Consider the following 54,637-nt stretch of genomic DNA (forward strand, 5'->3'; position numbering starts at 1 on the left):
TTCGCCCCGGCCTTCGGGGTGAACCTGGAGGTGGCGCCCGATACCTTCATCTATGCCTCCTACACCCAGGGCATGCGCATGCCGTCGCTGTTCGAGACCAGCCAGGGAGTGCTGCAGACCATGCCGGGCAAGAACCTCAAGCCCGAGCGCTCGAGCAACTGGGAAATCGGCGCCAGCACCCTGCACAAGGACCTGCTGGTGGATGGCGACTCGGCCGCGATCAAGGTCGCCTACTTCAACAACACCATCAAGAACTACATCACTCGCTACTACGACCCGAGCCCGGGCCTGTGGGGCCTGATGCGGTTCAGCAACACCGACAGCTTCAAGACCAGCGGCCTGGAGCTGCAGACCCGCTATGACGCCGGCCGGGTGTTCGCCGACCTGTCGTCCACCTACTACCTGAAGACCGAAACCTGCGACTCGCAATTCGCCGCCACGTTGCGTGCCACCGCCAACCCCTACCAGAAAACCGCTGACACCCCGAACTGTACCCCGGGCAGCTTCATGGGTTCCTACACCAATACCCAGAACCCGCCACGGTTCGCCGGCAACCTGACCACCGGCTTGCGTTTCTTCGATCAGAGCCTGACCCTCGGCACCCGCATCACCTATACCTCGGGGCCGACGGTCACCGCCGATAAGCCCTGGCAGACTGGCGCCACCACCCCGCAGTTGAACTACCGGGAAGTGGCCCTGGTGGATCTGTTCCTCAACTATCAGTTGCAGGATCACACCAGTTTCAATGTCTCGTTGCAGAACCTCACCGATCGCTACTACCTCGACCCGCTGGCGCAAAGCTTCATGCCCGCGCCGGGACGCACGCTGCGGGTGGGGATGCAAACGAAGTTCTAAGGACGGGCAAGGAGCGCGTCGGCGTGAGCCGATGCGCTCCTTGGGATGGTGAACGAGCCGGAGCAGCTCACTCGACGCGGGGGCTAGAAGGCGATTTCAACGGGCGTCCGGTTCCGGAACAGGTCCATGACCGGGCAAGAGTGGTCAACGCTTTCCTTGAGGGCCATGAGCTCCTCTCTACTCGCCGTGCTATCGAACTTGACCGTCCCGCGTATGCCGGTGAAGCCGGGGCGGGTTTCATCATCGACCGCGAAGAACCCCCTGAGATCGAGTGTTCCTTCAAGGGTGACGCTGACTTCCTTGAGCGGTATCCCCAGGGCGGCGGCATGCAGGTGGTAGCTGATTTCCTGGCAGGTCGCCAGGGAGGCGAGGGCGATCTCCACGGGGTTGGGCCCCTTGTTCGTTCCCCCCAGGTTTTGCGGTTCATCGACATCCAGGACGAACTCGCGGATTTTCACCTGACGATGCAGCGCACCGTCGCCGCTGCTGGTCACCGAGAAGGTCGCCATGGCCTTGCCCGGGTTGGCCCGGAAAAAATTCTGGCTCGAGAGAAAGAGTGATTGCAGATGTTCGGACATGCACAGTTCCTTTGTGTTCTCAGGTTCGCGAGCTGGGTTTTTAGCTGTTGCACAAATGTTGTGCAACCCCGTTGCCGAAGCGAAGCCGGGACAAACAGGCGCAGTGCACGCGCTTGCGGGCTGTCTTCTGGTGTATCGCCAGGGGTATCCGATCAGGGCCCTGAGAACTTGTGCCTGCGGGAGCGATTGGGTCTTTATCCGGGCGGCCATGGTCTCGCCAGGTCGCCTGTCAGGTGGCGCGATCGCTACAGGTCTTGGACGGATCAGGCCGCGCCTGGTCGATCGCGTCGATTTCGCCGAGGGCCTCAGCCAATGTCTGCTGCCCGAGCCGTTGCAATACCGTCTCATCGATATCATGTGCGAGCCGGGTGAAGTAGCTGTCGAAATTCCAGCTCACCAGGCACTGGGTGGGATAGTCGCACCGCGCCTTGAATATCGATTTTCCCGAGATCGCAGCCTGCAGGATATCGCGCAGGGAAATCTCCTCGGCCGGCCGGTTCAACCGTGAACCGCCATGTTGGCCCATCGTCGAGCTGATGAGTCCACCTTGTGTCAACGGCACGAGCATCTGCCGCAAGAAGCTCGGATTGGTGCCAAGGCTGGTGGCAAGATCGCTGGACGTGACCCGGGTAATCCCCATCCGCTCGGCCTGGGCGAGTGACAGCATGATTTGCAGCGAGCTGGAAAAGCGAAGATCAATCATGGGGCGGGCCGTGACGAAAACGACATTCTATTGCAACGCTGCAGTAACTCTCCATAGATGGGAAACCTCCATGCACTGGCCGCAGGACGCCGCTGTGGAGTTCCCCCTCGTTCGCTCAAGAAGAAGGGGGAGCCGAATTTCGCCAGGGCTTGAACCTGGATACAGCAGCAGGTTGCAGGCTCTAGATAGCCTGCTTTTTGATGGCATCAGCCGAACGGCTCACGACCTCCCAGGTATCGATGGTCTTGTCGAGTTGCTCGATCTTGCCACGTGCCAGTTCGAGGGTATCGCTGCCCAGGAGCAGGCGCAGTGGAGGGTTATCGGCCTGGACTGCCTTGAAGATCGCCGCTGCGATGCGCGCCGGGTCGCCGGGCGCGGTATCGCCAGCTTGCTGAATGTAGTTGACGGTTTCTTCTTTCATTGCGCGGTAGTCCTCATTGGTTGCCGAGGCTGCAAAGCTTGCGAGGGGGGCGTCGCTGATACCGGTAGGGAAAGCACCGGGTGCTGCGATCAGGACTTTGATTCCCAGTGGCGCCACTTCTTGCGCCAGCGCTTCGGACAGGCCCTCGACGGCGAACTTCGAGGCCGAGTAGAAACCGGTCGTGGCGAAACCTGCGATCCCGGCTTTCGAGGAGATATTGACGATGGTGCCCGAGCGACGTGCCCGCATGCCCGGAAGCACCGCGCGCGTCATCGCGGTCAGACCCCAGACATTGGTATTGAACAATGCGCGTGCGCCGGCAATGTCGCCGTCTTCGATCATCCCGAAGAGGATGGTGCCGGCATTGTTCACCAGCACGTCGATTCGCCCGAAGCGCTCGATCGCCGCGGCCACGCCGGCGTCGATGTCGGCTGGGCGTGTCACTTCGAGCGTGAGTGCCAGTACTTGGTCCTCGCCGAATTGACTGACCAGGTGCTGTAGCCATGCGCTATCGCGCGCGGTGACTACCGCACGATGGCCCCGTGACAACACATGGCGCGCGAGCGCTTCGCCCAGCCCCGATGAAGCCCCGGTGATGAACCAGACGCGAGCATCTGTATCGGTCATTGCAAATCTCCTTAAGCCGCTGGTGATATCGGTCACGGCAGTTGCGATTGGTCTTGCCGGCTCGATGCCGGCGTTCGAGCAATAGGCGCTTGCGATCCTGGGTTCACCGCGACGCTACCCGGGCCTGCCGGATGGGTGATGCGCCCATCCTCCGAACTTGCGGTGACTACAGAGGCACTTGCGGATACTGCAGTTTTTATTCTTGCAGATGATTCGAACCATCTGCAATAGTTTTAAGTGCATATGGTCGCGAGCAGAAAACTCGCCTCTTCAGGGGAGGGGGAGCGTTGGTTAGGGGGCGGGCAGCGCAGCCTTCTACCTGATCATTCATCGGCCCTGGGCGAAGCGCAGAACCCATCGCCTGCTAGACCAGGGGCTGGTACCAAGACAGGAGGCCACTGGACTGCCAAGTGACAGGGCGCGCCGGATCATGGGTGCCTGGAGTCGTTGTCGATCCTGGTCGCTACCGATGCGGGCCAGCCACCGGCCGAGCCAGGCTGCGGCAGCGAGCATCTCGGCCGGTGGCTAGCCCTGGATAGTCGGTGGCAATGCCTTGCGGATGATCAGGGCAGCAAGCTGCACCGCGCCTCTTCGGCTTGCAGGCGCAGGATCAGCCCCGACTGGAACTCGATCACCAGGTGGTGATCGGCGGGAAAGTCGTCGCTGAGGTAGAACTCACCGGTGGCGGCGTCCTGCGGGACCACGCCGATGGCGTGCAGGCAACGATCGTCCTCCGGGTCCCAGGCGCAATCACGGCCATCGGCCGAGAAATAGCTCACGCCGCTGAAGAGCAGGTCGATCGCCTCGGGCTCCTCGGGAGGCACCCAGGGTTCTGGCCATCGGCGAAAGTGCAGGGCCAGGGTGCGGCTCGTGACGTCGTACCGGATATGCTCGGCCTGGTAGAAGTTGTGCAGGTCGTGGGCGCGGCCCTGTACTTGCACCTCGATGTGTCCTAGCACGAAATCGTGAAACAGCATGTTCCGGTCCTTGTTCCGGTAGGCCGCTGGGAGGGCGGGAAGTTGGCTCAGGAACCTGGAATCAGGCCTTCCTCGAGCAGGGCCAGGGCGCCGACGATCAGCGCATGCATGCCCTGGATCAGTTCGGCCTCCATCTCCGCCACTTCCGCCAGGCGATCAGCCTCCAGTTCCGGCTCTTGGCCTGACACCGCATACACCGTATCGGCCACGGCGAAGCAGTGGAACGCCACCGTGGCCAGCAGCCAGCGGGCCTGCAGCGGGTCGATGTCGTAGGCCTGGGCGATATGCAGCTGGTGCTCGATGATCTTGTCCAGCATCGGCTGGGTCGCTGCCAGCCGGCGGATCATGTAGGGCGTCAGCCCCGGATGCGCCTTGACGAACTCCCGGGCCGAAGTGGCGAACAGGATCAGGTAGTCCTTGAGGCTGGTGCGCTGTTCGGCGTTGGCCCGGGGAATCTGCCAGCGCTGGAACAGCTCCTCGGCGATCAGGCTCTTGAGCGCATCGAGTCCCGCGATGTGCTTGTACAGCGCCATGTGGCTGACGCCCAGGGCGGCGGCGACGCCGACGAAAGTGATGTTCGACAGGCCGATACCGATGCCGGCATCGGCGATCCGTTCCCGGGTGATGGTGCGCGGGCGCCCGCGCGCCGGGGTTTTCTGTGGCGGTTCCATGGAGAGGTCCTGGCTCGATGAGGCATGACTTGTAGCTGCCTTGTCTGGTTTTGGCAAATTAGTTTATAGTCATGCAACTAAATGGTTCTGATTCTCAGATCCATCCATGAGCTATCCCCGGCCAGGGTTTTCCCGGCTCCGTTCGCGGAGCAGGCCGGTCTTCGAATGTCTGGAAAACTTCATCTATGAGCACCCATGACGCGACCTCGGCCCACTCCAAGGCCCAGGGTCCGATCAGCCAGGTCTTGACTCCCGTGCGCGGTCGGCTGATCACGGCGGCGGCCCTGTCCGCCAGTGGATCGATGCTGACCCTGGTTCCCTTGGCCGTTATCGAACGCATCGCCAGGCTGGCCCTGGGCGATGCCACCCATGTGGCCGGCGATATTGGCTGGCTGTTGCTGGTGGGCGTGGCGAGCCTGTTCTGCGGCATGGCGCTGCTCTGCGCTGGCGAGTTGCAGGCGCACCTGGCCGACAACCGCATCACCCATCAATTGCGCCTGGCGATCGTCCAGCGCCTGGCCCTGGTGCCGCTGGGCTGGTTCACCGAGCGCGCCTCGGGGGAGGTCAAGCGGGCGATGCAGGACGACATCGGCACGCTGCACAACCTGACGGCGCACTTCTTCACCACCTTGGGCCGTGCCGGCGGTGCGTTGCTGATCGGGGTGATCTACCTGTTCGCCATGGACTGGCGCCTGGCGCTGCTCTCGCTGCTGCCGTTCCCCGGGTTCTTCGTGTTCCTGGGCCGGGCCATGAAGTCCAGTGGCGCCAACATGCAGGAGATCGTCACTGGCCTTGGGCGCATCGACAATGCGGTGGTCGAATTCGTCAACGGCATCCCGGTGATCAAGGCCTTCGGCAGCAGTGGCCAGGCCCATGTGCGCTACCGCGAGGCGATCGACGCCTTTGCCCAAACCTTCATTGCCTTCACCCGTCCGCTGGTGGCGGCCATGGCCAACGCCAACGCGATGGTCGCCCCAGTCTCGGTACTGGGGGTGGTGCTGGCCTGCGGCACCTTGTTCGTGAGCCAGGGCTGGGCCACGCCGCTGGACGTGCTGCCCTTCGCCCTGGTGACCCCGGGATTGTGCGCGCCGGTATTGTTGCTGCACTACATCCTGCACGACCTGGGCAGTGCCACCGGCGCGGCCCAGCGGGTGCAGGCCTTGCTGCAGACTCCGGTGCTGGAGCAGCCAGCCCCCGGTACCGGGCAACAGCCCCAGGGCAATGAACTGCGCCTGGAGCGGGTGAGCTATGGCTACGACCCCGAGCATCCGGTGCTGGCGGACATCGACCTGGTGCTCGAACCTGGTACCACCACCGCCATCGTCGGGCCTTCCGGGGCCGGCAAGTCGACCCTGGCGCGCCTGCTGCTGCGTTTCTTCGACCCCAGTGCCGGGCGCATCACCCTGGGGGGCGTCGACCTGCGCCAACTCGACAGCGCCAGCCTCTACCGCCATATCGGCTTCGTATTGCAGGACGTGCGCCTGATCCACGCCAGCGTCGGCGAGAACATCGCCCTGGGCAAACCCTTGGCCAGCCGCCAGGAGATCGAAGCGGCCGCGCGCCTGGCCAATATCCATGAGCAGATCCTGCGCTTGCCCCGGGGCTACGACTCGGTGGTGGGCGAGGACGCGCACTTTTCCGGGGGTGAGCAGCAACGCCTGAGCATCGCCCGCGCCGTACTGCTCGACCCGCCGGTGCTGGTGCTCGACGAAGCCACGGCCGCGGCGGATGCCGAAAGCCAGGTGGCGATCCAGGAAGCACTGGCGCGTTTCTCCCAGGGCCGCACCCTGCTGGTGATCGCCCATCGACTGGATACCGTGATGCACGCCGAGCGCATCGTGGTGCTCGACAACGGCCGGGTCCGTGAACAGGGCCGGCACTCCCAGTTGCTCGAGCAAGGAGGGCTGTACGCACGGCTCTGGAGGCTCGGTGGCTATGGCGACAACCGCAAGGAACAGGTAGCACAACCATGCTGAAGACCTTCATCCAACTGCTGGGCGAGGATGTCCCGGTATTGCGTCGCTATGCCTGGATGGCGGTGGGCTATGGCCTGCTCAGCGGCCTGACCATCACCGTCCTGGTGCCATTGCTCGGCCGCTTGCTGGCCGGTGATACCCGAGGCGCCAGTGCCTGGCTGGCGTTGTTGCTGGCCGGTGTGCTGCTGTGCTGGCTTTGGCGGCGCCGGGTGGAGCGCGCCGGGGTCGCGGTAGGCGTCGCCGTCCTGCAAGGCGTGCGCTTGCGCATGGGCGAGCATATCGCCCGGCTGCCGGTGGGCTGGTTCACGCCCGAGCACAACGCCCGGCTGGGACACGTCATCACCCAGGGCATGATGGCCATCGCGCAGTTGCCGGCCCATGTGTTCACGCCCCTGATCAGTGCCGCGATGACCCCCTTGGCGATGGTCGTCGCCCTGGGCGTGTTGCACTGGCCGACCGGATTGCTGGCCCTCCTGGCCTTGCCGCTGCTGGCGCTCGCGGTGTCGTTCTCGACCCGCCTGGGGCGCCGCGCCGATAGCGCTTTCCATGCGCATTTCGCCAAGACCAGCCAGCGCATGGTGGAGTTCGCCCAGGCCCAGTCGGTGCTGCGTGCGTTCAACGGCGAGCAGGGCGGCACGCGCTTGCTGCGCCAGGCCATCGACCAGCAGCGCCAGTCCGCCGGGCGCTTGATCTACCTGTCGTCATTATCCTCGGTGCTCAACACCTGGGTGGTCCAGGGCATCTTCGCCGCCTTGCTGGTGAGTGCCGGCCTGTGGCTCGAACGTCTGTTGGGCCTGGGCCTGGAAACCGGCCCGGCCATCGCCCTGGCGGTGACCCTGGTAGTGGTCAGCCGTTTCGTCGATCCGCTGCTGGAACTGGCCAGCTATGGCGAGACCCTGCGCGGGGCCCTGGGCCAGCTCGAAGAGGCCAGCCAGATCCTCGCCGTGCCGCCTCTGGCCCAGGCCCGGTCGCCCCAGGCGCCGGGCGATGCCTCGGTCGAACTGCAAGGCGTGAGCTTCGCCTATGGCCCCGGGCAGCCCGAGGTCCTGCGGGACGTCAGCCTGCGCCTGGCGCCGGGCAGCATGACTGCGTTGATCGGCGCGTCGGGTTCGGGCAAGACCACCCTGGCCAGGCTGATCGCGCGGTTCTTCGAGGTCGGCCAGGGCAGCGTGCGGGTCGGTGGCGCGGATGTGCGGCAGATGTCCGAGGCGCAACTGGCCGGGCACATCAGCCAGATCTTCCAGGATTCCTACCTGTTCCAGGGCAGCATTGCCGACAACATCCGCCTGGGCGACCCCGAGGCCAGCGCCGCCCAGGTCATGGAGGCCGCGCGCCAGGCCGGCGTGGTGGAGATCATCGAGCGCCTGGCCCAGGGTATCGACACCCAGGTGGGCGAGGGCGGGGCGCGCTTGTCGGGAGGCGAGCGCCAGCGCATCGCCATTGCCCGGGCGCTGCTCAAGCAGGCGCCGATCCTCCTGGTGGACGAAGCCACCGCGGCCCTGGATGCCGAAAACCAGGCGGTCATCGCCCAGGCCCTGGCCAGGTTGCGTGGCCAGTGCACACTGGTGGTCATCGCCCACCAGCTGTCGACGGTGGCCATGGCCGACCAGATCGTAGTGCTGGAGCAGGGACGGGTGGTGGAGCAGGGAACGCCGGATGAGCTGCGTGCCAGGCCGGGGTACTACGCGCGTTTGCTCGACCAGCGTGGCGCCGCCCAGGGCTGGCGGATCGGAGCGTCCCGCTGATGCGCGCCAGCTGGCTGGGGGCCTTCGTCATCCTCTGCGGCGCCTCGTTGCTGGTGGGCGCCCGGCAGTTCTCCCTGGGGCAGCTGTTGTCCGGGGCCGGCGATGCCTGGCTGACCCTCACCGCCAGCCGCCTGCCACGGTTGATGGCGCTGGTGCTCAGCGGTGTGGGGCTGGCGGTGTGCGGGGTGATCCTGCAGCACATCGTGCGCAACAAGTTCGTCGAACCGGCCACCACCGGCGGCCTGGATGCGGCCAAGCTGGGCATCCTGCTGTCGCTGGTGCTGCTGCCGGGCGCCGGCACCCTGGGACGCATGCTGTTCGCCCTGGGGGTGTGCTTCGCCGCGAGCCTGGCGTTCGTCCTGATCATCCGCCGCGTGCCGTTGCGCAGCGCAGCATTGGTGCCGGTGATCGGCCTGATGTATGGCGGCGTGCTGAGCGCCCTCGCCGAGTCCTACGCCTATCGCCATAACGTGCTGCAAAGCATGCAGGGCTGGTTGCTCGGGGACTTCTCCCGGGTGGTCCAGGGCCACTACGAAATCATCTACCTGATCTTGCCGATCGTGGCCCTGGCCTATCTGTATGCCCAGCGTTTCACCGTGCTCGGCATGGGCGAGGGCATGGCCGCGAGTCTGGGCCTGAATTATCCGGCGACGGTGGCCCTGGGGTTGCTGCTGGTGGCCGTGACTGTATCGGCCACGGTGATCACCGTGGGCTCGATTCCCTTCGTCGGCCTGGTGATCCCGCAGCTGGTCGCCCTGCGCCACGGTGACCAGCTGGGCCGGACCCTGCCGCTGGTGGCCCTGGGCGGCGCATCGCTGCTGCTGGTCTGCGACCTGGTGGGGCGCCTGGTCATCTACCCCTACGAAGTGCCCATCGGCCTGACGGCCGGATGCCTCGGCGGCGTGCTGTTCCTGATCCTGCTGGTACGGGGGCGCCGATGAAGCCTTCGCACTATGGGGTGTGGCTCGCGGTGTGCGCCCTGGCGCTGCTGTTCCTGTTGCTGGGCTCGGGGCTGGATTTTGCCCAGGTGATCCCCAGGCGCCTGGTCCGGCTGGGGGCGATGGTGATCGGCGGGGTGTGCGTCGCCTGGTCGTCGATCGCCTTCCAGACCTTGACCTGCAACCGCATCCTGACCCCGGCGATCATGGGCTACGAGGCGGTGTACCTGCTGTTGCAGGCGGTATTGGTGGCGGTGCTGGGCATGTCCGGCCTGCTGGTGCTGGGCGCCCATGGCAACTTCGGGTTGTCGGTGCTGCTGATGCTGGCCTACTCCTGGGCGCTGCACCGCTGGCTGTTTGGCGATGGCCGGCGCGACCTGTTCTTCCTGCTGCTGGTGGGGCTGGTGCTGACCATGGTCATCGGTACCTTCACCCAGTTCGTCCAGTACCAGGCCAGCCCTGGGGAGTTCTCCATGCTGCTGGGGTTCAGCCAGGCCTCGTTCAACCGCGTGCAGCCCCAGCAGTTGCTGTACGCCGGGTTGCTGGTGGCGGGGCTGTGCCTGGCAGGGCGCAAGACCCTGGCGACCCTCGATGTGCTGGCGCTGGGGCGCGACCAGGCGATCTCCCTGGGGGTCGACTACCAACGCTGCGTGCGCCTGCAACTGGCGCTGATCGCCGGCCTGGTGGCGGTGTCCACCAGCCTGCTGGGGCCCGTGGCCTTCATGGGGGTATTCGTGGCGAACATCGCCTATGCCCTGGCCGGGACCTTCCGCCACCGGGTCACGCTGCCCCTGGGCTGCGCCATCGCCGTGGGCCTGTTCCTGCTCGCTCAGCTGATGGTCGAGCACCTGTTCAACTACAAGACCACCGTGGGCCTGCTGGTCAACCTGTTGTGTGGCGCTTACTTCCTGGCCCTGATGCTGCGTACCCGAGGAGCTGCATGATCACTGTCCACGACCTTCACAAGAGCTACGGCGCCAAGACGGTACTGCACGAGGTCAACGTGCAGTTCCCGGCCCGCCGCCTGACCTCGCTGATCGGTCCCAACGGCGCGGGCAAGTCGACCCTGCTGATGATGATCGCGCGGCTGCTGGAGCCGACTCGCGGCAACATCCTGGTGGCGGGCCGCGATACCCGTGGCATGGCCATCGGCGACTACGCCCGCACGGTGGCCACCCTGCGCCAGGCGCCGGACTTCAACCTGCGCCTGACGGTCGAGGAACTGGTGGCCTTCGGGCGCTTTCCCTACAGCCGTGGGGCCCTGACCCGGGCCGACCAGCAGGCGATCGACGAGGCCATTGCCTTCCTCTCGCTGCAGGAGCTGCGCGGGGCCTTTCTCGATGAACTCAGCGGTGGCCAGCGGCAGATGGCGTTCCTGGCCATGACCATCGCCCAGCAGACCGACTACCTGCTGTTGGACGAGCCGCTGAACAACCTCGACATCAAGCATGCGGTGCAGATCATGCGCGCCCTGCGCCGGCTGTGCGACGAGCAGGGGCGCACGGTGGTGCTGGTGGTGCACGACATCAACTTCGCCGCCAACTACTCGGACCACATCGTGGCGATGAAAAAGGGCGCCGTGCACGCCGCTGGCAGCGTCGCCCAGGTGCTGACCGAAGAGCGGCTGCGAGAGCTCTACGGGCTGGATTTCAGCATCAGCCATGACGCTCGCGGCTACCTGTGCAACTACTTCAACCCCGCAAGAGAACTGAAATGACCCGACATCACGCAAGCAGGTATGGGACGTTGGCCCTGTTGGTGGCCGCGATCCTGGCCGGGCAGGGCTGCCAGGATAAAACCGCCACCTCGCCCGCAACGGGCCAGGCTCCGGCTGCTGCCAACCAGGCCCCGGCCTACACCCCGGTCACGGTCCGGCACCAGCTGGGCGCCACGCTGGTGGAGCAACTGCCCCAGCACACGGTGGCCCTGGACATGAACGAAGTGGATTTCCTCGACCAGCTGGGTATCCCCGTGGCCGGCATGCCCAAGGATTTCATCCCGCACTTCCTGGACCGGTACAAGCAGGCGGCCCAGGTCGAGGACCTGGGGGCGATCGTCCAGCCCAACCTGGAGCGGATCTATGCCGTGAAGCCGGACCTGATCCTGATCACCTCACTGCAGGCCAGCCACTACCAGGAGCTGAGCGCAATCGCGCCCACGGTGCATTTCGATGTGGATTACCGCGACAGCCAGGGCCGGCATATCGAGGTCATCAAGGAGCACCTGGCGAGCCTCGGCGAGATCTTCGGCAAGCAGCAACAGGCCCGGGAGCAGGCCGCGCAACTGGAGGCCAAGGTGCAGCAGGCCCGGCAGGTCACGGCAGGCCGCCCTGAGCGCGCCTTGATCGTGCTGCATAACAACGGCGCCTTCAGCTCCTTCGGCGCGCATTCGCGCTATGGCTTCATCTTCGATGCGCTGGGGGTGAAACCGGCCAGCCCCGAGGGCGAGACCGGCCTGCATGGCCAGCCGATCTCCAGCGAATTCATCCAGCAGGCCAACCCCGACATCCTCTACGTGGTGGACCGCACCGCCGTGATGGAAGGGCGCCCGGCCCTGGATGCCCTGAGCCTGGACAACCCGCTGCTGCGCCAGACCAACGCCTGGAAGAACGGCCGTGTGGTCTTTGCCGATGCCCAGGCCTGGTACGTCACCGCCGCCAGCCCGACCTCGGTGAAGCTGATGATCGACGACGTCATCAAGGGTTATCAGCCCTGACTTCGAGCTAAGGGCTGTTCGCGGCATTTGCGTGGTAGCAAGTGATTATCAACAGCCTTAGCTCTTGCATTCGAATCAAGCCAACTAATCAGAAAAACACCGCATTTTCACTTCAACGGAGCTGTAGCGTGACTCACCGTCATTCTTTCCATCGTAATGCACACCTTTCCCAGGCTTTGGTCGCCAAACCCCTGGCCGTCGGCGTCCACCGCGGGCTGGCGGGGCTGGCCCTGGGGGTCCTGGCCACGCTGGCGGCGCCGGCGGGCGCAGAGGTTCGCGAGCCGGCCGAAGCGACCCAGGACCGGGCACTGGCGTTGCCCGCCACCACGATCCAGGGCGAAGCCGTCTCCAGCCTGCCACCGGCCTACGCGGGGGAGCAGGTGGCCTCTGGCGGCAAGCTCGGCTTGCTGGGCAACAAGGACTTCATGGAGACCCCGTTCAGCACCATCAGCTACACCGAGAAATACATCGAGGACCGCCAGGCCAAGAGCATCACCGATGTGATCGCCGCCACCGATCCGGCGGTGTTCAGCAACGGCTTGACCGGCACCTTCAGCGAGAACTACTCGATTCGCGGCTTCGCCTCGGACATCAGCGACGTGACCGTCGACGGGTTGTTCGGCATGGCGCCGTTCTATCGCGTGTCCCCTGAAATGTACGAGCGCATCGAAGTGCTCAAGGGCCCCTCGGCGCTGCTCAACGGCATGCCGCCAGGCGGCTCGGTGGGCGGCACGGTCAACCTGGTGCCCAAGCGTGCCGGCAACGAACCGCTGACACGCCTGACCGGCAGCTACATGTCCGACTCGCAGCTCGGGGGGCACCTGGACATGGGCCGGCGCTTTGGCCAGGACCAGCAGTTCGGCGTGCGTTTCAACGGCGTCCACCGCGAAGGCGATGCGGCCACCGACCACCAGAAGCAGAAAGCCGACCTGGCGTCATTGGCCCTGGACTGGCGGGGCGAGCGTGCGCGGTTGTCCCTTGACCTGTACGACGCCGACCAGCGCATCACTGGCCAGAACCGTGGGATGGGCCTGGTTGCCGGGGTTGCGGTGCCCAGACCGCCCAAGGCCGGTTCGCTGCTCAACCCCGACTGGGCGACGGTGGAAAGCAAGGACAAGGGCGCGATCCTGCGTGGCGAGTTCGACCTCAGTGAACAACTGACCGCCTACGCCGCGGTAGGCAGCAGCAAGAGCGACTACGCCTACAACGGCGCCATGATCGCCACGGTGATCAACGATGCCGGCGACCTGCGCAGCAGCATGGGCCAGTTGAAGTTCCAGGTGCGCAAGGTCTCGGCAGAAACCGGCCTCAAGGGCCAGTTCCAGACGGGCGAGATCAAGCACCAGTGGTCGTTGAACGCTACCCAGTACTCGGACAAGAAGAAGGATTGGGGGCGTCGCTCGGTGCCCGGTGCCGACTGGACCACCAATATCTACCACCCGACCTGGGGTCCCAAGGCGCCCACCAGCTGGCCGCTGATCATGCACAGCGAGAGCCGCCTGCGCAGCTACGGCGTGGCCGATACCTTGTCGGTGCTGGACGATCGCCTGCAACTGACCCTGGGCGTGCGCCGCCAGGAGGTGCTCAGCGATACCTTCAGCGTCAGCACCGGCAAGCGCACCTCGCGCTATGACGAAAGCGCCACCACCCCGGCGGCCGCGGTGCTGTTCAAGGCCACCGACGACCTGTCGCTGTATGCCAATTACATCGAGGGCCTGAGCAAAGGCGGCACGGCGCCGCTGACCGCAGCCAACGCCGGCGCGATCTTCGCGCCCTACAAGACCAAGCAGAAGGAAGTCGGCCTGAAGCTCGACCTGGGCTCCTTCACCCATACCCTGGCGTTGTACGAGATCACCCGTCCGGGCAGCTACACCGATCCGGCCACCAACATCTACTCCATGGGGGGCGAACAGCGTAACCGCGGGGTGGAGTGGGGCTTCTTCGGGGCGCCGCTGGACGACGTGCGGTTGATGGGCGGCGTCGCCCATGTCGACCCCAAGCTGACCAAGACCGAGGGCGGCCGCAACGACGGCAAGAACGCCACTGGCTATCCCGAACTGCAAGGCAAGCTCGGCGTGGAATGGGATACCCCGGTGCTGCAGGGCCTGACGCTGACCGCCAACGCCACGGCGTTGTCCAAGCAGTACATCAGCGCCGACAACCAGCAGTCGATTCCCGGCTACACCCTGTTCGACGTGGGCGCCCGCTACGCCACCCAGGTCGCCAACCGCCCGGTGACCCTGCGGGGCAACGTCAGCAACCTCACCAACAAGGCCTACTGGGGAATGCCGCTGACCACCAGCCTGGGCCTGGGTGCACCACGCACCTTCGAGCTGTCCGCCTCGGTGGACTTCTGAAACCCCAGCCCATGAGCGTCCACGGGCAGGCACTGGGCCTGCCCGTGGTACGGCTCGCTTGCGCTCTGGATGGTCGGCGCAGGATCAGCCCTGGCAGAAGCGGATGCGATTGCCGAAGGGGTCGTAGACTTCCAGGGTCTTGCCCCAGTCTTCTTCGACGATATCGGGGCGGCCGTAGCCGTAGCGCTTGGCTTGCAGTTCATCGCGCAGCTGTTCGATGTTGTGCATCGGCACGAAGATCGTCGCCCCGGGGCTGGCATCGCCATGGTGCTCGGACAGATGCAGTTGCAGGCCATTGCGGCTGATGCCCAGGTACAGCGGCAGGTCGGCTTCGAAGCGGTGTTCGAACTCCACGGTGAACCCAAGGAAATCGAGGTAGAACTCGCGAGCCTTGGCTTCGTCGAACATCCGCAGGATCGGGATGGCCTTGTCGAAGCTGATCCCCTGGGGTTGTTCCTGGGGCAGGGCTGCGGCGGCGGTGTTCCAGTCCTTGTAGCCCAGTTGCCGGGCCACGCTTTCCAGCGCGGTGGCGTGGCTTATCGATTGGTCGTGGGAAGCGAGCGCGGTGCGCAGGCGCTTGGCCATTTGCTTGGCGTGTTCGAGAGTGATCATCGTTGCTCCTGTTCGCCGAGGTGCAGGGGTGCTCGCGTTGCCGGGCCTCGACTGTCAAGAGTGACGACAGGGTAGGGGGGACAGCGATGCTTTCACCATTCCTTGCGGATGCGAGCGGCAGGTAGCATCGACCTGGGGCGATGATACACAGCGGGTTTTACCAGTGAAAGCAGCGCTGCGGACTCAGGCCAGCAGCTCGCTGATCCAGCGGGCCTTGCGCTGGGTGTCCTGGAGTTTCTCCTCGGGCACCGCCTGCTGCGCCCGGGCGAAGTGGGCCAGGATCTTGTGCTTCTGGCGCAACTTGCGCTGCCACTTGGCCAGGAATGCCGGGCTGCGCTCCTGCATCTGCAGCGGGCCGAAGTACAGCTGCTCGGCGCTGTAGCTTGGGCTGGCGCCGCGCTCGGCGACGATGATCTCGTAGTCGAAGCGGTTCTCGCGCAGCACCTCTTCGAAAAGGATGGCGTAGCCGTTGTCCATCAGCCATTGACGCAGCGGTTGTTCGCCGCCGTTGGGCTGCATGACCAGGCGCTCGCGGCCATTGAGGCGTGCCTTGCCGGCCTCAAGGATGTCGCGGATGGTCTCGCCACCCATGCCGCAGAAGCTGATGGCGGTGATCCCGTCCCCCGGCTCGATTGCCGCCAGGCCGTTGGCCAGGCGCACGCTGATGCGTTGGCCGAAACCACTGGCACGAGCGCTGCGTTGGGCCGAGTGGAAGGGCGTCAGCGCCACCTCGCCAGCCACTGCCCTCTCGATGGCGCCACGGCGCAACAACGCCAGCGGCAGGTAGCCGTGGTCCGAGCCGATATCGGCCAGGCGCGCCCCGGCCGGTACCTGGGCCGCGACGCGCTCCAGGCGCATGGACAATGTCTGTTCGTTCAACTGCAACCTCTTTCTTGCGTGGGCCCGCCACATCTCGAGCCGGATCGGGGGGCGATTCTGTCGGGCGCCGCCGCGTATTTCAAATGCAGGCGATCAGGCTCACTGGCTACGGATGGGGGCGGTACCACGCCAGGTGATCATTTGGTCATTGTTGATTACCAGTTGCTTCTCCGGGTTTCACCTTGCAGCCAGGGACATACGTCGCTTTTACGGCCTTTGACTGACCGGATCTTAACGGGGTTTGGGAAGTTTCTGATCTTTTTTCCCGGGGCTTTGCTTGAGAATGCAGCAGTCTGGATCGGAAAATAACCAGTTAATGGTTTTTGTTGAACCAGTTTGACCGTCCAGGCATGACCTAGACCCACCCGGGAATCTGCCGGTCCAGCGCCAGGTATTCGCTGGAACCACCAATCGGGTTGCCAGGGCAAGCAGGAGAGCAGCGATGAACAAGAACAACAAAAAACGATACCTCAAGGCCCTGGCGGTGTTCCGGCGGCGCTACCTGCCGCCACGGGACGATCCGCGAGGGCACGGCCTGGGTTGGGCGGGGCTGCCATGCTCGCATGCCTGGCCGGATGCCGAGCCCACCAAACCAGGCTCGGGTGGCGTACGCAACGGGAGCCTGGCATGGACTTCCTGAACGAATATGGGCAGGTCCTGGCCAGGGGACTGCTGGTGACCCTGATGCTGGCGCTGGGCAGCTGGCTGCTGGCCTTTGCCGTCGGCCTGCTGGTGACGTTGCTGCGCCTGGCCGGGGGGCGCTTCGTCGGCCTCTGGGTTATGGCGTTCATCGAGTACCAGCGCAACGTCCCGCCCCTGGTGCATCTGTTCCTGTGGTACTTCGGCGTGAGCAGCCTGCTGCCCGAGACTCTCCAGGAGTGGTTGAACGAGCATCACGGCGAGCTGTTATTCGCGCTGATCGCCATCGGGCTGTACTACGGCGCCTACTTCGCCGAGGACATCCGCAGCGGCCTGCGCAGCATCGCTGCGGGGCAGCAGGAAGCGGCGCAGGCCCTGGGCCTGGGGCGGGCCGGCGCCCTGCGTCGGGTGATCCTGCCCCAGGCGCTGCGAGTGGCGATCGCCCCTTTGCTGAGCAACACCGTGATGCTGATGAAGACCACCAGCCTGGCCATGGTCATCGGGGTGATGGAGCTGACCTACGTCACCAAGGAGGTGGCCAGCGGCACCTTCCGCATCTTCGCCACCTATGGGCTCAGCACCGTGCTGTATGTGGCGGTGGCGTTGAGCCTGTTGCTGGCCGGTGGCTGGCTGGGCCGGCACCTGCGGATCAGGGGGCGCTGAGCATGCTGGAGATCATCCAGGAGTACTGGTTGCTGTTCCTGCTGGGGTCCTACCCCAATGGCCCGCTGGGCGGCATCGTCGCCACGCTGCTGCTGTCGATCATCGGCATCGGCCTGGCGTTCCCGTTGAGCGTACTGCTGGCCCTGGCCCAGCTCAGCCCCGCGAAGGTACTGCGCTATCCGGCCATGGGCGTCGGCTACCTGCTGCGCAGCATTCCGTTGGTGATGCTGATCTTCGGGGCCTATTTCGTGGTGCCGATCATCCTCGGGCGACCGGTTGCCGGCTTCACCACCATGGCGGTGACGCTGGTGGTGTTCCAGGCGGTGTACCTGGCGGAAATCGTCAGGGCGGGCATCGAATCGCTACCCAAGGGGCAGGGCGAGGCCGCCGCGGCACTGGGCATGGGCTACTGGACCCGGACCCGCAGGGTGATCCTGCCCCAGGCCCTGGGGAACATGCTGCCGAGCATGGTTGGCCAGTTCGTCACCACCATCAAGGACACCTCGCTGGGCTACGTGATTGGCGTCAACGAGCTGACCTACGCCGCCAACCAGGTCAACAGCACGGTGCTCACCGAGCCCTTCAGCGTGTTCCTGGTGCTGTCGCTGGCCTATTTCGCCATCTGTTTCGCCCTGACCCAGGCCGCCCGCCTGCTGGAGGCGCGCCTTGCCCGCAACAACGGGCGGATGCCCGCCACTTCCCACCAACCACGCCCGGCTCCGGCCCAGGGGTATTGATCATGCACAACCACAACGCTGCCCTGGCAGCTTCCAGCGTCATCATCGCCCTGGACAAGGTGAACAAGTGGTACGGCGAGCACCAGGTGCTCACGGACATCAGCGCTCAGGTGAAGAAGGGCCAGGTGGTGGTGCTGTGCGGGCCGTCCGGTTCGGGCAAGTCCACCTTGATCCGCACCATGAACCGCCTGGAGGCCATTGGCTCGGGGACCATCCATGTCAATGGCCAGGACGTCCAGGGCCGGCAGGTGGATGTGAATGCCATGCGCAGCCACATCGGCTTCGTGTTCCAGCAGTTCAACCTGTTTCCCCACCTGTCCGTCCTGGAGAACGTCACCTGCGGGCCACTGTGGGTACGCAAGGCGGCAGCGGCGCCGACCCGCGAACTGGCCCTGGGCCTGCTGGACAAGGTCGGCCTGGGGCACAAGGCCGAGGCCTATCCGAACCAGCTGTCGGGTGGCCAGCAACAGCGCGTGGCCATCGCCCGGGCATTGGCCATGCAGCCACCGGTGATGCTGTTCGATGAGCCCACCAGCGCCCTGGACCCGGAAATGGTCGGCGAGGTGCTGGCAGTGATGAAGGCCCTGGCGGCCGAGGGCATGACCATGGTCTGCGTGACCCACGAGATGCACTTCGCCCGGGAGGTGAGCGACGTGGTGTGGTTCATGGACCAGGGCCGCCTGCTGGAGGTGGCACCTCCCGGCGAGTTCTTCAACACGCCCAGGCATCCCCGGGCGCAGCAGTTCCTTTGCGACATAGGTCGCCGCTGAGTCATCCATAGAGGAGCAACAGAATGAACGATCCATCCATTGCCGCCATGCTGGCGAACCCTCCGGGAATCATCGTCTGCGACCCGGCCAGGACCGCCGCCTTGCTGGGCTTCGAGCAGTTGGTCGAGGCCCTTGGGCGGGCGGTGCGGGAACTGGCGGCCGGTTCGATCTTGAGCCCGGAGCGCATGGTGGTGCCCCTGGGCGAGGGCGGGGTGCTGCTCAGCATGCCGGCCACCGCGCCGGACATCGCGATCCACAAGCTGGTGAACGTGCAGCAGGCCAATGCCCGGCGCCATCTGCCCACCTTGCATGGCAATGTCACGGTATGCGATGCCGCCACCGGCAGGCTGCTGTGCCTGCTGGACGGCCCGGAAGTGACTGGGCGCCGCACCGCCGCCGTCACCCTGCTGGCCCTGCGCACCTTCCTGCCCCAGCCTGTGCAGCGGATCCTGATCTTCGGCACCGGTGCCCAGTCGCGGTTTCATGTCCAGGCCATCAACGCGCTGTATCCCCAGGCCAGGATCTGGGTACGAGGCCTGGACCTCGCGTCCGCCAAGCAGTTCTGCGAAGCCAATCGCCAGTGGCATGGCCAGTTGCAGCCGTTGGATGGCGACATGCCGGAGGTCGATGCAGTCATCACCCTGACCACCAGCCTCGAGCCGGTTTACAACCAACCGGCCCGGGCCGGGTGCCTGGTCGTCGGGGTCGGCGCCTTCAAACCGGAAATGGCCGAGCTGGGCAAGACCCTGCTCGACGGCAGCCTGATCTATGCCGACGACCCGGCCGGTGCTCGCCACGAGGCCGGGGACCTGCTGCGTGCGGCGGTGGACTGGTCCCAGGTCAGGTCCCTGGCCAGTGCGCTGGATGGCGCCGTCGAGCCTGGGCGTCCGGTGGTGGTCAAGAGTGTCGGTACCGCCGCCTGGGACCTGGCGGCTGCCCGTGTAGCCCTCGCCAACCTCATGGCCGAGCGCGCCTGAATCCATTGTCCAAGGGGAATCGACCATGCGTATCACCCGCAGCATCAACACCGTGGAAGTCCATACCGGCGGCGAGCCGTTTCGAATCGTGACCTGCGGCCTGCCCAGGTTGCCCGGCAAGACCATCATCGAGCGTCGTGCCTGGCTACGGGACCATGCGGACGATATCCGCCAGGCCCTGATGTTCGAGCCGCGCGGCCATGCCGACATGTATGGCGGCTACCTCACCGAGCCGGTCTCGCCCACGGCGGACTTCGGCATCATCTTCCTGCACAACGAAGGCTACAGCGACCACTGCGGCCACGGCACCATCGCCCTGGCTACCGCCGCCGTGGAGCTGGGCTGGGTCGAGCGGACGTCGCCACGCACCCGGGTCGGCATCGATGCTCCCTGCGGTTTCATCGAAGCCTTCGTCGAGTGGGATGGCCAGCATGCCGGTAGCGTGCGCTTCATCAACGTGCCGTCGTTCATCTACCGTCGCGACGTGACGGTCCAGACCCCGAGCTACGGTCCGGTTACCGGCGATATCGCCTACGGTGGGGCCTTCTATTTCTATACCAGCGGTGCGCCCCATGGCCTGCCGATCCGCGAGTCGGCGGTGGAGGAGTTGAAGAAGTTCGGGGCCGAGGTGAAGCGCGCGGCCAATGCCGCGTTCCCGGTGGTGCATCCCGAGATTCCCGAGATCAACCACATCTACGGCACCATCATCGACGGTGAGCCGCGCCTGCCTGGATCGACCCAGGCCAACTGCTGCATCTTCGCCGACCGCGAGGTGGACCGCTCACCCACAGGTTCGGGCACCAGCGGCCGTATCGCCCAGCTTTACCTGCGGGGGCAGATCGACCGGGACCAGGTGCTGGTCAACGAGTCGGTAATAGGGTCGGTGTTCAGCGCCAGGGTCATCGAAGAAACCCGGGTGGGGGAATTCCAGGCGGTTATCCCGGAAGTCTCGGGCACGGCCTACATCTGTGGGTTCTGCAACTGGATCATCGATGAGCGTGACCCGCAGCGGCACGGTTTCCTGGTCCGCTAGCGCGGCGTTAGCTGCTGCGTGCACGACATTGCCATGCTTATTCTTCCTGGGGACACAGATATGAAACGCGGTTTTTCATCGTGGGGTTCTGCCATTGCCACTTGCCTGTTGCTGGGGGCGACTGGCGTCCAGGCCGCGCAACTGGACGAGGTCAAGGCTCGCGCAGTGCTGGTCTGCGGCGTACTGGATATCTTCGAGCCATTCGGCTACACGGACGTGAAGACGCGCTCGGTGGTCGGTTATGACGTGGACGTTTGCCAGGCGGTGGCCGGCAAGCTGGGAGCGAAGGTCGAGATCAAGCCGGTATCCATCGAGGCCCGTATCGCCGAGTTGCAACAGGGCCACATGGATGTGCTCGGCGCGGGGCTGGCCCATACGCCGCTACGCGCCGAGCAGGTGGCATTTTCCGATGCCTACTATGTGAGCGAGAACGTGCTGGCGGTCAGGGCCGGTCGGGGCATCACCGCCCTCGGCGAGCTGGATGGCAAGCGCATCAGCTACGTCAAGGGCAGCATCAGCGAGGCCTATATCAGGCAGGCCTTGCCGGGCGCGACGGCGGTCGGCTTCGAGGATGTGTCCAGCGCCTTCACCGCATTGCTCCAGGGCAAGGTCACGGGTTTCAGCACTTCGCAGGAGGTCCTGCACAAGTTGCTCAACCGCCTGGGTGACAAGGCCGGGCAGTACAGCATCCTGCAACCGGCCATCGGCCGGGAAGTCTGGGGCCTGGGCATACGTCGAGACGAGCCGGACATGCTCGTCGCGGTGAACTCGGCGTTGCGCGAGCTGGAGGCCGAAGGGGCGATGCAGGCCATCTTTGACAAATGGCTGGGAGCCCAGACCCTCTACCGGATGCAGCGCTCCTTCAAGGTCCAGCCGATTCGTTGAACGCAGCGTGCGAGGGGCCGGCATGGCACGTCCATGCCGGCCCCTCGCTCATTCCCGCGAGCTGATATCGCGGCGCACCCGCTTGAGGTGGCCTTCGACGTAGAAAGCGGCGGCATCTTCGTCGCCGCTGATGATCGCCTCGTAGATCAGGCGGTGTTCCGCCGCATACAGCTGGATGCGTTCGGGGTCGTAGATCCCGTCGTCCCGCAGGCGGTTCCACAACGGTTGCTCCATGGTCTTGTTGATTTCCTCGGCGATCCGGGCAATCAGGATATCGCCGGTCATCATCGCGAGCTGGCGGTGGAACAGCCGGTCGGCTTCGCTCCAGCGCGCTTGTTGCAGCGGATCGCCGATGTCCTTCACATCGATCATCTGTTCCAGGTAGCGCTCGGCCAATGGGTCGCGCTGGGCACGGCGGGCGGCCAGGCGGGCTATCGCCGGTTCGATCAGCAAGCGTACTTCGAGGGTGCTGATGGGGCTGAAGTCGGCATCCACCGGCGGCAGCCCGGCATAGTCCGGTGCCGCTTCGTTCACCTGCAGCGGGCAATCGGCGACGTAGGTGCCTGAGCCATGGCGGGTGGTCACCATGCCTTCGTTCTGCAAGGCACCGATCGCTTCGCGTACGGCGGGCCGGCTCACCTTCAGCCGCTGTGCCAGGTCACGCTCGGAGGGCAGGCGCGAGCCGTGGGCATACTGGCCGCTCAGGATGCCGGCGCGGATCTGGTCGGCAACCTGCTCGTAGATCTGCTTGGGGCGAAAGTCTGCTTGCATGGTGGCGGTCTCTCGGGGCGCTAGCCGTCGGCTTGGGTTTGGCAGGTCGTGAATGTCAGGAGCCCATGGTACAGCTCGTGAAGACGGGAAACAGGGGGACGGCATTTTCCGTTGCTGTTATCGGATGGCAGTGGCTGCCTGATCAGATTGTTGCTCAGCCGTGGCGAACATGGGGCAGATTCGCAATCCGGGGGCTGAAACAAAAAAAGCACCCGAACAGGCGGTGTGAAAACGTCGCGAGTGAAGGCAAGACAAGGCAAAAACAGGCGAGGAAGCGGAGTTTACTGGCTGTAAATGAGCGCTCTGAGCCTGTTTTTAACGCAGTATTGCCAAACGCAGTAGTTTTCCCACAGCCTGCGAAGGTGCTTTCCTGCCGAAGCCCTCAGCTGGCCAGGCCAGCCATTCTGGCCCGTGCCGCGTGCAGCTTCTTGTAGCTGTCGATCAACCGCAGGTGCCGGTCCAGGCCCTCCAGTTGCATGCTGGTAGGCGTCAGGCCATGGAAGCGCACGCTGCCCTGTACCGAGCCGATCACCGCGTCCATGCGCTCGTTGCCGAACATGCGGCGCAAGTTGGCTTCGTAGTCCGCCAGCTCCAGCTCGTCGTCCAGTTGCACTTCCAGCACCGCGTTCATGGCCTGGTAGAACAGGCCGCGCTCGACGGTGTTGTCGTTGTACTGCAGGAACATCTCCACCAGTTCCTTGGCCGGGTCGAACTGGCCCAGGGCCACGTGGATCAGCAGCTTCAGCTCGAGGATGGTCAACTGGCCCCAGGCGGTGTTGTCGTCGAACTCGATGCCGATCAGGGTGGTGATGTCGGTGTAGTCGTCCAGCTCGCTTTGCTCCAGGCGTTCCACCAGGTCGCGCAGGCCGTCTTCGTCCAGGCTGTGCAGGTTGAGGATGTCTTCGCGGAAGAACAGCGCCTTGTTGGTGTTGTCCCAGATCAGGTCGTCCACCGGGTAGATTTCCGAGTAGTCCGGCACCAGGATCCGGCAGGCGGTGGCGCCCAGGTGCTCATACACCGCCATGTAGCTTTCCTTGCCCAGGCCTTCGAGGATGCCGAACAGGGTCGCGGCTTCCTCGGCGTTGGAGTCGGCGCCCTGGCTGGAGAAGTCCCACTCGACGAACTCGAAGTCGGCCTTGGCGCTGAAGAAGCGCCACGACACCACGCCGCTGGAATCGATGAAGTGCTCGACGAAGTTGTTCGGCTCCATCAGCGCCTGGCTCTCGAAGGTCGGCTGCGGCAGGTCGTTCAGGCCCTCGAAGCTGCGGCCCTGGAGCAGTTCGGTGAGGCTGCGTTCCAGCGCTACTTCGAGACTCGGGTGCGCGCCGAAGGAGGCGAACACGCCACCGGTGCGCGGGTTCATCAGGGTCACGCACATCACCGGGAATTCACCGCCCAGAGAAGCGTCCTTGACCAGCACCGGGAAGCCTTGCTCCTCCAGGCCCTGGATACCCGCCAGGATGCCCGGGTACTTGGCCAGCACTTCCTGGGGCACGTCCGGCAGGGCGAGCTCGCCTTCGAGGATCTCGCGCTTGACCGCCCGTTCGAAGATTTCCGACAGGCACTGCACCTGGGCCTCGGCCAGGGTGTTGCCGGCGCTCATGCCATTGGAGAGGTACAGGTTCTCGATCAGGTTGGAGGGGAAGTACACCACTTCGCCATCCGACTGGCGCACGAAGGGCAGCGAGCAGATGCCGCGCTCGATGTTGCCGGAGTTGGTGTCGTACAGGTGCGAGCCGCGCAGCTCGCCGTCGGGGTTGTAGATCCCGAGGCAGTACTCGTCGAGGATTTCCTTGGGCAGGGCATCCTTGCGCCCTGGCTGGAACCAGCGCTCGTCGGGGTAGTGGACGAACTCGGCGTTGGCGATCTCCTGGCCCCAGAACTGGTCGTTGTAGAAGAAGTTGCAGTTCAGGCGCTCGATGAATTCGCCCAGGGCCGAGGCCAGGGCGCTTTCCTTGGTCGAGCCCTTGCCGTTGGTGAAGCACATCGGCGACTGCGCGTCGCGGATATGCAGCGACCAGACGTTGGGCACGATGTTGCGCCAGGAAGCGATCTCGATCTTCATCCCCAGGTCTGCGAGGATCGCCGACATGTTGGCGATGGTCTGCTCCAGTGGCAGGTCCTTGCCGGGGATGCGGGTGCTGGTGCCGGCGTCGAGGCTCGGCATCAACAGGGCCTGGGCATCGGCGTCCAGGTTCTCCACTTCCTCGATCACGAACTCGGGGCCGGTCTGCACCACCTTCTTCACCGTGCAGCGATCGATGGAGCGCAGGATGCCCTGGCGATCCTTCTCGGAGATGTCCGCGGGCAGCTCGACCTGGATCTTGAAGATCTGGTTGTAGCGGTTTTCCGGATCGACGATGTTGTTCTGCGACAGGCGGATGTTGTCGGTGGGGATGTCGCGGGTCTGGCAGTACAGCTTCACGAAGTAGGCGGCGCACAGCGCCGAGGAAGCCAGGAAATAGTCGAACGGACCCGGTGCCGAGCCGTCGCCCTTGTAGCGGATCGGCTGGTCGGCCACCACCGTGAAGTCATCGAACTTGGCTTCAAGTCGGAGGTTGTCGAGAAAGTTGACCTTGATTTCCATGGGGGCTACCAGAATAACGAGCAAGACGAAAAGGCCGCCATTATCCGGTTTTTCACTCGGAAGTCTTGCGCTTTTGCGCCATGGCCGCCGACCGGTCCAGGCTGTCGCGCTCAGTCCGGCAGGCGGGGCGGCAGCGTCTCGAGCCAGTTGTCGATGTCCCGCATGCCTCGCAGATGAACAACCGGCACCTGGGGCGCCACGGCCTGGCGGACCTGTTCGATGCCCGGGCGATTGTGCTGGTCGAAGTGCCACACGAAACCCAGGAACTTGAGGAACTCCAGGTTCAGTTGCTCATGGCAACCTGCCGGCAGGTCGGCGCGTGGACGGTTGCGCAGGCTGCGCATGAACACCCGGCGCAGGCAGGTGGTGCGCGGGGTGTCGAGCCAGATCACCAGCTCGGCGCGGGGCAGGCGCAGGTCGAAGGTGCGCCGCGAGTAATTGCCTTCGCAGATCCAGGCATCCGTGGCGACGGCCTCGCGGACCCGGCTGCGGAACACAGGTGTATCGGCCTCGACCCAGCCGGGCTCCCAGAACAGCCGGTCCAGGTGCACCACCGGCACTGCGAGACGGCGCCCCAGCTCCCGGGCCAGGGTGGATTTGCCGCTCCCGGCGTTGCCCAGTATCACGATGCGTTGCATAACCTGGCCCCAGGGAAAAAGCCGCGCAGTCTAGCATCGGCTCCCGGGGCCGGGCAGGGGTTAGTGCACGCTGTTGGCAAACATCCCGAGGAGGAAATCGCGCACGTGGATCAGGCGCGGACTGCGCATCGCGGTCTTGTTCCAGACCAGGTACAGCTCGTTGGTGGGAGCCTGCGCCAGGGACGTCAGCGATACCAGGCGACCGGCTTCCAGGGCCTCGCGGCATTGGTAGTCGGGCAGCACGCTCCAGCCTTGGCCCTGGACCACCAGGTCCTGGATGATGCGCAGGTCGGCGATGGTCAGTGCGGCCTGCAAGGTCGGGGCGAACTGGAACAGCGCGGTCCATACCGGGCGGATCAGCGGCAGGTCTTCGTCGAAGGCAATCAGCGGCACAGCGGCCAGTGCCTCGGCCGATGGTCGCTTGCCCAGTTTCCGGGCCAGCTCCGGAGCCAGCACCAGGAGGAATCGTTCGGTCAGCAGCCGGGCGAAACCGTGGGCATGTTCGTCCGGCAGCGAGGCGGTGATCGCCAGGTCCGCGGTCGAGCTGTCCAGCAGGCTGTAGATGCGCTCGCGGTTGCCGGTGTGCAGGCGGATTTGCAAGCCCTGCTTCAGCAGGGGCGCGAGCCCCGAGGCCAGCTTGCCGTGGATGAAGTCCGAAGGCCCGGCGATGTGCACGGTACCGCTCAGTTCATCGCTCTGGCGGTAGGAGGCCATGCGCATTTCCAGCCCGTCGAGCATTGGCCCGATGGCGCGGGCCAGCTCGTCGGCGGCCTCGGTCGCGGTCACGCCCCGCGAGCGCCGCACGAATAGTGGCTTGCCGACGAAGGCTTCCAGCGCCTGGATGTGCAGCGATGCGCCAGGCTGGGTCATGCCCAGCGCCTGGGCGGCACGGGAGAAGGATTGCAGGCGATAGGCCTCGATGAAGGTACGCAGGTGGTCCAGATGGCTCATGAAGCGGTATCGCGCCCGGGTGGGCGCCCTCGCGAAGTGTTCCCGGTTGATTGGTGGACAAGCGTCCGGCGGCGCGTTGGCTGGCCGGCCAAGGGCTGGCCAGCATAGTGGCAAGCCTGCTTGAGGTATAAAAATATTTTGGCCTGACTGCCAAAAGGTTAATTTTTCGAAATGACAGGGCCTCTCTACGATTGCGCGCATCCCTGGCCCCAGGCCGGTTTTCCAACTCTTCGGAGCGCGTGTCCATGCCCTTCATCGTCTATATCTTCAGCCTCAGCGCCTTTGCCCTGGGGCTTGCCGAATTCGTGCCCATCGGCCTCACCGACGTCATCGCCCAAGACCTGGGCCTCAAGCTCGAGCAGGCCGGTGGCACGGTCACCCTGTATGCCCTGGGCGCGACCTGCGCCGCACCGATCCTCACGGCCCTGACCGCAAGCTGGCCGCGCAAGCGGGTGATGCTCGGCACCGTGCTGGTATTCTGCGCCGGGAGCCTGGGCGCCGCCCTCGCCAGCAGCCTGTGGGCGCTGTTGGCGGCGCGGTTCGTCGCGGGCATGGGCCACGGCCTGTTCCTGGCTGTGGCTTCCAGCACCGCCGCGCGCCTGGCCGGACCGAAGCAAGCCGGGCGTGCAGTGGCGGTGGTGTTCTCGGGGTTCACCCTGGCCATGGCCATTGGCGTGCCCATCAGTACCTACCTCGGCGGCCTGTGGTCCTGGCGGCCGGTGCTGGGGGCGATTGCCGGGTTCGGTGCATTGGGTTTCCTCGGGCTGCTGGGCATGGTCGAGCCGGCCAGGACCCCAGGGGAGGCCGCTGGCGAATCCGTGGTCCAGGCACTTCGGGCATTGCTGCATCCAGCCTTGCTGGTGGCGGCCCTGGTGACCGTGCTGGGGTATGCCGGCTCGTTCAGCGCCTATACCTACATCGCGCCGCTGTTGACCGGGGTGACCCAGGTCAGCATCGCCACGGTTGGCCTGTTCATGCTCGGTTATGGCGTGCTCGCCGCAGTCGGCAACCTGTTGGGGGGACGGCTGACCGATCGCCTGGGTGTCGACCGGGCCAGCCTCATGGTGCTCGTCGGCATCGCCGGGTGCGGGCTGGGGTTCTGGGGGCTGGCGCATTCGGCCCTGGGCATGGCGCTCTGCGTGGCCTTGCTGGGGCTGTTCACCTACGCCGCGGTGCCGGCCTTGCAGGCTCGGTTGATCGGCATCGCCGAGCGGCATGCACCCCATGCCCATGCAGTGGCGGCCGGGCTCAATATCGCCGGTTTCAACCTGGGAATCGCCCTGGGAGCGTGGCTGGGGGGCGTTACCCTGGGGGCGCTGGGCATTGCCCACATGGGCCTGGCCGGGGCGGGGCTGGCCTCAGCCGGGCTGGTGCTGCTGGGGTGGCTGGTGGCCGTCGCGCCGGGACGCACCGTAGCCCGTACCAGCCGTTCGCAGTGCTGAAGGGCTAGTGGTCGCCTGGCCAGGGCCTGGGCTCCCGCTCTCGTTCCGCTACGCCCTGGCGCCACTGGGCCGGGGTCTGGCCTAGTTGGGTCTTGAACAGCCGCACGAAGTAGCTGACGTTTTCGTAGCCGACTTCGTAGGCGATCGCCTTGACCGACATGTCGCTGGCCAGCAGCAGTTTCTTGGCCTTGTCGACCCGCACCCGTTGCAGGTAGAGATTGGGTGGCAGGCGGGTTGCCAGCTGGAACCGGCGCTTGAGGGTGCGCTCGCTGAGGCCGGCTTCGCGGGCCATGTCGGCGATGCTGACGGCTTGGCTGTGGTGGCTTTCGATCCAGTCCTGCACCTTGAAGATCGCCGGGTCGCGATGGTTGCGATGTCCCGGCAGGATCGGGCTCAGGCGCTCGGGCGCGGCCACCAGCAAGTGGGTGGCGCAGAGCTGGGCGAAACGGTCGCCGCGATCCTGGGCCAGGATCTCCAGCAGTGCATCGAAGCCGCCGCCCAGGGAGCCGCTGCTCCAGATGCCCTGTGCCTGGAGGAAGGACGGGTGGGCGCTGAAGTCCCAGGCCGGATAGCGCAGCTTCAGTGGCCGGACGAAGGCCCAGTGGGTGGCCAGCAGCCCCTGGCCGAGCCCGGCTGCCGCCAGGTAGCAGACCCCCGTGGTCATGGCCAGGATTCGCGCCCCTTGTTCGCGGCTGCGGGCCAGCCACTCCAGGGCTCGGGGATCGGGGCTGAAGCCTGCCGTCAGGCGCGGCCCTTCGATGGGCGGGATGACGATCAGGTCGCCGGCGCCCAGTTCCTCCAATGCAGCATCCGGCTGGATGACATGGCCACTGGCGAGCGCGATCCGCGCGCCGTCCGCCGACAGCACCCGGACCCGGTAGCCCCGGGCCAGGCCGGTATGGCGCTCCAGCAGCGCGACGATGCGAAAGAAATCCGTCGCCGAGAACAACCCCATGCCCCAGCAGCCGTCATAGGCCAGTATCGCCACCTCGTTCATATCTCTCCCCATGGCCCGATCGGACTATCGATCAGCCCTTTAGAACACCGAAATCGGCCAGGTGCAAGGCTAGGATGGGCAGCCTTGAAGAAGACCAGGAACAGGAGCCAGACATGCAAGCAACCCCTACCAGGCAAGTGGACCGTTTTGCCGGTCTGCTGGGCGTCGAGCATCTGCACGCGAGTTTCGAGCAGGCCGCATGCCGGCTGCGATTGGCGCCGGAGCATCTCAATGCCCTGGGCGGTGTCCATGGCGGGCTGATCTTCGCCCTGGCCGATATCGCCTTCGCCGCCGCGTGCAATGCCGGGCAGGCGTTGTACATCGGCCTGCAGGCCGAGATGCGCTACATGGCCCGCGCCCGTGGCGCCGAACTGACCGCCACCGCCACCTGGATGGGCGGCAGTCGCAACATCGCCCATTACCAGGTGCTGGTGACCGACGACCAGGGTTTGCGCATCGCCCTGTTCAGCGCTTCGGCCTATCGCCTCGGTCAATGAGCCTGGGGCAAGATGCACCTCCCTTGAACGGCGCTGGGCGCCATGCACACGGAACCGGCTATGCCTCCCATCAGTACCCGGCAACACTGGATCGACACTCCCCACGGGCAACTGTTCGCCCAATGCTGGAGCCACGGCCAGGAGCAGTTGCCGCCCATTGTCCTGCTGCACGATTCCCTGGGTTGCGTGGCCTTGTGGCGGGACTTTCCCCTGTGCCTGGCCCAGGCCAGCGGGCGCCGGGTGATCGCCTATGACCGTTTGGGCTTCGGGCGCTCGGCGGCCCGCAGTGGTTTGCCCGCAGCGACCTTCATCGAGGATGAGGCCCATGGCGATTTCCAGGTCGTATGCCAGGCCTTGGGTGTCGAGCGGTTCGTGGTGTTCGGCCACAGTGTCGGCGGTGGCATGGCGGTTGGCTGCGCCGGGGCCTATCCACGACAGTGCATGGGGCTGGTCACCGAGTCGGCCCAGGCTTTTGTCGAACAGCGGACCCTGGATGGCATCCGTCAGGCCCAACGCCAGTTCGCCGAGCCGGGACAACTGCCGCGCCTGCACAAATACCACGGGGACAAGGCCGCCTGGGTCCTGCGGGCCTGGACCGACACCTGGCTGGACCCGGCCTTCGGCCAGTGGACCCTGGACGCGCAGTTGGCGCAGGTACGCTGCCCGCTGCTGGTGCTGCATGGTGATCACGACGAATACGGTTCGCTGGCGCAGCCGGAACGCATCGCCGCGCGGGCGGCGGTCGTCGCCCAGGTGCAGATGTTCGCCGAGTGCGGCCATGTTCCCCATCGCCAGTATCCGCAAGCGGTGCTGGAGCAGGTTGGCGGTTTCCTGGCGGCTTGAGGTCCGCCTGGGCGCAAGCAGGCGTCGCGATTGCCATGTGCCAGCATCTTGTGGCTGGCAAAAACCTGCTTATATGATTCCAGCCCCATACCGCAGGCCGCTTCGGCAGGCGGTCCAGCAAGGCACTACAGGGATGTTCAACGCATGAAAAGCAGGTTCGACGCTGCGCACAAGACCGGCCGCCTGGGCCGGGCACTGACGGCCCTGGCCCTGGCCACCGCAGCCCTCGCGGCGCCATTGGCCGGCTATGCCAAGGATCCCTTGATCCCGCCTGGCGCGGTGCTGGCGCTGATCAACAACGTCCAGATCGATGACCAGGCCGAAACCTTCGAACTGGAAGATGGCGTGGTGTCCAACTTCTGGTATGGCCGCGAGATCGACCTGGGCGGCAAGCACTACTACGCGACGTTCTCCTGGTTCACCCGCGATCGCGCGGCCCGCGAGGGTGAAGACTTCATCGCCCCGGACGTCAAGGTGCGGCTGGCGGACGCGACCTTCGAACTGGCTCGCCCGGGTCAGAAGCAGCCTTACGATATTCGCAGCATCGAGCGCAAGATCGGCTTCTTCGGCGCCCGCGAGCAGCCCGAAGAAGTGGACACCAGCCGCCAGGCCCTGGAGTACCGCACCAACGATGGCCGCCTGGTGCTGGCGGTGCCCACGGCCACCTTCGACAGCGGCTACGGCATCAGTGGTTATGCCGTGTTCGTGTTCAACCCGAACAAGACCCCGGAAGAGGATGGCTGGGTCTGGAGCTACCTGGGCCAGGTCTTCAGCGGCGAGGACAACTCGGCGGCCTGCGACGACGGCACGGTGATCCCCTGCATCGCCAACCAGGGCGAGCTGAATTTCGTGGCGGCCCAAGGACCCATGCCGCGCTTGCTGGTCAAGTTCAGCGGCACCACCTCTGCGGGTGACACCCAGACGCGCAAGATGAATGATGCCGATGACGTCAGCTACGTCTTCGATGGCAAGCAGGTGCAGTACGTTCGCCAGTGATCGACGCGAGCACCTGGAGTTGAGGGCCACTGGGAGGTAATCGGTTTGCAGCGGTTGGATATCGATTTGAGCGCGGTGGGCAGTTCGGCTGAATTGCATATCCTGCTGCGCGACGCCCTGGGGTTTCCCGCTTGGTACGGCTGCAACTGGGATGCGTTCTGGGACGCGATCACCGGGCTGGTGGAGATGCCACGGCAATTGTCGTTCCACGGCGGGTCGGCATTGAGCCAGCGCTTGCCCGACGATGCCCGACTGCTGGCCCAGTGCCTGGAGCGCATGCGCGCGGAGTACCCGCAGTGGGCGCCGCAGGTGAAATGGCTTTGAAAGGGCGATTTACTAATCCGTGTCCTTGCTCTATAAATCGGCCTTGCGGCGCGCACCACTGCGCGCCATCTGCCGATGACAGGAGGAAGCTATGTCACCGTTAAACGTGAAAGCCTGACGATTTGCCCCACCCCCTCGCTTGAACATCTCGAGACACGCTGGTCCCAGCGCTGGCTCGAAGAAGGCACCTACGCCTTCGATCGCAATGCCCCACGGGACGCGGTCTATTCCATCGACACACCGCCACCCACGGCCTCCGGCTCGCTGCACGTCGGCCATGTGTTCAGCTACACCCACACCGATATCATCGCCCGCTTCCAGCGCATGTGCGGCAAGACTGTGTTCTATCCCATGGGTTGGGATGACAACGGCCTGCCCACCGAACGGCGCGTAGAGAACTACTACGGCGTGCGCTGTGACCCGGATGCCACGTACCAACCGCAGTTCCAGCCGCCGACTACGGTAGCCCGGCGCCGCAGCGAGTATCTCGCGATCAGCCGGCGCAATTTCGTCGAGCTGTGCCATCGCCTGACCGCCATCGATGAGCAGGCCTTTCGCAACCTGTTCGTGCAGTTGGGGTTGTCGGTGGACTGGGGGCTGACCTACGCCACCATCGATGAGCGGGCGCAGCGGGTCAGCCAGCGCGCGCTCTTGCGCAACTACCAGCGTGGCGAGCTCTACAGCCAGCAGGCGCCATGCTTGTGGGACGTGACCTTTCAGACCGCCGTGGCCCAGGCCGAGCTTGAGGATCGCGAGCAGCCGGGAGCCTGGCACGACCTGGTGTTCCGGGGCGACGGGGGCCAGGCGCTGCGCATCGCCACCACGCGTCCGGAGTTGCTGGCGGCTTGCGTGGCGCTGGTGGCGCACCCCGACGATCCACGCTACCAGGGGCAGTTCGGGCAGCAATTGCGCTCGCCGCTGTTCGAGATGCCGGTGCCGTTGCTCGCCCACCCGCTGGCCGATCCGCAGAAGGGCACGGGGCTGGCGATGGTCTGCACCTTCGGCGACCTGACGGACGTGCTCTGGTGGCGTGAATTGCAGCTGCCGACCCGTTGCATCATCGGTCGCGACGGTCGCTTGCTGGCGCAGGCGCCTGAGTGGCTGGCCGATCCCGCCGGACGCCAGGCCTATGCCGCACTGGCCGGTTGCAGCCTGACCCAGGCGCGCCAGAAGTTGTTGCCGTTGCTGCACGAGTGCGGCGGCCTGCACGGTGAGCCACGGTCGATCCGCCATGCCGTGAAGTTCTTCGAGAAAGGTGACCAGCCTCTGGAGATCGTCGCCACCCGCCAGTGGTACTTGCGCAATGGCGGGCGCGATGCGGAGCTGCGCCAGCAACTGCTGGAGCGTGGCCGGGCCCTGGCCTGGCATCCGCCATTCATGCGCAGCCGCTACGAGCATTGGGTTGGCGGCCTCAATGGCGACTGGCTGATCAGCCGGCAACGGATCTTCGGCGTGCCGCTGCCGTTCTGGTACCCCCTGGATGCCCGGGGCGAACCGGACCATGACCGGCCGATCGCGGCCAGCGAAGACTCGCTGCCGGTGGACCCGACCCTGGACACCCCGCCGGGTTACGAGCCGGACCAGCGCGGCCAGCCCCATGGTTTCATCGGCGAGCGGGACATCATGGATACCTGGGCCACCAGCTCCCTGAGCCCGCAGATTGCCGCGGGCTGGGAGGAGGGCGATGGCCTGTTCGAGCAGGTCTTTCCCATGGACCTGCGGCCCCAGGGCCACGACATCATCCGCACCTGGCTGTTCTCGACCCTGGTTCGCAGTCACTTCGAGCAGGCCGCCGTGCCCTGGCGCCATGTGGCGTTGTCGGGCTGGATCCTCGATCCGGATCGCAAGAAGATGTCCAAGTCCCGGGGCAATGTGGTCACCCCCCTGGCGCTGCTGGAGCAATACGGCAGCGACGCGGTGCGCTACTGGGCGGCCCTGGGGCGGCCGGGCAGCGATACCGCCTTCGAAGAGTAGCAGATGAAGATCGGCCGGCGCCTGGCGCTCAAGCTGTTCAATGTCTCGAAGCTGGTGTTCGGCTTGCCCGGCGACCCCGCCGGGCCGGTATCGCAGGCGCTGGACCAGGCCATGCTGCAACGCCTGGGAAGTGTCGCCGGCCAGGCCCGGCAGGCATTGGAAGGCTACGACTACAGCGCTGCCCTGGTACGCATCGAGGGATTCTTCTGGTGGTTCTGCGATGACTACGTCGAACTGGTCAAGCGCCGCGCCTATCGGCCCGAAGGGCACTCGGCGCGCAACGCCCTGGCCCGAGCCTTGAGCAGCCTGCAGCGGCTGTTCGCGCCGTTCCTGCCTTTCGTTTGCGAAGAGGTCTGGCGTTGCTGGCAGCCGGGTTCGGTGCACCGTGCGTCCTGGCCTGAAACCTGTGCGGTCGAGGCTGATGTGGAGTCGTTGCTGGAGGCGGTCAGTGCGACGCTGGCGGCGATCCGCAAGGCCAAGTCCGATGCCCGGCAATCGATGAAGGCGCCGGTGGCGCGGGTCGAGCTGGTGGACCAGGCGCCGTCCCTGGAGCGTTTGCAGGAGGCCCGCCAGGACCTGCTGGAAGCGGGCCAGGTGGCGCACTTGCTGTTCATCGAAGGCCCCGAGCGGCAGGTACGGGTCTGGTTGCAGGATTGACCCCCCTGTACTTCCGCCCGCCCGGCGCTGTTCCTGCATCGCTGGGCGGGCGGTTTATTTTCCCGGGTCGATGCTGCCAAAATGCTCGCCCATACCAGCGCCTGCCAAGGGAAGCTTCAGTGAATATCCAAGACAACCCGCAAGACTACAGGGACCTCAAGCGCGCCGTGGGCCTCTTGGAGTCGCCATCGTTGACCGCACGCCTGTCGGGCTTGCTGGGTTCGCCCATCGAGAGTGCGGTCAAGGCCTTGCCGGCGGTGGTGTCGCAGAAGATCAACGGCGCGGTGGTGGCCGCACTGCACAGTTCCGCCGATGCGGCCTTGTGGAGCCTGGACAACCAGCCGAAGAAACAGGCCTCGCCGCGCTTGCACAAGTTGTATGCGGCCGCGTCGGGGGCCTTGGGGGGCGCCTTCGGTTTTGCTTCGCTGTTCGTCGAGCTGCCGGTGTCCACCACCATCATGATGCGCTCGGTGGCCGATGTGGCGCGCAGCGAAGGTTTCGACCTGACGGACTTCGCCACCAAGCAGGCGTGCATCGAAGTGTTCGCCATGGGCGGCAACAGTGAGGCCGACGATGCCAGCGAAACCGGTTACTACCTGACCCGCAGCTTCACCACCCAGGCCATGCAGCAACTCTCCAAGGAACTGGCCGCCATCGCCGCCAAGCAGGGCTCCAGTGCCATCAGCCGGATGTCGCCGGGGCAGGCGGGCAAGTGGCTGGCGGTGCTGATCGAAAAGGTCGCGGCGCGCTATGGCGTGACCATCTCCAGCAAGTTCGCGGCCCAGGCCGTGCCGGTGATCGGTGCCGTCACCGGCGCCACCATCAATACCCTGTTCACCGACTTCTACCAGGACATGGCCCGTGGGCATTTCATCGTCAAGCGCCTGGAGCAGCAGTACGGTTTCGAGCCGATCAAGGCGGCCTATGCCGAGCTCAAGGGCAAGCGGCTGGTGGGCTGAAGCCCAGGTGCTGCTGGTGGTGGAACCCTGGCGTGCCAGATTCGACCGATGGACATGTGCAAGCGGCGCCCGCTGTGGTGGCGCTCATTTGCAGGATGACACCGTGCGGCGGATGGGTGTAGAAGCATCCCGGGGCAACGCCCCCGGTCTTTGATCGAAACCACTGCCAGGAAGGTCTGCCTTGTCCAACGCCAATCCCATCATCCACGTCGCTTTCGAAGCGGACCGGCTCTGTCTCGGCTGGGCCGATGGCTTGCTGCTGCGCCAATCCCTCGGGCGTTATGGCCGCTTGCAGGAAGCCTCGGCGCAGCAGCGCAAGGCTTGGCGGATCGCGCCCCAGGGCAGCTCGGTGCTGTGGCCCGGACTGGGTGAGCAGGGGCTGGAGATCGAGGGCGCCGACTGGATCTGGGAGCATGTGTGCGAGCAGTCCATGGCGCGCCTGCAGGCGCTGGATTGGGACCTGGAGCGCCTGCCTGAGCGGGACCAGGCCATCGTCGCCCTGTGGCGCCTGGAAGCAGATGGCTACAACGGTGGTTTCCTGCAGTTCTTCTGCAACTGGGGCGAGCGCAGCTACCAGTTGGCCCTGGACGCACTCCAGGCATTGGGTGCGACCCGGGCCAGGGCGGTGGTGGAACGCCAGCGGCAGACGATCGGCGATCTGCAGGCCCATCCACAGTTGGAGCGCCTGTGGGATATTCCCGAGCGGCTCAGCGATGAGCAGCATGAGCTGATCGGTGGCGAACTGGACGAGCAATTGTGGACGGCGCTGGAAGAAGTGCCGGCGCTGGCGGCCAGTCATTTCTACCCGCCGGCCTGCGAATGAGTGCAGTGGTGGCCCAGGACGATGGGCTGCAATTGTCCATCGCCGCCGAGGAGGGCGGCGTCTGCCCGTTGCTTGACGTTGGCCTGCGGGGCAGCGGCTTCCAGTCCCATATTCGTATCGTCCACGAACCCCTGGAGGGCTGTGTCGGGTTGGCCGAGTTTTTTCTGCAAGCGGCGCAAGCGTTGCCTGAGGAGCCGTTGCAATGGCGCTCGGCGTGCCTTGACCTGGCCTTGCAAGTGACGGCCGGCGCCGACTGGCAGCCGTTGCGGATGCTCAAGGTCAGCCTGTGGTCGACCGCAGATGACGCCAGCGACTGGCACGTCAACGCCTCGCTGCTGCTCAGCCCGGAGCAATTGCGAAGGTTCGCCGGGGAGGTCCTGGCCGAGGTGTCGGCGCCCATGCTCTAATGCCGCGCTTTTTCCCCCGGCAAACGGATTTTCCCATGGCTGAACCGCGTATCCGCGCCCTGGCGCTTTGTGTCTTCCATCACCAGGGCAAGATCCTGGTCCATCAGTTCGACGACCCCCATCAGCAGCAGACGGTGTTCCGCCCGGTGGGTGGCGGCATCGAGTTCGGCGAGCGCAGCGACCAGGCCATCCGCCGCGAGGTGGAGGAAGAGCTCGGCCTGTCCATCAGCCAGCTGCGCCTGCTGGGTACCCTGGAGAACCTGTTTACCTACCTGGGTAAGCCCGGGCACGAAATCGTCCAGGTGTATGACGCACGCTTCGACGATGCCAGTGTCTACTCCCGTGGCCAGTTGCACGGCGAGGAAACCGACGGCATGGGCTTCACCGTCAGCTGGCACGACAGTTCGAGCTTCGGCCCGCAAGCGCCCCTGGTGCCCCAGGGGCTGGAGCAGTTGCTCAAGCAGGCCGGTCTGCTCGACTGAGTGCAGCGAGGCCGCGACAGGCCCTGCCGGATGCCATTGTCCGACAGGGCCAAGGCTTAGAAGTCCCAGCGGGTGCTGAGCATGAAGTTGCGCGGTTCACCGTAGGCGGCCGAGTTATAGAAACCGACGTTGGTGTAGTAGGACTTGTCGAAGATATTGTTGACGTTCAGGGTCGCCGACAGGCTGTCGGTGATCTGGTAGCGGGTCATCAGGTCCACCAGCCAGTAGGATGACTGGGTGATGTCCTGGTTGCGGTCCAGCGGCTTGTTGTAGATCGAGTACCAGCCTTTGCTCTGCCAGCGCAGGCCGCCGCCGACGGTCAACTTGTCCAGGTCGCCCTTGAGCTTGTAGGTGGTGTACAGGTTGACCTGGTCCTCGGGTTCGAAGGTGGAGAGTTTGTCGCCTTTGTCATCGCGTACCACTTTGTGGGTGTAGCCGGCCTGGACCTGCCAGCCTGGGCTCAACTCACCGGAAATCTCCGCCTCGTAACCCTTGGTGACCGCCTTGGACCCCTTGTAGGCATAGTTGCTCGGGGTGGGGGTCAGGTTGTTGTAGGCGTCGTCGGAGATCGGCCGGTTGTTCTCGCGTATCTCGAAGTAGGCCAGGCTGCTGTTCAACCGGCCTTCGAAGAATTCTCCCTTCAGGCCCAGCTCGTAGTTCTGGCCTTCATCCGGCTCCAAAAGCTTCTGGTCCCTGTCCTTGTTGAAGCTCTCCTGGGGCATGAAGATATCGGTGTAGCTGGCGTATGCCGAGAAGTTCTCGTTGAGGTCATAGATGATCCCGGCATAGGGGACGAAGCGCCCGCTTTCCCGGTACGACGGGGTCAGGCCGGTCTGGTGATAGTTGACCACGCGCCCACCGAGGATGACGTTCAGGTCGTCCAACAGGTTCAGGCGGGTGGTCAGGTAGGCGCCAGTCTGGCGCGTGGTGTCGTCGGTAATCTGCGCCGGAGCCTGCCAGATGGGGCGGGACAGGTGGCCCTTCCAGTTGTAGAAATCCACCTTGTTGCCCTGGGGCCAGACCGGCGCCCAGTAACCTTTGCCTTGCCAGCGTGACGTGCTGATCGAACCGCCCAGCACCAGCTCATGGTCGCGCCCGAACAGGCTGAACGGCCCGCTGGCATAGAGATCGGCGGAGGTACTCTTGGTTTCGCCGGTGTACTTCTGGCCGTTGATCTCGGCGCTGCCATCGGCCTGGGGCTGGTCGAACTGGATCGAGCCCAACTCGGCATGGTAGCTGTTGATCTTGTGGTCCAGTTGCAGCTTGGTGACCCAGCCATCGCCCAGGTCATGTTCGAGCATGGCGAAGGCGGTGCGGGTGTACTGCTCCCAAGCGCTCCAGGTCGTACCGTTGTTGTAGGAGCGCGACATCTTGTTGATGCTGCCGTTGGAATTGACCAGCGGGAAGGTGCCGGACCAACTGGAGCCCTTGGGAATGTTGTCCTGCATGTCGGCGCCCACGGTCAGCATCGTATCCGGGGACAGGTCGAACTCGAGGATGCCGTAGTAGGTTTCGGTCTTGCGCGAGTAGTGGTCCAAGAACGACTGCTTGTCCTGGTAGGCGGCAACGGCACGACCACGGACATTGCCGCTGTCGGTCAACGGGCCGCTGACATCCACTTCGCTGCGATAGTTGTCCCAGGAGCCCGCGCCCAGGGTGGCGTGCCCCTTGAATTCGGCGGTGGGTTTCTTGCGTACCAGGTTGATGGTGGCGCCGAGCGAGCCTGCGCCGGTCAGCAGGCCGGTGGCGCCCTTGAGCACTTCGACCCGGTCGTAGATCGCCATGTCGCTCAGGGTGTTGCCCGCCGAGTAGGCGACATTGCGCGAGGTGGAGGGAATGCCGTCGTACTGGAAGTTGTTGATCGAGAAACCGCGGGCGTAGTAGTTGGTCCGGTCGGTGTCGTAGGCCGATACGGTGATGCCCGGGGTGTGGCGCAGCACGTCGTCGACGTTGTTGAGGCTGAAATCTTCCATGTGCTGGCGGGTGATGACGCTCACCGATTGCGGGGTCTGGCGGGGGCTCAACACCAGCCGGGTGGCGGTGGCTAGGGTGCCAGGGGTGTAGGAGCCGGAGCCCTCGGTCACGGTGCCCAGTTGGTTGCTGATGATCTGGGTCGCTTCCAGTTCCACCGCTTTGTCGACCGCGGGCAGACGGGTCAGCAGGACGGCATTGAGGCCATTGCGCTCGAAGCCCAGGCCGGTGCCCTCCAGCACCTTGGCCAGTGCCTGTTCGGCGCTCATCCTGCCGCTGACTCCAGGGGACTGGATGCCTTGGGCCATCGGCGAGGAATAGGCAATCTGCAACCCGCTCTGGGTGCTCAGTTGGTCCAGGGCCTCGGCCAGGGGTTGCCTGGCGATGGAGAAACTATGCAGGTTCGACTCTTGCTTGCTGGGGGCGCTGGCGGGCTCGACAGCCGCTGCGTGCCCGCAGGCCAGGCAGATGGCTAGCGCCAGGATGCTGCGAGCGGGGATGTGGGATGAGAAGTGCATGGAAGTCCCGTACGAAATAGGAATGATTTGCAAAAGCAAACACCCTGACGGGTTGTCCCTGACAAAGCCGTAAAACTTTTTTCTCGCGTGCCTTGGGTATGTCAGCGGAGCACCAGGATGCCACCTGGCAGGCGGGTGAGCTCGGTCCCCGTGACCTTGCTCAAGGCCTGGACGACCGCTTGCGGATCGTCTAGCCGGTAGTTGCCGCTGACCTGCTGCTGGGCTGCGGCATCGTTGAACAACAGGATCGGTGCCCGGTAGTAGCGCCGCAGCTCGTCCAGCACCTGGGCCAGCGGCATGTCCTGGAACGACAAGCGGCCGTTGAGCCAGGCCATCTGCCGTTCACTGCCTTGCGGGTTCAAGGCCAGCAGATGCCGGTCTTCCAGCCGTTGCCAGTTGCCGGCCTGCAACAGGCTCTGTTCGCCGTCGTCGCTGGCCAGGCGCACCCGGCCTTCACGCACCGCCACCGTGACTGCCTCGTCATGACGATTGACGCTGAAGCGCGTGCCGACCACGGTGACCGTGGCGTCGCCGGCGTCGATGATCATGGGCCGGGAAGGATCGTGAAAGGCTTCGACATAGAGCTCGCCGCGCAGCAGGCGGATGCGCCTGTGCTCGCCGTCGAACGTGGTGCTGATAGCGCTATGGCTACCCAGGACGACATGGGAACCGTCGGCCAGGTCGAATGCCTGCACCTGGCCCACTCCGGCCAGGTGATCGGCTTGCAAACGCATTGGCAAGTCGCTGATCCAGCCTGCGCCGAGCATCAGCAACAAGGCTGCGGCTGCCGCCAGCCAGCGGCCAGTGGTGGGTTTGCGGCGAACCGGGAGCGGCGCGGGAGGTAGCTCCAGATCCAGCGCCAGATGTTCCAGGGCCTGCTCGAAGGCGGTGGATTCCCACAGTGCCTGCAACGCTTCATAAGCCGCAGCGTGTCGTGGGTCGGCGTTGCGCCATTGTTCGAAGCGTTGGCGCAGCAGTGGGTTGCCAGCCACCGCCTCGCGCTGGGCGAACCAGTCGCTGGCCTGTTCTCGCGCCGCGTCGCAGGGCAGGGCATTGTTCGGGTGTTCAGTCATCAAGATCGTGCCGGTCGGTGGCCTTGAGGCAGGCGTTGAGTGCATGGCGCAGGTCCTTTTCCACCGTGCTCAGGGAGACCTGCAGGCGCTGGGCGATCTCGCCTTGGGAAAGGCCGTGCAGTTTATGCAAAACCAGGATTTGTTGCTGGCGCTTAGGCAGGGTGGCCAGTACCTGCTGCAGCAATTGCAGTTGCTGCTGGCCCTGTACGTGGCTATCGGGGCCCGGCGCGGCGGTCGGAACCTGGTTGATCTGGCGATCGTCGCCCAGCTGGTATTCGAAACGGCGCTTGCTGCGCTGGTTGCGCAGATGATCGAAAGCCAGGTACTGGGCCGTCTGGTAGAGAAACGGTTGCAGATGCTCGATGGGGCGGCTGTTCATGGCCTTGGCCACCCGCAGGTAGGCTTCCTGGGCCAGATCTTCTGCCAGGCTGGAACAGCCGACCACGCGCGACAGCATGCGGATCAGCGCACCGCGCTGGTCGACGAACAGCGTGCTGAGTCGTTGTTGGTTGTCTCCGGTCACCATCGCCCACGGTCCTCGCTACGCTGGTGCGACACCAGCGTGAATGGGCGGCTATTTTAATGAGAATTCGTATCATTACCAGTGGCTGCTCCAGTCATGCTCAAGGTTTTTACCGTGCGGGTGTTCTGTGGTCGGTGCTGGGTTGGCTGCGGAATGTTTTAGCCGCTCGATGGTCGATTCTGCATGGCCCCGCCGACTTGCCAGCAGCGCGATGGGGCGGGGTGGTTAAGGTTCACCAGGACGAATCGATCATGCACCTGATTGCCAGGGTCATCTGTTTTTGCTTGCTGCCCTTGACTGTTTCAGCCTGGGCGGCCGAGCCGCAGCCGCCAGTCCGGGCTGCTGCCGAGGACAAGGCCCAGGCCCTGGAGCAGAAGGCTGCGGACAAGCAAAGCCCGAAGACCGCGCCCGAGGCCGCTCCCCTGAGCAAGAGCGAAGCCCAGGCCGTCGATCCGGCGGGCCAGGCACCACTGGACGATGCCCTGACTTGCTTGTCGCGGACCATCTATTGGGAGGCCAAGGGCGGTGAGGCCGAGGACATGGAGGCGGTGGCCGATGTGGTACTCAATCGCCTGGGCCACGAGGGGTTTCCCGGGACGGTGTGCGAGGTGGTCAAGCAGGGTTCGCAGAAGAGCCCTTGCCAGTTCTCCTGGTGGTGCGATGGCCGTCCGGACCAGGTGGAAGAAGAACAGCGCTACAGCGTTGCCAAGGAGATCGCCCGCAAAGCCTTGAACCAGCAGCTCAAGGACCGCACCGGCGGTGCGCTGTACTTTCACGATCGCAGTGCTTCGCCGGATTGGGCCCGGGCCTACATCAAGACCGTCGAGATCGGCAGCTTCCTGTTCTACCGGCCCAAGGATGTGGCCGCCCGCTAGCGCACGGCGCTAGGGCGTTGGCAGATGCTGGCGCAGCCAGCGCTTGGCCAGTGCCCTCAGGCGCTGGCCGACGGACTGCTCGAAGGCTTTCCCATGCACCAGTTCCAGCAGCCTTGTACAGAGCCCGTGGTCGAGGGGAAACCCTTGTTCCAGCCATTGGGCCGCACACCGTGGCCAGTAGGGCGAGCCGGAGCCCAGGGCGGTGAGCAGCAGTTCGCGCAGCGATAGCGGCTCGGGCAGCGGTGCATCGATCTTCAGTTCGGCGACTGCGCCGGGCAGGTCGGCCATGACCCTGGCCCAGGGACGCTCCAGCAGCGGCAGCAGCCAGACATAGCTGAATTCCCGGGTCATGGCTGCTGGGGGAATTGATCGGTGATGGTGTGCCAGTCGGCTTTCGTGGCCACGCAGTGGTGCTTCTGCCGTGGCGCGGCGAAGGCGCTGTCCAGGGTGGCGATGGCGATCGACAGCCAATCGGCGAACTGGCCCCCGGCGTTGTGCCAGAACAGCGAGGAGCCGCATTGCCCACAGAACTGGCGCAGCACCCCAGGCGAGGATTCGTAGGCCTTGAGCGCAGCGCCTGGGTCGTCGATGGCGAGGTGGGCGCGCAGGGTGCTGGCATAGGTGGCGAAGGCGGCGCCATGGCCCTTGCGGCACTTGCGGCAATGGCAGTGGGTGATGGCCTTGAGTTCACCGTGGACCTGGTAGTTCACGGCGCCACACAGGCAGCTGCCTCGATGGGGGTTCTGCATGTTCATCTCTTGCTTGAAGGGGAAGGGCCTTGGGGCGGTATTGTCATCGCAGGCAAGGCCTTGCTGGAACTCGTTGCCTGGCAATCCCCGCGCCGTGGGGAGCGACATAGTGATCCAGGCACTCCATCGCCTCAATCCCCTCGGTCCATTCTGGTATCGGTGTGCCGTGGGGGCGCTGCTCCGGCTTCAAGGCAGGTCCAGGCATTCTAACCGGGCTTACTGACGGATAACCTGTAGGCATCGACCACAGGGCCATGGGAAGAGGGAGGCAAAACATGCAGGGACTGGAACACCGCATTCCGCCACCGGCGATCGCGCTGCTGTGCGCGCTGCTCATGGGGCTTGTGGCCTGGGGGACGCCGGGCTTGGAACTGGGCCACGGTCTACGCCTGGCATTGGCCTTGCCGCTGGTGTGCGCCGGCGTAGGGGTGGCGCTCGCTGGCGTGGTGTCGTTTCGCCGGGCCAGGACCACGGTCAATCCGCTCAGGCCGGGGAACGCCTCGGCGCTGGTCACCTCGGGCATCTACCGCTACACCCGCAACCCGATGTACGCGGGCTTCGCCCTGTGCCTGCTGGCCTGGGGCCTGTACCTGGCCAACCCCCTGGCGCTGTTGGGCGTGCCAGGGTTTGTGCTGTACATGAACCGCTGGCAGGTCGGCCCCGAGGAGCGAGCCCTGGAGCGGTTGTTCGGGAGCGATTTCACGGCTTACCAGCGGCAGGTGCGCCGCTGGCTGTGAACGGGGGGCTGGGTGGGCTCAGGCGGCCTGGACCTGCAGGTGCAACTGGCCATCGGTTTCCCGGGCCAGCCCGCTGGCCAGGAACAACGGCACCAGGCGCTGGTGCAGTTGTGGTTCGACGAACTCCTTGACCGTGGCCAGTTCCAGTTCGCCAGGTACCAGCAGCTCGGCCTTGGTGTAGGACAGCCAGGCCTTCTTCAAGGCCTGCAGCACATCGCTACCGGCGGTGGAGGCAAAGCGGCGGCTGGCCACCTGGCCGGAAAACTCGAAGCTGTGGCGGTATTCGTAGCCACTCTCGTCGCCCTGGCTGGCCACGCAGCGGCCGCAGGCACAGGGGCCGTCGGCGAAGGCGGCGCGCAGGTAGGCGTTGAACTCGACGATGGGCTTGAGGGCCAGGCGCTTGTCGACTTCGAACAGGTCCCCGGTCATTGTTGCTTCACTGCTCAAGGTCATTTTCCTCATTGGCTGGCGGTGTATTTCTCAAGGGGCGCACCATAACAGCAGGATCGGCGCACGGGTACCTTTGTCACCGGTCGGCACCGTCGAGCCGGGCCTGGTCACCTGCTAGGCTGCAAGCCCTGTGATCATCGTGCGCCCAGGCGCACCCCGAGCCTGAGAGCAAGCCTATGTCGATCCATGCTGTGACCGTCACCTGTTTCGCCCAGATGCTGCATACCCTGGAGACCCTGCTGGCCAAGGGCGAGGAGCATGCCCGGGGGCTGGGTTTCGACCCGCAGAACCTGCTGGATGCGCGCCTGGCCCCGGATATGTACGATCTGGCGGCGCAGGTGCGTTTTACCTGTATCCAGGCCCGGGAAGCGGTGGAGCGCCTGAGCGGCCAATCGGTCAGCACACTGCCGACGCCGGCCAACATGGCCGAGGCCAAGGCACTGATCCGCCAGACTGTGGCGTTTCTCGCCGATGCCGATGGCCGATTGATCGATGACAGCGGTGCGCGGGCCGTGGCTATCGAACTGCCCAACGCCATCGCCTTCGACATGACCGGCGAGGAGTACGCGCGCAACTGGGCCACGCCACAGTTCTATTTCCACCTGGTCACCGCCTACAACATCCTGCGCCACAACGGTGTGCCACTGGGCAAGGCCGAGTACGCGCAACACATGTTCGCCTACCTGCGCCAGGCCCCGGTCGCCGGCTGAGCCGTGACCTTGGCCAGTGCCTACAGTGCCGGGCGCTGCAGCTGCACCCATTCCTGCACCGCCGGGCGCTGCCATTGGCGCTGGGCGTAGTCCACCAGGTTCGCCGGTACCGGGTCGCCGTTGAGCACCAGGCGGTTGAGCATCAGCGCCAGGTCGACATCGGCGATGGACCAGGTGTCGAACAGGTACTGGCGCCCGTCCTCCAGCAGCGCCTGCGCCGCATCGATCAGCTTGGCCGCCGCCACCTGGGCCTGGGTCGACAACGGCTCGCCACGCTGGCCGTAGAACGCCACCAGGGTCGAGCGCTCCTGGCGGATCGGCAGCAGGTCGCTGCGCAGCCAGGCCTGTATTTGGCGGGCCTTGGCCCGTTGGCGCGGCGCCTTGGGGTAGACCGGGACCTGGGGGAACAGCTCCTCCAGGTATTCGGTGATGGCCGAGGATTCGGACAGCGCGAACCCTTCATGGATCAGGGTCGGCACCCGTTGGGTCTGGGACAGCCGGGCATAGTCCTGGCTGCGGTTCTGCTCGGCGTCGAGGTCCAGCGGGAGCATTTCGAAATCGATGCCTTTCTCCCGCAGCGCCACGAATACGGACATGGCATAGGGGCTGGTGAACTGGGCATCGACGTACAGGCGCGGGCGGGAAGCGGTCACGGCATGATCTCCAATGGGGGAGCGAACACGCTAAGAGATCGCGGGCGAGAAATACAATGCACGATTTTCATGGGCCTATTCTTCGTGGGAATACTGCGCCGAGCGCCAGCATGCACATACGCGACCTGGCGGTACGCCCCATTGCCGGATGCCCCGTGCGCAGCCGGCCGCGTGCAGGGGATGGGTGCTCCACGCGCTGCTGGGCAGCGCTTGCCCGGCTAGATGTCCCGGCCGAGAAAGCTCTCGCGATCCACGGGTTTGTCCTTCGCCCGGGCCAGGCGCTTGAACAAGCGACCGTCGATGGCCACCAGGCCCAGGGTGATCAGGGCCATGCCCAGCAGGTGCTTGGCGTGCAGGTGTTCGCCCAGGACCAGGGCGCCCAGCACGATGGCACTGACCGGGATCAGGAACGTCACCAGCATCAGGTTGGTGGCGCCGGCGCTGGCCAGAATGCGGAAGAACAGCACATAGGCCAGGGCCGTGGACAACAGGGCGATGCCCAGCAAGGCGGCCCATACCGGCAGGCTCGGCAGGGCCAGGGTCCAGGGGCGGTCCACCAGCAGTGCCAGGGGCATCAGCAACAGGCTGGAGGCGCAGACCTGGCCGGTGGCGCTGGGCAGTGGGGCAATGCCCATGGCCTTGAAGCGCCGGCCGAAGATCCCGGCCAGGGCATAGGACAACGCTGCCCCCAGCACGGCCAGCTGAGCGCCCGACTGCTCACCGAGGCCGGCCAGGGCATCGGTGCCGATCATGATCGCCACGCCAATGAACCCCACCGTGACACCGGCCAGCTTGTTGCCGGTGAGTTTTTCGTCGGCGGTCAGCAGGTGGGCCACCAGAACCGCGAACAGGGGCGTGGTGGCATTGAGGATCGCCGCCAGGCTGCTGGCGATGTGGGTCTGGCCCCAGACGATCAGGCTGAAGGGCACCAGGTTGTTGAGCAATCCCATGCCGAGGAACGCTTGCCACGCCTGGCGGTCGGTGGGCAGTTTCAGGCCCGTGATCCGCAGCACTGCCAGCAGGGCAAGGGCCGCCAGGCACAGGCGCAGCAGGACGATGGTCAAGGGCGGCAGCTCCTTGACGGCGATACCGATGAAAAAGAACGAACCGCCCCACAGGATGGACAACACCAGCAACTGGCCCCATTGCGAGGCGCCCATGACATTCTGCTTGGTCATGCCTGTAGCTCCCGTTTGCCGATCGATGATTGAGTCTTGCTCGGATTTTTCGTCCAGTGCTTGCACTTGATGTCGTGCTGGGGCCAATTATTCTGGGAGTTTTCACTCGCTGACAAACCAGCATTTTTCGCTGGATGATTAAGAAGGGCTAAATCATGAGCATGGAGTTGCCGTCCCTCGTCGCGTTACGTGCATTCGAAGCCACGGCGCGCCACCTGAGTGTGACCCTGGCGGCTGGCGAGCTGCACGTCACTCCCGGTGCGGTGAGCCTGCAGATCAAGGAACTGGAAGCGGCCCTGGGCGTGACGCTGTTCGTGCGTCGGCCCCGGCGGTTGCTCCTGACCGCTTCCGGCGAAGAGTACTTCGCCACCTTGCGGACGGCGTTTCGCATGATCCGCGAAGCCACTGCCGAACTGGTGGGGCGCACGCGGCTGGAGGTGCTGGTGCTCAGCTGCACGCCGAGTTTCGCCGTGCAATGGCTGGTGCCGCGCCTGGGGCAATTCGAGGCAAAAAAACCTGGGGTGGATGTACGCATCAGCGCCTGCAACCGGGTGCTCGACCTGGCTCGCGATGGCATCGATCTTGCGGTTCGCCATGGCTTTGGCCGCTACGACGGCCTGGTCAGCGAGCGCCTGCTCGACGATCAGCTGGTGCCGGTGTGCAGCCCGCAGTTGCTGGGCCCGGAGGCCATCCTGACACTGGCCGAGCTGGCGCGCCTGTGCCTGCTGCATGACGAACATCGCCATGATTGGCGCCTGTGGCTCGAGGCGGCAGGAGGCGCGTCGCTCGATGAGCATCAGGGGCGGGTGTTCGTCGATAGCAACGGGGCCATCGAGGCGGCGAAGGCTGGCCTCGGCGTGGCCCTGGTGCGCCGCTCGCTGGTGGCGCGGGAACTGGCCGAAGGGACGCTGCTGGCGCCCATGGCACAGGGCATCGCCAGCGATCTGGCCTACTACCTGGTGTATCCGGCCACTGCCCTCGAACGCCCGGCGGTGGCGGCATTGCGCGAGTGGATGCTGATGGAGGCGGGGAGCGCCGTTACCGGCGCTGTTTCGCCGTCCTGAGCGATTCGCTTGGCAATGAACGTCGTTCAACTGTTGTACAAGGTCAGCTGTGCCGCTATTCGAAACCCCGCGCCTTATCGGGCGCCCGCTGTCCCGCGAGGACTTGCCGGCACTGGCGGCAATCCTCAGCGAACCTTGGGTGATGAAGCATTCCCTGCGTGGCGTGTGCGATGAACAGGCCACCAGCCGGTTCATCGACGAGTGCCTGGTTTGCTACGCCGAACAGGGCATCGGGCCCTGGGCCCTAGTGGAGAGGGGCGCCGGCGGATTGGTGGGGTTCTGCGGAGTCAGTCCCGAACAGGTGGGTGGGGTCCGGGAAGCCAACCTGGGCTATCGCCTGGCCCGGCGTTTCTGGAACCGCGGCCTGGCCACCGAAGCGGTGCGTGGCGTCCTGGCGTTGGTCTTCGGCCCGCTGGGCCTGGACTGCGTGGTGGTGATTATCGAACCGGATCATGGTGCGTCCTTGCGAGTCGCCGAAAAGGCCGGTTTCAGTGAGTACCAGCAGATGGAGTTGCATCAGCGTCCGGTGCGGTTGTATCGCATGGGTGGCCAGCATTGGCAGGCACTTTGCCTTGACGGTTGAGGCGGCATACTGGCCCCGCGGTTCCCGGAAGTTCGCCAAAATCACTTTAATTTCAGGTGGTTAGGTTACCGCAAAATGCGCCATGTGTTGATTACGCTGACTTCGTTTGCCTTGATCGGCGGGGCGTGCAGCGCCCAGGCCCGGGAGCTGGCGGCCAATGACCGGTATGTCTGCAGTTGGGGCGCAGGCACGGCTGCCAGGGCCCAGGAGCTGAAGTTGTCGGGAGTATCGCTGTATGCGGCGCGGCAGAAGATCCAGGTCTACAAGTTCAGCAAGGGCTGGATGCGCATGATGGCCCTGGGCATCACCGAGCAGACCTACGACAGCCCGTCGCGGATCAAGCCCGAGGCGTTGCGTAAAAGCTTTTACGACGATTGCGTGCGCTACAAGCTGGCCCGGCGCTGAGCCCGAGAGTGAAATGCGGTGAAAGGATGATCATGAATAAAACTTATGGTCATCAGGATTAAAATGAGTTTGTCTCACTCATGCCGTGCTATCGACAATGGCTGCCATTCACACAATGGAGTTGTCTGTCATGGCTTTGGCTCATTCCCTCGGATTCCCGCGCATTGGCCGCGACCGCGAACTGAAAAAGGCCCAGGAAGCGTTCTGGAAGGGCGAACTCGATGAAGCCGGCTTGCGCGCCGTTGGCCGCGAGCTGCGCCAGGCGCACTGGGCACTGCAGAAAGACGCCGGTATCGAGCTGCTGCCAGTGGGCGACTTCGCCTGGTACGACCAGGTCCTGACCCATTCCCTGATGTTCGGCGTGATCCCCGAGCGTTTCCGTCCGCAGAACGGCCCGGCCACCCTGCAGACCCTGTTCGGCATGGCTCGCGGTGTCAGCGACAACTGCTGCGGCGGTGCCCATGCCCAGGAGATGACCAAGTGGTTCGACACCAACTACCACTACCTGGTCCCGGAGTTCAGCGCCGACCAGCAGTTCCAGCTGGGCTGGGAGCAATTGTTCGAGGAGGTCGAGGAAGCCCGGGCCCTGGGTCACCAGGTCAAGCCGGTGGTGCTTGGCCCGCTGACCTACCTGTGGCTGGGCAAGGCCAAGGGTGCCGACTTCGACAAGCTGGAGCTGCTGGAGCGCTTGCTGCCGTTGTACGGGCAGATCTTCCAGCGCCTGGCGGCACAAGGCGTGGAGTGGGTGCAGATCGATGAACCGATCCTGGTGCTGGACCTGCCCCAGGACTGGAAGAACGCCTTCGAGCGTGCCTACAACCTGATCCAGCGCGATCCGCTGAAAAAGCTGCTTGCCACCTATTTCGGCGGGCTGGAGGAGAACCTCGGCCTGGCCGCCAACCTGCCGGTGGACGGCCTGCACATCGACCTGGTGCGCGGCCCTGACCAATTCCCGAGCATTCTCGACCGCCTGCCGGCCTACAAGGTGCTGTCGCTGGGGGTGGTCAACGGCCGCAACGTCTGGCGCTGTGACCTGGAAAAGGCCCTGGCGACCCTGCGCCATGCCCATGAGCGGGTCGGCGAGCGGCTGTGGGTGGCGCCTTCCTGCTCTCTGTTGCACAGTCCGGTGGACCTGGCCCGGGAAGACCAGCTCGATGCCGAGCTCAAGGGCTGGCTGGCCTTCGCCGTGCAGAAGTGCGAGGAAGTGGCGCTGCTGGCCCAGGCCGTCAACCATCCAGAGGCACCGCAAGTGCTCAAGGCCCTGGAGCAGAGCCGGACGCTCCAGCTCGGCCGGGCCGCCTCGCCGCGTATCCACAAGCCGGCAGTGCAAGCGCGGGTGGCGGCGATCGGCGCCCGGGATAGCCAGCGCCAGTCGCCATTCGCCCAGCGCATCGCCAAGCAGCGCGCTGGCCTGGACCTGCCGTTGTTCCCCACCACCACCATCGGTTCGTTCCCGCAGACGACCTCCATCCGCCTGGCGCGCCAGTCGTTCAAGCAGGGCAAGCTGAGCGCCGCCGAATACACCGAGGCGATGCAGAGCGAGATCCGCCATGCGGTGCAGATCCAGGAGCGCCTGGGCCTGGACGTCCTGGTGCATGGCGAGGCCGAGCGCAACGACATGGTGGAGTATTTTGCCGAGCAACTGGATGGCTACCTGTTCACCCGTTTCGGCTGGGTGCAGAGCTACGGTTCGCGCTGCGTCAAGCCGGCGGTGATCTTCGGCGACCTGAGCCGCCCACGGGCCATGACCGTGGAGTGGATCCGCTATGCCCAGGGCCTGACCGACAAGGTGATGAAGGGCATGCTCACCGGCCCCGTGACCATGCTGATGTGGTCGTTCCCCCGGGAGGACGTGTCCCGCGAGGTCCAGGCCCGGCAGCTGGCCCTGGCCATTCGCGACGAAGTGGTGGACCTGGAAGCCGCTGGTGTCCGCATTGTGCAGATCGACGAAGCGGCGTTCCGCGAAGGCCTGCCGCTGCGCCGGGCGCAATGGCAACACTACCTGGACTGGGCCACCGAGGTGTTCCGCCTATGCGCCTCCGGGGTGCGTGACGAAACCCAGATCCACACCCACATGTGCTACAGCGAGTTCAACGATGTGATCGAGTCCATCGCGGCCATGGACGCCGATGTGATCACCATCGAGACCTCGCGTTCGGACATGGAACTGCTGGGGGCCTTCGAGGCCTTCGCCTATCCGAACGAGATTGGCCTGGGGGTCTACGACATCCATTCGCCGCGGGTGCCGGACGCCTCGGAAATGGCCAACCTGCTGCGTAAGGCGGCCAAGCGTATTCCCGCCGAGCGCTTGTGGGTCAACCCGGACTGTGGCCTGAAAACCCGTGGTTGGGCAGAAACCGAAGCGGCCCTGGTGCACATGGTCGCCGCTGCCCGCCAGTTGCGCAGGGAACTGGCCTGACAGTCGTTTGCGTGGCCTTTTAGCCGGGACTCCCAATGGGGTTCCGGCTTTTTTGTGCCCACTGAACAGCAAGGTCGGGTAATGACGCTTGGCGTGACCGGGCATCTGATACGTATTTTTCTGGTTTATCTGCATCTGTTATCAGCACAGCCGAGCTTGGAAAATGGCGCACCCGCCCGGCCCCTGGCTGGAGAGCGGGCCCGCTGCACCCTAATATTCAGGAGGTCCGATGACCAAGATGGCGTTGTTCTTGTTTGGGTTTCTGGTCTTGACCATCACTATCGGTGCACTTGCCACTATCTCCCCGACCTGAAGCCGGGTCGCCCCAGGCTGCGGTGGCTCGCTTCAAGGCGTGCTGCCGTTGCAGCTTCTGATTGCTCCATTGCTTGCGTTGAATGTCGTTCATCCACCTTGGCAGTGGGCGTTGCGCCATAGCACCGAGTTGCGCCACCCTGGCGCACCCTCATTGCAATGGATTGCCGACATGAACCCCATCCTTTCCTGCTCCTGCCAGCTACGGTCGCTTACCGGAGCCGGGCGATGAGCGCTGCCCTGGCGTTGCTCGGCAGTTACCTGCTGTACCTGTTTCCGGGCCTGGTGCTGTATGCGCTGTGGTTCGGCCTGACTCCCAGGCATCTGGTGGGGCTGCGTATCGCCATCCTGCTGCTGGGATTCGTGCTGTTGCGGGATGTGATGACGCCGTTGCAGTTGTGGTCCCTGGGCGCTGGCGCGCAGATCGGCTTCATCGCCAACCCGATGGTGTTGGCGGGCCTGGGCCTGCTGTCGTTGGCAACGCTCGCTTGTCTGGCGAGCGTCGCTGCACAACTCTGGAAACTGGTGGTCTGGGAGCGTCGCGGGTGGCTGTCGGGCCTCGCCCTGGGGCTGCTCGGCGGTATGGCGCTGGGCTTGCCGTTGCGCCTCTATGCCGGGACCGACCTGGACCAGGCCACTGGCTCCTGGTTGCTGGGCATGGCGCTGTTGGCCCTGGGCGGCAATGCCCTGGAGGAAGTGCTGTTCCGTGGCCTGTTGCAGGGGTATCTGGAGCAAAGTTGCGCACCTTGGCGGGCAGCCTTGCTCAGCGCCCTGGCATTCGCTGCCTGCCATGCCTTCCTGGCTTTCAGCGTTACCAGCGCTGGTTGGCCGGTGTTGCTGTTCACCCTGCTGGAAGGCTTGATCTGCGCCGGCTTGCGCATGCGACATGGGGTGCTGGCGGCGATCGCCGCCCACGCCACGGTGATCTGGTTGATCGCCGTGCCGATGTGAGCGGCGCCAGGTTGCCTATTTGGAGAACTTGCGCGCGCCGACGACGCAGAGGATCACTGCAATCGTCACCCCGAGCATGCCCAGGCTGACCTGTTCATGCAGCAGGCCGGCGGCCAGGCCGAGGCCGAAGAAGGGCTGCAGCAACTGCAATTGGCCGACGGCGGCGATCCCGCCCTGGGCCAGCCCGCGATACCAGAACACAAAGCCGATCAGCATGCTGAACAGCGAGACATAGGCCAGGCTGGTCCAGGCCGGCAGGCTGATGCCGCTGAAGGTGGACGGCAGGGTGAACAGAGTCAGGGCGATCATCAGCGGCAGCGACAACACCAGCGCCCAGGAAATCACCTGCCAGCCGCCCAGGGTCCGCGACAGCTTGGCACCCTCTGCGTAGCCCAGGCCGCAGACCAGCACCGACAGCAGCATCAGCAAATCGCCCTGGGGCGAAGCCGTCAGGCCCTGGGCGAAGGCATAACCCATCACCAGCAAGCTGCCCAGGATCGAGAACAGCCAGAACACCGGGCGTGGCCGCTCGCCGCCACGGATCACCCCGAACACCGCGGTGGCCAGCGGCAGCAGGCCGAGGAACACGATGGAGTGGGCCGAGGTCACGTACTGCAGGGCCAGGGCGGTCAGCAGCGGGAAGCCCAGGACCACGCCCAGGGCGACTACCGCCAGGGGCAGCAGTTGCTGCTTGCTCGGGCGCCGTTCCTTGAACAGCAACAGGATCGCCAGGGCCAGTATCCCGGCGATGGTGGCGCGGGCGACGGTGAGGAATAAAGGATCGAACTCGGCAACCGCGACCCGGGTCGCCGGCAGCGAGCCGCTGAAGATCAGCACGCCGAGAAAGCCGTTGAGCCAACCGCTGGAGGTTTTCTCCAGCACGGGGGATTGCAGGTTCGATGTCCGTTCCATTGAGGGGATCTCGCTTGAAGTGGCAAATTCAGGCCGGCATTGCGCCAAGCCTTGCGTCGGATCCATCCTAGGATCGAGAATCAGCACAATCAAAAAATTGTCATGGATACAGCGCCTATGGCCCGTGCCCGCTACAAGCAATTGGTCGACGCCTTCGCCGGCGATATCCGCAGTGGCGTACTGGCTCCCGGCACCCGCCTGCCGACCCACCGCGAGCTGGCGGCAAGTGAAGGCCTGGCCCTGGTCACCGCATCCAGGGTGTATGCCGAACTGGAGGCCATGGGGCTGGTCAGCGGTGAAACCGGGCGTGGCACCTTTGTCCGCGAGACTGCCTTGCCGCCAGGGCAGGGTGTGGACCAGCAGGCCACCGCAGCCGGCACCCTGGACCTGAACTTCAACTACCCATCCTTGCCTGGCCAGGCCGAACTGCTGCGCGGCGCCTTGCGCCAGTTGGCCTCCAGTGGCGACCTGGAGGCCTTGCTGCGCTACCAGCCCCATGCCGGGCGGCCCCATGAGCGAGCCCTGGTGGCGCGCTACTTGGCCAGCCATGGGCTGGTGGTGGAGGGCGAGCAAGTGCTGATGGTCAGCGGCGCCCAGCATGGATTGTCGATTGCCGCCATGGCATTGCTCAAGCCCGGCGATGTGGTGGCTACCGATGCCCTGACCTACCCGGGTTTCAAGGTGGTGGCGGACGCCCATGGCCTGGAATTGCTGGCCATTCCACTGACGCCGCAGGGGCCGGATCTTGCGGCCTTCGAGCGCCTGTGCCGGCAGCGGCGGGTGCGGGCGGTGTATGCCATGCCGACCTTGCACAATCCCATGGGCTGGGTCCTGGACCTGGCCTGGCGCCAGCGCCTGGTGGCGATCGCCCGGGAGCAGCGGCTGCTGATCATCGAGGATGGAGCCTATGGGTTTCTCGCCGAGGACCCGCCACCGCCCCTGGCCGCCCTGGCCCCGGACCTCACCCTGTATGTGTCGGGGTTCTCGAAGAATGTCGCGGCTGGTTTGCGAGTGGGTTACCTGGTGGCGCCTGCGGCCTGGACCCAGGCCCTGGAGCGGGCGATCCGCGCCACCACCTGGAGCAATCCCGGGGTGATGAGCGCCATGGCCTGTGCCTGGATCGAGGACGGCACCGTGGCCCGCCTGGAGCAGGAGAAACGCGTCGATGCACGCCAGCGCCAGGCCCTGGCGCGGGAGTTGTTGACGGGGCTGGAGATCCTCGGCCACCCCGGCTCCTACTTCCTCTGGCTGGCATTGCCCGAGGAGGTGCGGGCCGATCAGGTGGCCATGGCGCTGCTGCGCGAGAAGGTCTCGGTGTCTACGGCCGAGCCTTTCGTTTGCGCCGGTCCGGTGCCCCACGCCATTCGCCTGGCCCTGGGCTCGGTGAGCCTGGCGGAGCTGCGCGAGGCGCTGCTCAAGGTGCGTAGGGTGATCGCCCGCTATGCGTT

Annotated in this window: 56 protein-coding genes (2 of these 56 cut by a window edge); 35 read left to right on the forward strand and 21 right to left on the reverse strand. The window is 65.1% G+C overall.

The window, feature by feature from the left end; translation table 11 throughout:
- Window positions 1-855 carry the 3' end of a TonB-dependent receptor gene (locus C4K40_RS11590; RefSeq protein ID WP_053136405.1) on the forward strand. The gene continues 1,980 nt to the left of window position 1, outside the view, so the window shows 855 of its 2,835 coding nt (coding positions 1,981-2,835); the start codon falls outside the window, past its left edge; the stop codon is at window positions 853-855.
- Between the two features lie 83 nt (window positions 856-938).
- On the opposite strand, the gene C4K40_RS31540 is transcribed toward C4K40_RS11590, so the two are convergent.
- The 5 genes from C4K40_RS31540 to C4K40_RS11615 all read right to left on the reverse strand — a co-directional run bounded on the left by C4K40_RS31540 (window position 939) and on the right by C4K40_RS11615 (window position 4,832).
- Window positions 939-1,433, reverse strand: coding sequence for an OsmC family protein (locus C4K40_RS31540; RefSeq protein ID WP_053136402.1), 495 nt, complete (start codon window positions 1,431-1,433; stop codon window positions 939-941).
- 229 nt (window positions 1,434-1,662) lie between these two features.
- A complete protein-coding gene (locus C4K40_RS11600; RefSeq protein WP_053136398.1) occupies window positions 1,663-2,136 on the reverse strand; it encodes an Rrf2 family transcriptional regulator in 474 nt (157 codons plus the stop codon).
- Window positions 2,137-2,317: 181 nt separating this feature from the next.
- On the reverse strand, window positions 2,318-3,184 hold the full coding sequence (locus C4K40_RS11605) for an oxidoreductase (RefSeq protein WP_053136395.1): 867 nt from the start codon (window positions 3,182-3,184) through the stop codon (window positions 2,318-2,320).
- A 563-nt stretch (window positions 3,185-3,747) separates the two neighbouring features.
- A complete protein-coding gene (locus C4K40_RS11610) occupies window positions 3,748-4,161 on the reverse strand; it encodes a hypothetical protein (RefSeq protein WP_053136392.1) in 414 nt (137 codons plus the stop codon).
- A 47-nt stretch (window positions 4,162-4,208) separates the two neighbouring features.
- Window positions 4,209-4,832 (reverse strand): TetR/AcrR family transcriptional regulator, encoded by a 624-nt coding sequence (locus tag C4K40_RS11615; protein ID WP_053136390.1) that lies wholly within the window; start codon window positions 4,830-4,832, stop codon window positions 4,209-4,211.
- Between the two features lie 185 nt (window positions 4,833-5,017).
- Between C4K40_RS11615 and C4K40_RS11620 the strand changes: the two genes are divergently transcribed.
- From C4K40_RS11620 to C4K40_RS11650, 7 genes are all read left to right on the forward strand, one after another.
- On the forward strand, window positions 5,018-6,808 hold the full coding sequence (locus C4K40_RS11620; RefSeq protein WP_053136388.1) for an ABC transporter ATP-binding protein: 1,791 nt from the start codon (window positions 5,018-5,020) through the stop codon (window positions 6,806-6,808).
- Window positions 6,802-8,553, forward strand: a complete 1,752-nt coding sequence (locus C4K40_RS11625; protein ID WP_053136386.1) for an ABC transporter ATP-binding protein — start codon at window positions 6,802-6,804, stop codon at window positions 8,551-8,553. Before C4K40_RS11620 ends, C4K40_RS11625 begins: the two co-directional genes overlap by 7 nt.
- Entirely contained in the window at window positions 8,553-9,494 is a 942-nt protein-coding gene (locus tag C4K40_RS11630; protein ID WP_053136382.1) for an ABC transporter permease, read from the forward strand. Before C4K40_RS11625 ends, C4K40_RS11630 begins: the two co-directional genes overlap by 1 nt.
- Entirely contained in the window at window positions 9,491-10,435 is a 945-nt protein-coding gene (locus tag C4K40_RS11635) for an iron chelate uptake ABC transporter family permease subunit (RefSeq protein WP_053136380.1), read from the forward strand. Before C4K40_RS11630 ends, C4K40_RS11635 begins: the two co-directional genes overlap by 4 nt.
- Window positions 10,432-11,208, forward strand: coding sequence for an ABC transporter ATP-binding protein (locus C4K40_RS11640; RefSeq protein WP_053136378.1), 777 nt, complete (start codon window positions 10,432-10,434; stop codon window positions 11,206-11,208). Before C4K40_RS11635 ends, C4K40_RS11640 begins: the two co-directional genes overlap by 4 nt.
- Complete coding sequence (locus C4K40_RS11645; RefSeq protein WP_053136375.1) at window positions 11,205-12,206, forward strand: siderophore ABC transporter substrate-binding protein; 1,002 nt, start codon at window positions 11,205-11,207, stop codon at window positions 12,204-12,206. The genes C4K40_RS11640 and C4K40_RS11645 overlap by 4 nt, the downstream gene beginning before the upstream one ends.
- Window positions 12,207-12,334: 128 nt before the next feature.
- The gene (locus C4K40_RS11650; protein WP_371263502.1) at window positions 12,335-14,563 is read left to right on the forward strand and encodes a TonB-dependent siderophore receptor; all 2,229 of its coding nucleotides are present in this window, start codon (window positions 12,335-12,337) and stop codon (window positions 14,561-14,563) included.
- An 84-nt stretch (window positions 14,564-14,647) separates the two neighbouring features.
- Here the strand turns inward: C4K40_RS11650 and C4K40_RS11655 are convergent, their stop codons facing one another.
- Window positions 14,648-15,175: a glyoxalase superfamily protein gene (locus C4K40_RS11655; protein WP_053136372.1), complete on the reverse strand. Its 528-nt coding sequence runs from the start codon at window positions 15,173-15,175 to the stop codon at window positions 14,648-14,650.
- A 183-nt stretch (window positions 15,176-15,358) separates the two neighbouring features.
- Complete coding sequence (locus C4K40_RS11660) at window positions 15,359-16,054, reverse strand: tRNA (adenine(22)-N(1))-methyltransferase TrmK (protein ID WP_053136369.1); 696 nt, start codon at window positions 16,052-16,054, stop codon at window positions 15,359-15,361.
- 442 nt (window positions 16,055-16,496) lie between these two features.
- Between C4K40_RS11660 and C4K40_RS11665 the strand changes: the two genes are divergently transcribed.
- The 7 genes from C4K40_RS11665 to C4K40_RS11695 are packed head-to-tail and all read left to right on the forward strand — an operon-like array spanning window position 16,497 to window position 21,758.
- A complete protein-coding gene (locus C4K40_RS11665; protein WP_022644134.1) occupies window positions 16,497-16,694 on the forward strand; it encodes a hypothetical protein in 198 nt (65 codons plus the stop codon).
- Window positions 16,682-17,356, forward strand: a complete 675-nt coding sequence (locus C4K40_RS11670) for an amino acid ABC transporter permease (protein ID WP_053136366.1) — start codon at window positions 16,682-16,684, stop codon at window positions 17,354-17,356. Before C4K40_RS11665 ends, C4K40_RS11670 begins: the two co-directional genes overlap by 13 nt.
- A gap of 2 nt (window positions 17,357-17,358) precedes the next feature.
- Window positions 17,359-18,093, forward strand: a complete 735-nt coding sequence (locus C4K40_RS11675) for an amino acid ABC transporter permease (RefSeq protein WP_053136364.1) — start codon at window positions 17,359-17,361, stop codon at window positions 18,091-18,093.
- Between the two features lie 41 nt (window positions 18,094-18,134).
- A complete protein-coding gene (locus C4K40_RS11680; protein WP_031321487.1) occupies window positions 18,135-18,863 on the forward strand; it encodes an amino acid ABC transporter ATP-binding protein in 729 nt (242 codons plus the stop codon).
- Between the two features lie 23 nt (window positions 18,864-18,886).
- Window positions 18,887-19,840, forward strand: a complete 954-nt coding sequence (gene lhpI, locus C4K40_RS11685) for a bifunctional Delta(1)-pyrroline-2-carboxylate/Delta(1)-piperideine-2-carboxylate reductase (RefSeq protein ID WP_053136363.1) — start codon at window positions 18,887-18,889, stop codon at window positions 19,838-19,840.
- A gap of 25 nt (window positions 19,841-19,865) precedes the next feature.
- Window positions 19,866-20,873 (forward strand): trans-3-hydroxy-L-proline dehydratase, encoded by a 1,008-nt coding sequence (gene lhpH / locus C4K40_RS11690; protein WP_022643720.1) that lies wholly within the window; start codon window positions 19,866-19,868, stop codon window positions 20,871-20,873.
- A 60-nt stretch (window positions 20,874-20,933) separates the two neighbouring features.
- A complete protein-coding gene (locus tag C4K40_RS11695; RefSeq protein ID WP_083456977.1) occupies window positions 20,934-21,758 on the forward strand; it encodes a transporter substrate-binding domain-containing protein in 825 nt (274 codons plus the stop codon).
- 48 nt (window positions 21,759-21,806) lie between these two features.
- Here C4K40_RS11695 and C4K40_RS11700 read toward each other — a convergent pair whose 3' ends face one another.
- From C4K40_RS11700 to C4K40_RS11715, 4 genes are all read right to left on the reverse strand, one after another.
- Window positions 21,807-22,529, reverse strand: a complete 723-nt coding sequence (locus tag C4K40_RS11700; protein WP_022643722.1) for a FadR/GntR family transcriptional regulator — start codon at window positions 22,527-22,529, stop codon at window positions 21,807-21,809.
- 382 nt (window positions 22,530-22,911) lie between these two features.
- Complete coding sequence (locus C4K40_RS11705; RefSeq protein ID WP_053136362.1) at window positions 22,912-25,116, reverse strand: OsmC domain/YcaO domain-containing protein; 2,205 nt, start codon at window positions 25,114-25,116, stop codon at window positions 22,912-22,914.
- A gap of 110 nt (window positions 25,117-25,226) precedes the next feature.
- The gene (locus C4K40_RS11710; RefSeq protein ID WP_022643724.1) at window positions 25,227-25,754 is read right to left on the reverse strand and encodes an AAA family ATPase; all 528 of its coding nucleotides are present in this window, start codon (window positions 25,752-25,754) and stop codon (window positions 25,227-25,229) included.
- 60 nt (window positions 25,755-25,814) lie between these two features.
- Entirely contained in the window at window positions 25,815-26,705 is an 891-nt protein-coding gene (locus C4K40_RS11715) for a LysR family transcriptional regulator (protein ID WP_053136361.1), read from the reverse strand.
- 245 nt (window positions 26,706-26,950) lie between these two features.
- Here C4K40_RS11715 and C4K40_RS11720 point away from each other — a divergent pair, with 245 nt between their 5' ends.
- Window positions 26,951-28,147 (forward strand): MFS transporter, encoded by a 1,197-nt coding sequence (locus tag C4K40_RS11720; RefSeq protein WP_053136359.1) that lies wholly within the window; start codon window positions 26,951-26,953, stop codon window positions 28,145-28,147.
- A 4-nt stretch (window positions 28,148-28,151) separates the two neighbouring features.
- Here C4K40_RS11720 and C4K40_RS11725 read toward each other — a convergent pair whose 3' ends face one another.
- Window positions 28,152-29,144, reverse strand: a complete 993-nt coding sequence (locus C4K40_RS11725) for a GlxA family transcriptional regulator (protein WP_053136356.1) — start codon at window positions 29,142-29,144, stop codon at window positions 28,152-28,154.
- A gap of 113 nt (window positions 29,145-29,257) precedes the next feature.
- Between C4K40_RS11725 and C4K40_RS11730 the strand changes: the two genes are divergently transcribed.
- From C4K40_RS11730 to C4K40_RS11770, 10 genes are all read left to right on the forward strand, one after another.
- Window positions 29,258-29,641 carry a PaaI family thioesterase gene (locus C4K40_RS11730; protein WP_031321490.1) on the forward strand — a complete coding sequence of 128 codons (384 nt, stop codon included), beginning with the start codon at window positions 29,258-29,260 and terminating at the stop codon, window positions 29,639-29,641.
- Window positions 29,642-29,701: 60 nt separating this feature from the next.
- On the forward strand, window positions 29,702-30,484 hold the full coding sequence (locus tag C4K40_RS11735) for an alpha/beta fold hydrolase (RefSeq protein ID WP_053136353.1): 783 nt from the start codon (window positions 29,702-29,704) through the stop codon (window positions 30,482-30,484).
- 144 nt (window positions 30,485-30,628) lie between these two features.
- Window positions 30,629-31,480 carry a hypothetical protein gene (locus C4K40_RS11740; protein WP_053136349.1) on the forward strand — a complete coding sequence of 284 codons (852 nt, stop codon included), beginning with the start codon at window positions 30,629-30,631 and terminating at the stop codon, window positions 31,478-31,480.
- Window positions 31,481-31,525: 45 nt separating this feature from the next.
- The gene (locus tag C4K40_RS11745; protein WP_022643731.1) at window positions 31,526-31,804 is read left to right on the forward strand and encodes a barstar family protein; all 279 of its coding nucleotides are present in this window, start codon (window positions 31,526-31,528) and stop codon (window positions 31,802-31,804) included.
- A 75-nt stretch (window positions 31,805-31,879) separates the two neighbouring features.
- Window positions 31,880-33,778, forward strand: coding sequence for a valine--tRNA ligase (valS, locus tag C4K40_RS11750; protein WP_256224237.1), 1,899 nt, complete (start codon window positions 31,880-31,882; stop codon window positions 33,776-33,778).
- A gap of 3 nt (window positions 33,779-33,781) precedes the next feature.
- On the forward strand, window positions 33,782-34,435 hold the full coding sequence (locus C4K40_RS31900; protein WP_256224236.1) for a class I tRNA ligase family protein: 654 nt from the start codon (window positions 33,782-33,784) through the stop codon (window positions 34,433-34,435).
- A gap of 119 nt (window positions 34,436-34,554) precedes the next feature.
- Window positions 34,555-35,394: an EcsC family protein gene (locus tag C4K40_RS11755; protein ID WP_022643733.1), complete on the forward strand. Its 840-nt coding sequence runs from the start codon at window positions 34,555-34,557 to the stop codon at window positions 35,392-35,394.
- Window positions 35,395-35,575: 181 nt separating this feature from the next.
- Window positions 35,576-36,217 carry a DUF4375 domain-containing protein gene (locus tag C4K40_RS11760; RefSeq protein ID WP_022643734.1) on the forward strand — a complete coding sequence of 214 codons (642 nt, stop codon included), beginning with the start codon at window positions 35,576-35,578 and terminating at the stop codon, window positions 36,215-36,217.
- A complete protein-coding gene (locus C4K40_RS11765; RefSeq protein WP_124421296.1) occupies window positions 36,214-36,624 on the forward strand; it encodes a hypothetical protein in 411 nt (136 codons plus the stop codon). The genes C4K40_RS11760 and C4K40_RS11765 overlap by 4 nt, the downstream gene beginning before the upstream one ends.
- A 35-nt stretch (window positions 36,625-36,659) precedes the next feature.
- Window positions 36,660-37,106: an NUDIX hydrolase gene (locus tag C4K40_RS11770; RefSeq protein ID WP_022643737.1), complete on the forward strand. Its 447-nt coding sequence runs from the start codon at window positions 36,660-36,662 to the stop codon at window positions 37,104-37,106.
- 56 nt (window positions 37,107-37,162) lie between these two features.
- On the opposite strand, the gene C4K40_RS11775 is transcribed toward C4K40_RS11770, so the two are convergent.
- From C4K40_RS11775 to C4K40_RS11785, 3 genes are all read right to left on the reverse strand, one after another.
- The gene (locus C4K40_RS11775) at window positions 37,163-39,595 is read right to left on the reverse strand and encodes a TonB-dependent siderophore receptor (protein ID WP_172681674.1); all 2,433 of its coding nucleotides are present in this window, start codon (window positions 39,593-39,595) and stop codon (window positions 37,163-37,165) included.
- A 101-nt stretch (window positions 39,596-39,696) separates the two neighbouring features.
- Entirely contained in the window at window positions 39,697-40,668 is a 972-nt protein-coding gene (locus C4K40_RS11780) for a FecR domain-containing protein (protein ID WP_053136337.1), read from the reverse strand.
- On the reverse strand, window positions 40,661-41,194 hold the full coding sequence (locus C4K40_RS11785; RefSeq protein WP_053136334.1) for an RNA polymerase sigma factor: 534 nt from the start codon (window positions 41,192-41,194) through the stop codon (window positions 40,661-40,663). The genes C4K40_RS11780 and C4K40_RS11785 overlap by 8 nt, the downstream gene beginning before the upstream one ends.
- Before the next feature lie 248 nt (window positions 41,195-41,442).
- Between C4K40_RS11785 and C4K40_RS11790 the strand changes: the two genes are divergently transcribed.
- Window positions 41,443-42,066 (forward strand): cell wall hydrolase, encoded by a 624-nt coding sequence (locus tag C4K40_RS11790; protein WP_053136331.1) that lies wholly within the window; start codon window positions 41,443-41,445, stop codon window positions 42,064-42,066.
- Between the two features lie 9 nt (window positions 42,067-42,075).
- On the opposite strand, the gene C4K40_RS11795 is transcribed toward C4K40_RS11790, so the two are convergent.
- On the reverse strand, window positions 42,076-42,417 hold the full coding sequence (locus C4K40_RS11795) for a hypothetical protein (protein WP_053136328.1): 342 nt from the start codon (window positions 42,415-42,417) through the stop codon (window positions 42,076-42,078).
- Window positions 42,414-42,815 (reverse strand): GFA family protein, encoded by a 402-nt coding sequence (locus C4K40_RS11800; RefSeq protein WP_031321498.1) that lies wholly within the window; start codon window positions 42,813-42,815, stop codon window positions 42,414-42,416. The genes C4K40_RS11795 and C4K40_RS11800 overlap by 4 nt, the downstream gene beginning before the upstream one ends.
- A gap of 275 nt (window positions 42,816-43,090) precedes the next feature.
- Here C4K40_RS11800 and C4K40_RS11805 point away from each other — a divergent pair, with 275 nt between their 5' ends.
- On the forward strand, window positions 43,091-43,552 hold the full coding sequence (locus C4K40_RS11805; RefSeq protein WP_053136325.1) for an isoprenylcysteine carboxylmethyltransferase family protein: 462 nt from the start codon (window positions 43,091-43,093) through the stop codon (window positions 43,550-43,552).
- A gap of 18 nt (window positions 43,553-43,570) precedes the next feature.
- Here the strand turns inward: C4K40_RS11805 and C4K40_RS11810 are convergent, their stop codons facing one another.
- Window positions 43,571-44,005 carry a hypothetical protein gene (locus tag C4K40_RS11810; protein ID WP_053136322.1) on the reverse strand — a complete coding sequence of 145 codons (435 nt, stop codon included), beginning with the start codon at window positions 44,003-44,005 and terminating at the stop codon, window positions 43,571-43,573.
- A gap of 173 nt (window positions 44,006-44,178) precedes the next feature.
- Between C4K40_RS11810 and C4K40_RS11815 the strand changes: the two genes are divergently transcribed.
- Window positions 44,179-44,712 (forward strand): DUF1993 family protein, encoded by a 534-nt coding sequence (locus tag C4K40_RS11815; protein WP_053136319.1) that lies wholly within the window; start codon window positions 44,179-44,181, stop codon window positions 44,710-44,712.
- Window positions 44,713-44,732: 20 nt separating this feature from the next.
- Here C4K40_RS11815 and yfcF read toward each other — a convergent pair whose 3' ends face one another.
- Together yfcF and C4K40_RS11825 are read right to left on the reverse strand one after the other, a co-directional pair.
- The gene (gene yfcF, locus C4K40_RS11820) at window positions 44,733-45,365 is read right to left on the reverse strand and encodes a glutathione transferase (RefSeq protein WP_053136316.1); all 633 of its coding nucleotides are present in this window, start codon (window positions 45,363-45,365) and stop codon (window positions 44,733-44,735) included.
- A gap of 218 nt (window positions 45,366-45,583) precedes the next feature.
- Entirely contained in the window at window positions 45,584-46,543 is a 960-nt protein-coding gene (locus C4K40_RS11825) for a DMT family transporter (protein ID WP_053136313.1), read from the reverse strand.
- 155 nt (window positions 46,544-46,698) lie between these two features.
- Here C4K40_RS11825 and gcvA point away from each other — a divergent pair, with 155 nt between their 5' ends.
- The 5 genes from gcvA (at window position 46,699) to C4K40_RS11850 (ending at window position 52,277) form a co-directional block, all read left to right on the forward strand.
- A complete protein-coding gene (gene gcvA / locus C4K40_RS11830) occupies window positions 46,699-47,607 on the forward strand; it encodes a transcriptional regulator GcvA (RefSeq protein WP_053136310.1) in 909 nt (302 codons plus the stop codon).
- Between the two features lie 49 nt (window positions 47,608-47,656).
- Window positions 47,657-48,190, forward strand: coding sequence for a GNAT family N-acetyltransferase (locus tag C4K40_RS11835; RefSeq protein ID WP_053136308.1), 534 nt, complete (start codon window positions 47,657-47,659; stop codon window positions 48,188-48,190).
- Between the two features lie 75 nt (window positions 48,191-48,265).
- Complete coding sequence (locus tag C4K40_RS11840) at window positions 48,266-48,595, forward strand: hypothetical protein (RefSeq protein ID WP_053136305.1); 330 nt, start codon at window positions 48,266-48,268, stop codon at window positions 48,593-48,595.
- Between the two features lie 130 nt (window positions 48,596-48,725).
- Window positions 48,726-51,014 carry a 5-methyltetrahydropteroyltriglutamate--homocysteine S-methyltransferase gene (gene metE, locus C4K40_RS11845; RefSeq protein WP_053136302.1) on the forward strand — a complete coding sequence of 763 codons (2,289 nt, stop codon included), beginning with the start codon at window positions 48,726-48,728 and terminating at the stop codon, window positions 51,012-51,014.
- 540 nt (window positions 51,015-51,554) lie between these two features.
- A complete protein-coding gene (locus tag C4K40_RS11850; RefSeq protein ID WP_022643754.1) occupies window positions 51,555-52,277 on the forward strand; it encodes a type II CAAX prenyl endopeptidase Rce1 family protein in 723 nt (240 codons plus the stop codon).
- A 15-nt stretch (window positions 52,278-52,292) separates the two neighbouring features.
- Here the strand turns inward: C4K40_RS11850 and C4K40_RS11855 are convergent, their stop codons facing one another.
- On the reverse strand, window positions 52,293-53,189 hold the full coding sequence (locus C4K40_RS11855) for a DMT family transporter (RefSeq protein ID WP_031321503.1): 897 nt from the start codon (window positions 53,187-53,189) through the stop codon (window positions 52,293-52,295).
- Window positions 53,190-53,306: 117 nt separating this feature from the next.
- Between C4K40_RS11855 and C4K40_RS11860 the strand changes: the two genes are divergently transcribed.
- Window positions 53,307-54,637: the 5' portion of a PLP-dependent aminotransferase family protein gene (locus C4K40_RS11860; RefSeq protein ID WP_053136299.1), read on the forward strand. 4 nt of this gene lie beyond the right edge of the window; the window shows 1,331 of its 1,335 coding nt (coding positions 1-1,331); it begins with the start codon at window positions 53,307-53,309; its stop codon lies off the right edge, out of view.

It is taken from the genome of Pseudomonas sp. CMR5c (genome assembly GCF_003850545.1).
GTDB lineage: Bacteria > Pseudomonadota > Gammaproteobacteria > Pseudomonadales > Pseudomonadaceae > Aquipseudomonas > Aquipseudomonas piscis.

Coding starts and splice junctions, on each gene's coding strand:
- C4K40_RS11610 (WP_053136392.1), bottom strand. CDS start 4,161: ATGCTGTTTCACGATTTCGTGCTAGGACACATCGAGGTGCAAGTACAG.
- C4K40_RS11665 (WP_022644134.1), top strand. CDS start 16,497: ATGAACAAGAACAACAAAAAACGATACCTCAAGGCCCTGGCGGTGTTC.
- C4K40_RS31900 (WP_256224236.1), top strand. CDS start 33,782: ATGAAGATCGGCCGGCGCCTGGCGCTCAAGCTGTTCAATGTCTCGAAG.
- C4K40_RS11725 (WP_053136356.1), bottom strand. CDS start 29,144: ATGAACGAGGTGGCGATACTGGCCTATGACGGCTGCTGGGGCATGGGG.
- C4K40_RS11770 (WP_022643737.1), top strand. CDS start 36,660: ATGGCTGAACCGCGTATCCGCGCCCTGGCGCTTTGTGTCTTCCATCAC.
- C4K40_RS11705 (WP_053136362.1), bottom strand. CDS start 25,116: ATGGAAATCAAGGTCAACTTTCTCGACAACCTCCGACTTGAAGCCAAG.
- C4K40_RS11720 (WP_053136359.1), top strand. CDS start 26,951: ATGCCCTTCATCGTCTATATCTTCAGCCTCAGCGCCTTTGCCCTGGGG.
- C4K40_RS11735 (WP_053136353.1), top strand. CDS start 29,702: ATGCCTCCCATCAGTACCCGGCAACACTGGATCGACACTCCCCACGGG.
- C4K40_RS11605 (WP_053136395.1), bottom strand. CDS start 3,184: ATGACCGATACAGATGCTCGCGTCTGGTTCATCACCGGGGCTTCATCG.
- C4K40_RS11615 (WP_053136390.1), bottom strand. CDS start 4,832: ATGGAACCGCCACAGAAAACCCCGGCGCGCGGGCGCCCGCGCACCATC.
- C4K40_RS11810 (WP_053136322.1), bottom strand. CDS start 44,005: ATGACCTTGAGCAGTGAAGCAACAATGACCGGGGACCTGTTCGAAGTC.
- C4K40_RS11620 (WP_053136388.1), top strand. CDS start 5,018: ATGAGCACCCATGACGCGACCTCGGCCCACTCCAAGGCCCAGGGTCCG.
- C4K40_RS11765 (WP_124421296.1), top strand. CDS start 36,214: ATGAGTGCAGTGGTGGCCCAGGACGATGGGCTGCAATTGTCCATCGCC.
- C4K40_RS11805 (WP_053136325.1), top strand. CDS start 43,091: ATGCAGGGACTGGAACACCGCATTCCGCCACCGGCGATCGCGCTGCTG.
- C4K40_RS11655 (WP_053136372.1), bottom strand. CDS start 15,175: ATGATCACTCTCGAACACGCCAAGCAAATGGCCAAGCGCCTGCGCACC.
- C4K40_RS11855 (WP_031321503.1), bottom strand. CDS start 53,189: ATGGAACGGACATCGAACCTGCAATCCCCCGTGCTGGAGAAAACCTCC.
- C4K40_RS31540 (WP_053136402.1), bottom strand. CDS start 1,433: ATGTCCGAACATCTGCAATCACTCTTTCTCTCGAGCCAGAATTTTTTC.
- C4K40_RS11790 (WP_053136331.1), top strand. CDS start 41,443: ATGCACCTGATTGCCAGGGTCATCTGTTTTTGCTTGCTGCCCTTGACT.
- gcvA (WP_053136310.1), top strand. CDS start 46,699: ATGAGCATGGAGTTGCCGTCCCTCGTCGCGTTACGTGCATTCGAAGCC.
- lhpI (WP_053136363.1), top strand. CDS start 18,887: ATGAACGATCCATCCATTGCCGCCATGCTGGCGAACCCTCCGGGAATC.
- C4K40_RS11645 (WP_053136375.1), top strand. CDS start 11,205: ATGACCCGACATCACGCAAGCAGGTATGGGACGTTGGCCCTGTTGGTG.
- C4K40_RS11815 (WP_053136319.1), top strand. CDS start 44,179: ATGTCGATCCATGCTGTGACCGTCACCTGTTTCGCCCAGATGCTGCAT.
- C4K40_RS11850 (WP_022643754.1), top strand. CDS start 51,555: ATGAGCGCTGCCCTGGCGTTGCTCGGCAGTTACCTGCTGTACCTGTTT.
- C4K40_RS11710 (WP_022643724.1), bottom strand. CDS start 25,754: ATGCAACGCATCGTGATACTGGGCAACGCCGGGAGCGGCAAATCCACC.
- metE (WP_053136302.1), top strand. CDS start 48,726: ATGGCTTTGGCTCATTCCCTCGGATTCCCGCGCATTGGCCGCGACCGC.
- C4K40_RS11675 (WP_053136364.1), top strand. CDS start 17,359: ATGCTGGAGATCATCCAGGAGTACTGGTTGCTGTTCCTGCTGGGGTCC.
- C4K40_RS11630 (WP_053136382.1), top strand. CDS start 8,553: ATGCGCGCCAGCTGGCTGGGGGCCTTCGTCATCCTCTGCGGCGCCTCG.
- C4K40_RS11600 (WP_053136398.1), bottom strand. CDS start 2,136: ATGATTGATCTTCGCTTTTCCAGCTCGCTGCAAATCATGCTGTCACTC.
- C4K40_RS11670 (WP_053136366.1), top strand. CDS start 16,682: ATGGACTTCCTGAACGAATATGGGCAGGTCCTGGCCAGGGGACTGCTG.
- C4K40_RS11635 (WP_053136380.1), top strand. CDS start 9,491: ATGAAGCCTTCGCACTATGGGGTGTGGCTCGCGGTGTGCGCCCTGGCG.
- C4K40_RS11800 (WP_031321498.1), bottom strand. CDS start 42,815: ATGCAGAACCCCCATCGAGGCAGCTGCCTGTGTGGCGCCGTGAACTAC.
- C4K40_RS11840 (WP_053136305.1), top strand. CDS start 48,266: ATGCGCCATGTGTTGATTACGCTGACTTCGTTTGCCTTGATCGGCGGG.
- C4K40_RS11730 (WP_031321490.1), top strand. CDS start 29,258: ATGCAAGCAACCCCTACCAGGCAAGTGGACCGTTTTGCCGGTCTGCTG.
- C4K40_RS11625 (WP_053136386.1), top strand. CDS start 6,802: ATGCTGAAGACCTTCATCCAACTGCTGGGCGAGGATGTCCCGGTATTG.
- lhpH (WP_022643720.1), top strand. CDS start 19,866: ATGCGTATCACCCGCAGCATCAACACCGTGGAAGTCCATACCGGCGGC.
- C4K40_RS11785 (WP_053136334.1), bottom strand. CDS start 41,194: ATGGTGACCGGAGACAACCAACAACGACTCAGCACGCTGTTCGTCGAC.
- C4K40_RS11715 (WP_053136361.1), bottom strand. CDS start 26,705: ATGAGCCATCTGGACCACCTGCGTACCTTCATCGAGGCCTATCGCCTG.
- C4K40_RS11695 (WP_083456977.1), top strand. CDS start 20,934: ATGAAACGCGGTTTTTCATCGTGGGGTTCTGCCATTGCCACTTGCCTG.
- C4K40_RS11775 (WP_172681674.1), bottom strand. CDS start 39,595: ATGCACTTCTCATCCCACATCCCCGCTCGCAGCATCCTGGCGCTAGCC.
- C4K40_RS11795 (WP_053136328.1), bottom strand. CDS start 42,417: ATGACCCGGGAATTCAGCTATGTCTGGCTGCTGCCGCTGCTGGAGCGT.
- C4K40_RS11740 (WP_053136349.1), top strand. CDS start 30,629: ATGAAAAGCAGGTTCGACGCTGCGCACAAGACCGGCCGCCTGGGCCGG.
- C4K40_RS11780 (WP_053136337.1), bottom strand. CDS start 40,668: ATGACTGAACACCCGAACAATGCCCTGCCCTGCGACGCGGCGCGAGAA.
- C4K40_RS11700 (WP_022643722.1), bottom strand. CDS start 22,529: ATGCAAGCAGACTTTCGCCCCAAGCAGATCTACGAGCAGGTTGCCGAC.
- valS (WP_256224237.1), top strand. CDS start 31,880: ATGACAGGAGGAAGCTATGTCACCGTTAAACGTGAAAGCCTGACGATT.
- C4K40_RS11640 (WP_053136378.1), top strand. CDS start 10,432: ATGATCACTGTCCACGACCTTCACAAGAGCTACGGCGCCAAGACGGTA.
- C4K40_RS11825 (WP_053136313.1), bottom strand. CDS start 46,543: ATGACCAAGCAGAATGTCATGGGCGCCTCGCAATGGGGCCAGTTGCTG.